Genomic DNA, 55,627 nt, shown 5'->3' with positions numbered 1-55,627 from the left:
GTATCGAAGATCGCTTGCATGCGGGCCTCGAAATCCGGATGCCAACCCAGGCGCCGGTCATCGGCAAGCATGTGGAACGACCCTCGACACACCCAGGGCACGTTGACTCCGGACTTGATGGGCAATGGTGCATCCTCTGCCCACTTGAGGATGGCCCGCCCCCCTTGGCCATCTCGTCTTCGCCGGCCCCCTCGCCCAGTTCGTCGCAAACCTGTTCGCGCAGCAGCGCCCACTCGGTGAGCAGGCGCTGGTCGTACTGCCGCAGATCGGCGTCGAACAACAAGTCGTCGCGCATCCACGCAGAACGCTGGCGAAACGCCTGAAGGTAGCTGGTGATCGCATTGCGAATGCGGCGCGGCCCAGCGCCGACGATTTCGACCTGGCGATAGAACGGTCGACTGGCGAACTCCGGCAAGTGTTCGAGTGCCACCATCAAGGCGTCGATCTCCTCGTCGATGGGCAGCGCATCGCGCTTCAGCGACTCCTGAACCTCCGATATCTGCGCATCGATCTCCGCACGAGGAATACCAACACCGCCATACACCAGTTCGTGAATCACCCGCTTGAACCACCAGCCCTCGATCATCTGAACCGACAGCGCCTGGTGGTGGAGCGACACGTGATACAGCTCGGCCTGCAACTGCGATTGGATGGCGTCGGCATTGGGCTGGCCTGCCACCACGTAGATGCTGCTCAACAGCTGCTGGCGCTCGGCCTCACCCAGCGCGAGGAAGGCCTCGAATGCGTCCTTCAGGTCGGCATTCGTCGAGGTCGTGGCCGCCTGCTTGAGCCGAGTGGAGGCGGCTTCAACATCGCGGCCCTCGCCCGCCGGGCCTAACGCCGAACAGGCGGTGCCGGCCGAAGCCATCGACGTCGAGATCAGGAACTTCGCGGCCGTGATAGGCACCTCGCCGCTGGCGCGTCCCACCATCCAGACTCTCAGCGTCTTCCAGAGGTCCGAGCTGAGGTCGCTCAGACCCGATGTGCCGTGGATCGAGTGCTTGGTCTGCAGCACCGCGATGGGATCGCCGTTTGCCTCGAAACTCACGTCGTCCAGCGTTTCGATGCTGACCAAGAAGTCCATCACCCGGCTCTGCCGTATGGCCAACAGCAATGCCACGCGCACCTGGTACAGGTAACCCAGCATCGAAGCACCGGCATTGAACGTCGCGACAGTTGATCCGCTCATCCTTGGTCCCCCATTCCTTCGTTCCTCGATTCAGTGCAGCGAAGTCAGGCCCTTCCCGCAACGACGCGCACGCCGATCATGTCAGCCAAGGTCAGCAGGTCCATGTAGGCAGGCCCGTCATCGAGCAAGGCGCGCGAAACCTCACGCCGCGTCAATGTGCCTGCATCAACGCGATCACCAAACAGCATCACCGCCATCGCACTGTCGTCCTGCCGCGAGGTCCAGCACAGGCCTTGGATGTGCGCATGTTGCGCATGGATCGCCGCAGACCACTTGCGGGTCTGGCCGTAGGTGTCCTTCTCGGTGTCGATCAACTGCTTGCGTTCGACGCCCAGCTTGCGCAGCGGCACGTTGCGCAGGTCGGCCAGCGTCAATGCCGCCGTGGCGGCCAGCACCGAGTGCAGTTGACCTTCGAGCTTGTGCTTGGCGAAGGTCTTCAGTCCCGGCGCGAACGGCACATCGTGGAAGACAGTTTCCATGGCCGCGCAGTTGAAGCTGGTGCCGCCGTAGAGCGTCGGGATCGGCTTTCCGGCGGCGTTGACGACGGGGCTGAACCTGGCGTTGCCTTTGACGCCCGGGTTGAACGCCTCTGCCGCGTACACGTCGAGGTGAATGCGGTGCAAGGCAACACCGGCCTTCCAAGTCGCTGTGGTGATGTGCAAGACCGCAGGCGGGTCTGGCACGGTGCCGGCCAACGCGGCCTTCGACTTGGAAGCGCCGGCGCGCCGCGGACGGCCTGCGCCGGCCGGGTCAGCCATGGGCGACTTCGGCCATTTCGTCGGTGGCAGCCGCCAGCACACGGTCGGGCGACTTGAGCAGCACGTCCTGGGGCCGCTTGCCGCCGAGGAAGCTGTTTGCCGAGGCGAACCAGTACGCCAGACCCCAGCCGTCCTTGGCATCCCCGAAGACCGCCAGGACAGGCGCCAGCGGCTTCAGGGGTCTGTAGCCCGCCTCGGCGTCCAGACCGTAGGCCGGAAAGTAGTCCAGGCCCTGGTGGCGGATCGCAAAGATCTGCCCTTCCTTCTTCCACTTGTTCGGCTGCGCGCTGAGGTTCGAGGTGCTGAAGCCCGCCAGCTCGGCCACCTGCGCCGCCGTGAGCCAGTCGCCTGACGCCAGGACTTCGCTGCGCGCGTGCGCCGTCATGCGCGCTTCCACCATCATGTGCGCCGGCATAGGTACGGTCGGCACCAGCGCGTCGACGATCTTGTCCAGCGCCTCGCGCTGGCGCCGCTTGATCAGGCCCGCCACCATCGGTGCCAGGCTGCCCAGCGCATCGGCAATCGCGCGCACGGTGCGCTCGCTCTCATGGGCGAACGTCAGCGCAATGGCACGCTCGGCGACTGAGTGCCGCAACTGCTCGCCGATCTCGCCGGGTGTGCCGGCCAACGTGCCCACGCCCGACGGCACTGCCCGCCCATCGTTGACTTCGCGCATCACAGCTCCCAAATCGATGACGGATATTATCATGATTGCACGCTCACCTTCATCATCGAGTCGGGGCTGACATGGGGCACGCTGCCTGTGGGCCATGCTGCCGCCACGCACTTCGCCGGAGTGCCGCAGGGCGTGTTGCGCCATCGCGAAGCACCCGGCCTGTGGGGCGCTTTCGGGTGGCGCATGGCGGCGACCTCTGGTGCGATCTTGAGCTTGCTCCCCTCGGGTGCCAGACTGCAAGGGCTATCCGTGGGCATCGCGCCTGCAAAGCCTTCACCAGAGGCTCCGGCCTCCTGAAGTCCAGTTCGCTGGCGTCGCAGTCGTTACCTGCCTTGTAGAGCCCGGACATCGATCCGGTTCAGCCACGCCCGTGGCTGTGGATTGCGTTCAGCCCCCAGGCTGAACAGCGTGGCCTTGTGCCACAGAGCCGCTCCGCCGGTCACGGCCGGAGCATCCCGAACGGGGAACCCCAAGTTCCCCGCCGGGGATGGGTGTTCCCTTTCATTCGATGAAGGAGAACACCATGTTCGCTGTCCCAGTGAAGAGAGTGCTGCGCCTGTCGGGGTGCTGCTGGGCGGTTCCGGGCGCGCCCGTGAGCTGACCCTTCGAGCGCCGCAAGTCGCCGCGCTGATGAAGCCCATTTCGTTTGCGTTCACGCAAGCGTTCGAGGCTGTCGAGAACCGCGCTGTGGAAGGGGCGTCATGCTGACCACCCTGTACCGCAAGCGCATAGCCGCCCTGGCGATTCAACTCGCCAAGGATGACCCGCAAGTGGTCAAGGAAGTGATCGCCCGGCTGCGCAAGTCAGGCGAGATCGAGCCCGACGATCTGGTCTATCTGGACGAGATCGCCGACCGCTGGATCAGGATTGCCGAGGAGAACCGGCAGAAGGCGCGCCGCTGACCACCGTGGTCAAACGCGCAGGGGGCTTCACGCCCTTCACCTTCGCCATCTCCGAGACGATCTTGTCCAGCAGATCAGGGCGTTCATCGGCGAGCGTACCGGCCCACGCGGCCAACGCTTGTTCGACGTCGTCCTGCGTTCGCACCCCTTCGAAGTCGAGTCCGAGTGATCGGAACTCATCGACTTCGTCGGGGGTGAACCGTAGTGACTTGCCTGCACGAAGCATCGTGTGGGCCTCCATGTGCGGGCTGCTCAGGTTATCAGCACCGCATGCCCTTGCAACCGATTTGCAACCCTCGGGGAGCCCACCGCTTCCCGCCGGGGATGGGTGTTCCCTCTTTCACAGGAGCCAACACCATGTTCCCTGAGAAACCTGAAAAGTCCCGCCCTCGTGCCAAGCGCTTCGGCGTCGAGTTCGAGGAAGAGCGCGCCTGGGTCAGCTTCTACCGCCGGGTGCGTCACGACGCGACCCTGGCCACCGAAGTGCTGGCCCAGCTCGAAGCCGATGCCGAGATGAAGCGCAGGCACCTGGCCCTGGTGCTGTGCTGCAAGGAAGCCCTGCGCGCCCACAAGGCCCGCCAGGCCCGCGACAAGCGGATCGGCCAGTTCGTCCGCTGGCTCTGCCACGGGCTGTTTGCTGTGCCCGTGCGCATGCTGCGCCGCGGCGGTGACATCGCCGTCGAGTGCCTGCCCGAGACCGGCAAGGAACCGGCGGTGCGCCAGGTGCGACGCCTGACGCGCGAGACTGAATTCGCGCAGGCGCAATCGGCCTTCGCACCGCAGGCGGGCCCACCCGGCGCGGCGCCGGCCGCCGCGCAAACCGAGGCTTCACCGCCTCGCTCGCCACAAGCCCAGGCCACCCGCTCGGCGGCCTGACCCAGAGCGCGAGGCACCACCCGCCTGGCCCGGCAACGCGGCGCCCGCCGTGATGCCTCGAGCGTCGAACGCTCACGCCCACCTCCGCGGTGGTGCGTGACGCGCTCGGCCATCCCGCCCCTTCCACGTCGACCTGCCGCCGGCCGGTCGTACCCCTCATGAAAGGAACAGTCCCATGGCCCCTGCCAATGAAACACCGCGTGCCTTCGAGGCACCCGCTCAGATCGCCAGTGCGCACGAGCTGCGCCAGTTGGCGCAAGACACCTTCGGATTGGGCATCCAACCCGGAGCCGATCCCGCAATGTCGTCCCCTGGGCCGGAATCAACCCCCGCCGCGATGAAGGCCAGCTACAAGGTCTTCCTCTACGACCGCGAATACGGCGACCTCACCGATGCCGTCACGACCGACTCGTTCGACGCCGGCGTACAGCTGGTGCGCGACCGCTTGCCGGTGCAGGCCGACTACGTGGTGGAAGCCACGTGGACGCGCGGCATCGGCGAGATGGAAGTGCGAAGCCCCCGGGGCACCGTGGTGGCCCGCGTCCAGCCTGTCGATGACACCGACGTCACCGTGCGGCCACCCGTGACCAGGGCCTGCTCGGCGTTGCAGGTTGGCGACGGCGCACCGCTCGAGCAGTTGTTCAGCCCGCTGCCGGAAGCCGCCTGAAGCGCCGCCGGCACTGCAGTTCAACCAACCCCGAGGGGCACGCTGTCCCGACGGGTGCGGTCGTGCCCCTCGACCTCCATGAAGGAAGAGAACATGACCCCAGAGAAGACAAACAACTCCGCGGACGCCACCGAGCCGGCGCGTTACGTGATCGACGAAGCGTCGGTCCTCGGCCGCAACCGGCGCATCCTGCTGGCGACGTTGGTACAGGCCGGCGCCGTCACGGCCACCGCCACCTACGTCGGCTGCGGCGACTCGGGCGGCGTCGAAGACGTGTCGGTCGAGATGCCGGCCGAAGCGCCGTTCAACATGGCGGCGCTCGTCACCATGTTCGCCGAACGCGGCGTCTTCGAGAACGGTGAGTGGCAGACCACCATCGTCGAGCAACAGCTCAGCATCGAACAGGCCCTGCGCGACTTCGCCGACGAGGTCATCGATGTGGTCCATGGCGGCTGGGAAAACGGCGACGGCGGCTCCGGCAGCGTCATCTTCGACTGCCAGGCCGGCACGGTGCGCATCGAGCACACGGCCTACTTCACCGACTCCGACTACGAGGAGACGACGTTTTGACGCGCCCAACTGTGCACGCCTCGCTCGCATGCTGGCCCGGGCTGCGCCACGACCAGGCCGCCCGGCATCTCGCGGGTGCGGTCGTCGAGCCGCTGTTCGGAAGGCTGTGCACCGACCACGTCCAACTCGTTCCGCAGAACTTCGGCGTCCTGACCGAGGCGATGGTCGATGGACTGATGGTCGCGTTTCCGCAGGTGCGCTTCAGGCTGCACGCCAACGTGCGGGTCTTGCCCGAGCACCAACTGGCCGACCTGTCGGGCTACCAGGCGCACCGTGAGTGGTTCCGGCAGGCGGCCCTCATCAGCCGGCGGCTTGCCGCGCCGGCCTACACCGCGCATGCCGGCGCGCGACGCGACGCCAGCATGGCCGAGATGCTCGAACACACACACGCCGCTGCACGGACCTGTTCGGCTGCGCCGTCGGCGTCGAAGGACAGTACCCCTCCGCGGGTGACCCGTGGCTGGTCTCGACCTGGCCCGAGTACCGGCAGTTGTTCGAGTCGGGCGTGCCCTACGCCATCGACTTGTCGCACCTGCACATCCTGGCCTGCCACAGCGGCCTTCGCGACGACGCCCTCACGCGCGAAATGCTGGCCTGCGACCGCTGCATCGAAGTCCACGTCAGCGCCAACGACGGCCGGGGCGACTGGCACCAGGTCTGCCAACGGCCGCCCTGGTGGTGGCCCTTGCTGCAACACATCAACCCAAAGGCGGTGGTCTTCTCGGAAGGCAACCATCGCAGAAAGAGAACCCCATGAACACCACAGAGAACACCGACGTGCCCGACTACTGGGTCGATGCCTTGGGGGCGATCACCGTCACCGAAGCCGGCTTGGCCGTCGACCGCACCTACCGCGAGGCCGAACGAGCCTTCGACACGCTCCAGCACTGCTGGGCCGGCGCCTGCCTGGCGGGCCTGTTTGTGCGCCACCCTTGGCTGCAGTCGCTGCGCGCGACCTTGAGTGCATCGGCGGAGTACGACGATCAGGGCGGCACCTACCGTTCGATCAGCAACGCCGTGACGCAGGTTGTGCCGTTGGCCGGTGCCACATTGCCCGAAGCGGTCATCGACGAGGGCGCCTTCGACGAGCTCGGCGCCATCGCCGTGATCGAGGCCGATCTCGATGAGTGCGACCTCGATCTGTACAGCTCGATCCACACCGCGCCGGATGACTACGCCGACCTGGTGCTGGACCTGAGCCGCACGGCGATCGAGCCGCTGATGAACGGCGCGGCGATCAGCGGCGCCGAGGCCTACCGGGCCTGGTTCCCCGAGCAGCCTGCAAGTCCTGCCGTCGCCTGAACCGCCGTCAATTCGAGCCCAGCGCCCTCACCTCAGCGGGGCCTGGGCTCTCTTGCCGCCATTTATCGCGGGTTACGCCGCATCACGGCACCGCTCGTACTCGCTGTCGATCAGCCAGTGCAGGAACTGCGTCTCGCGCGACACCCCCCAGTAGTGCGCCTTGCACCGGGCGATGTAGGCGTCCAGCTCCGCCAGCGTGCGGATGCCCACCGGCGCGATGCCGGTGATCTTGGTGAAGCGCTCGACCTCGCGGCGGGTGAGTCGAACCTGTTGACCGAGGCGGATCATGGTGCGTGCGAACCGTTGTCGCGCGCCATCTTGGCCGAACCGCAAACATTTGTCGTCGGTTGGACCGGCGCCTTGCAAAAGATTTCTGACGCGCGATTCCAATGTCATCCGAGTCGCTCTTCAGCGCGACCTGCGCCTGAAGCGCTTGATCGGCGCCGCCACCGGCAACGCAAGCCCAACACCATCGCTTTGACATGGCGCCGCAAGCCCAGGGCTTGCCGCCACCGGGCGGGCGTCGCAGACTGACCATTCCCCAGTGCACTTCCCAGCGAAGTGCCTTCCGGCGCAGCCGGCGTCGCAGTCGTCACCTGCCTTGTCATCAGCATGGGTCATCCGGCCCATGCATCCCGAGCGGGAACCTCGTTCCCCTCTCGGGTTCGGCGTTCCCGCTTTCACATTCATGAAGGAGAACGCCGTGGACATGTCCACCCTTTCCAGGTCCGAGCTGGTCGGCGAGTTGCTCGCACACGACCGTCGGTACCTTTCCGATGAACACCTGCACGTCGCCGACGGCGAGCCGTTCCACGGACCGGTCATCGCGCAGCGGACGCTGCTCGACCAGAAGCTCAGCGCCGCACGCGAACTGATCCTGCGCGACCTGCAGACCCGCATGCGTGGCGCCCCGGTGATGAATTCGCCGCAGACCCTGCGTGAATGGCTGCGGCTGTACTGCGCCAGCCTGGAGCATGAAGTCTTTCTGGCGCTGTACCTCGATGCGCATCATGCCTTGATCGGCACGGAGCAGTTGTTCCGTGGCACCCTCACGCAGACCTCGGTGTACCCGCGCGAGCTCGTCAAGGCGGCGCTGGCCCGCAACGCAGCGGCGGTCGCCGTGGCGCACAACCACCCCAGCGGCAACGCCGAGCCCAGTCGCGCCGACGAGTTCCTGACGCAGACCCTCAAGTCCGCGCTGAGCCTGGTGGACGTCCGCTTCCTCGACCACTTCGTCGTCGCCGGCGACCACGTCGTTTCGTTCGCCGAACGCGGGCTGGTCTGAGGCATGTGGTCCGGTCAACACGAAGGAACACCATGTCCGCCACCCATGCACCGCGCTGCCCCCCGTGCCCCGGGCACGGCGTGCCGCTGGGCACGCTGGGACGCTTACGCTGGTACCGCTGCCGCGACTGCGGCATGGACTTCAACCGTCCAGCACCCAGCCGCCACGCCCCGAGTCCCCCACCGCAACGAGAAGGAGTTCATCTTGGATAACTCCACGGCCAAGAACCTGCTGCAGCACGCCGAGCCGATGGCCGCGCTGTCGATCACCCACCTGACCGCCAGCTCGCGCCAGAAGCTGGCCGCCGATGACCTGTCGGTCAACGCCTACCCCAACGAGTACGGCGGCTTCGTCTACGTTGGCGCGCCGCGCTACAGCGTGCCCACCGAGCCCGACCTCGCCACGATCTTCGACGTGGCCGAACAAGCCGGCATCGTGTGGCTGAAGTTCGACAGCGACGCCGCCGGCATCGACGGCCTGCCGATTTACGAGGGCGAAGACCCGATCTCGTGAGGCCACCAGGCTGAAACACCACGCCACCCGACCGGTGGCTCCCAGTCCCGCAGGGCATCGCGCCGCAAGGCCGGCGCCCTGCCTTCTTTGGAGCAATCACATGCACACACCCTTCGAGGCCACCCCATGGAATCGGTGACCCTCGATCGCGAGCAACGGCTCTACGTCATCGCCGATGGCGGTGGCTTCAGTTGCCTCGGTTTCGACAACGCGCGCGGACATGCCGACCAGATCGCGCGGAGACTCCGGCAGCCCGACCTGGCCTTCACGGACGAAGACGCCGACACGCTGGCCGGCTACCGCAAGTACCAGGCTGCCACGCGCGCCTGGGGCCAGTCCGCGCTGACCCATGACACCTACTTCGATCCCGGAACCCACCCTGAGGTCATCAAGGTCCTGGAGGCCTGCCGCAAGACACGCCGCCAAGCGCGCCTGGTCTATGGCGACACCCGCAATGGCCAATCCTGGTTCGACGAGTTCGATGTCGTCGGCCGCATCGGCCGCTCCACCGGATGGCTCAAGGTGCCCTTGTTGATCGAGGCGGGCGAAGCCGGCGGCGGAGCCATCCTGACGGCCTGCCTGTTGTGCATCATCGACTGGCAATCTGGCGTCGCGCTGTACACGCACCCCAGCTACCAGGTGCCGGACCTGCGCCTGGTACCGACCGGCGACGATAGTCACCCGTGGGGCGTCGAGCACCAACGGGACGAACTGGCCCGCTTCCGCGACGTCGGCAAGGCCAGCGCCTACCTGGCGTTCATGCGCGGCGAGACCATCGAGCCGCGAGTCTTCCGCTGAGGCATCCGCGCCTCTTCTGGCGGGCCGGGCTGTCCATCGGGCAGCTCGGCCCCGCTGACTTCGGACAGCTCAGGCTTCCGCGCCGGCCGGCGAAGCGGATGCACTCGTGTGCAGCGCATCCAGGTCGATCACCGCATCCGCCATCGCGGTCAACTCCAACGTCTGCGAGACGAAGAACTCGCGGTCGTAGCCGCCGAGCCGCAGCACCTCGCGCTTCATCGCCATGAACGCGCGTTTGCGTTCAGGGTCCAGCGCGCCGTCTGCCTCGTCGCAGAACAGCGTCGTGTAGCGGCGCCCAGAATGCTGTGCCAGGTACAGCGCCACCGCCCGTGTCAGGGACTCGTTGATCCACACCCGTTCCCCGCCACTCATCAGACCCACGCTCTTGCTTTCGCCCGACTCGCCGTCGTGCACGACGATGTCGAAGCCCTCGCGCTGCTCGCCCTTGCCCGTCTCCACCAACGTGTGAATGGACACCGTGAAGCGCGGCCCGTAGCAGGCCAGCAGCAGGTCGTTGGCCAGGCCGGACAGCGTGGGGCCCGCGTCGTCGATGGCCAGCGCGATCAGGCCGTCGTTGCTCATGCAGCGCGCAAACAGGTTCCAGCCGCCAAGTTCGGCTTCGACATGCGCCACGCGCGCATCGACCTGCACGCGCCGCTGTGCCAGCGACTGGATCTGCTGCGTCAGCGCGTCCATTGCCTGCGCCTCACGTGCCGCAGCCAGATGAGCCCGGTCCGCAGCAGCCACGGCCTGGCGCGCGTCCGCCACGGCCTGCGCGGCGGCCGACAGGCGGCGTTCATCAAAGGGTGCGGGCAACGCAGCCAGCAGCGCGTCGATCCGGCCCAGCCCTTCCTGCAGCCGCTGGGCGTGGCGCTTACGTTCCTCGGACAGTTCCAGCCCGGCCACGGCGATGCGCTGGCGTTCGGCGCGTTCGTCGGGCGTTTCGGGGCTGTCGGCACCAGCCACGGTCACGTCCAACGCGGCCAGTTCCTGATTCACGCGGGCCAGCGTGGACTCGGCCTGTGCCATCTCGGCCGCCTTGGCGGCAAGCAGCGCGAGCCGGGATGCGCGCTCGCGTGCGGCCTCTTCGCGCCGTTCGGCAAGCCTCAACGCTTGTGGAGCGCCCTGCAATGCGTCCCGCTGTTGACGGATCGCCACCAGTTCGTCCTGGACCTGTGCCTTGTCCCGCGCCAGCGCGGCAATCTGGGCGCTTGCGCTGGGGATCAGCGACTGTGCCTCGCGCGCGTCGCCGAGCAACTTGCACTGCCCTTGCAGATCGGTCCCGGCGCAGGGCACTTCGCGCGTCAAGCCGAATCGATGGGCCAGTTCTTCGGCGCGCAGCGCGGCCTTGCCGGCTTCGCGGTCAATTCCCTGCAGCTTCTGCTCGGCGAGCTTCTCGGCCGCCTGGCATTGCGCCAGCCGCTGCACCTGCTGACGGCAGACCGCGACCTGCCCGCTGCGCAGGGCCTGCAAGCGTGAGGACAATGGCTGCCGGGTGACGGCACGCCCCACCACACCCGACAGCGCGAGCGTCGCGAGACATTGGCGCCGCGACTGCTGCAAGGCCTGCCACCGCGCATTCGCCTGCGCGCGCCGCTGCGCGATGCGCTGCTCCAGGCCTTGAAGCCGCCCCCGTTCGCCTTGCTCGCGGCCCTGCAGCGCCTGGGTGGCTTCGGTGCCGCGGGCCAGCAGCAACTGACGCTCCGCGTGCAACTGCGCGCGGCGGGCCTCGGTGGCCTTCGACTGGTCGCGCTCGGCCACCAGGGTGATGTGCCGGGACTGGCCCACCTCCAACGCCAACTGCGCCGCCCGAAGCGCTGCCACGGCAGGCTCGACCCGCCCTGCCGCACCGTCCAGCCGAAGCCGCTCAGCCGCGAGCCGGTTGTGTTCCGCATCCAGGCCAGATGACTCGTGCCGGATCGCGACCAGCCCCGCCTTCAACAGCCGGGCCGTCTCGCCCGCCTTCTGCCCGATGACGCGGATCTCCTCCTGGCCCAGCAGGTCGGCCAGCAAGCTCTTGATCTCGGCATTGCGGTAGGTGCTGAGCTGGCGCTTCCCTTGGGCCGAGAACACCGACGTGAAGAAGGTGTCCGCCGGCCCGCAGAGAGCTTCCACGCAGCGCGCGTAGGTGTCGACCTTGCCGTCAGACACCGTGCCATCGGCCAGCACCACCGGCACCCAGGCGCCATGCTCGGCCAGCACGAACAGGAAGGCTTCGGTCTTGCGCCGGCCGTTGAGGCGCACCACCACCTGCGAACGGTAACTGCGGCCTTCATGGGCCCAGGTCAGGTCCTTCTCGCTCTCGGGCAGGCACACATGGTCGTAGTACGAGAAGCCACCCGGCCCGGCCACCGCCGCACGTGAAGGCATGGTCAGGTAGGGGTGTTAGGTTGCATTCGCGAGTGTCAACGCCCTTGGACTGAGCGGCCAACCGGCCTACAGTGATCTCACGCCCGGGTAGCCCGGGCCTCTCTCAGAGGCGAGTAGCCCCGCCGCGTCCCGCGCCTTTTTTTTTGAGCAACGCCACGGGAGGTTGCGGAGATGGTCGCGCGCCGACTACGCAGTTCGTTCAGTGCCTCGACGTTGACAAGGCTTCGCCAAATGCCGGCCTGCGACGCGCTCGCGCTGCTGGCCACCCACGTCAAGGCTGACCCGACGTTTCTGCCGGTCAAGGACGACCAGAGCCAGCGCTGGCACCTGTGCACTCGCCGCGGCGATTTCGAGATCGTGACCACGGGTCCCAAGTGGTACGACACGCGTGCGAGGCATGGCGGAGGCGGCGCCATCGACTTGGCGATTCACCTCCTGGATGTGACCTTCGTGGAAGCCGTCAAGCTTCTGAATCGCAAGGGCGCGCCCCATGGTGCAGATCATCCGCAAGGCCTCGCTGCCGACCCCCGATGAGGTGACCGAGCGAACGCGCACCGCTGCCGAGCGGGCGACCGATGTCGCCGTGCGCGAACCTCGCCCCGCCGGATTTCCGCTTCTGTTCACTAGGCACTGGCAGTTGATCGAACCGGCAGTCGCCTTCCTGCATGAACACTCGGTCCAACGCGCCCATACCGACGACACTCTGAGGACCTACGCCGAGATCCTCTACGACTGGTTCGAGACGCTAGAGCAGAACGACATCCCGTGGGAGAGCGCCAACGCCGTCGACCTCGTGGCCTATCGGAACCGCATGATGGCGCAGCCGAGCCCCCACACCGGCCGCCCGTACCGGACGACGACCATCAATCATCGCGTTCGTGGCGTACTCCGGTTCTACGAGTGGGCAGTTCGGACGCAATGGTTAAACGCCTCGCCGCTGGCGGACAAGACGCGCGACTTCCGGCTCGCACGGCATCACCGGCCTACGCGGGCCAGTCACGCTCCGACCCATGAACGCAGCCTCTTCGTCCTTCGGCAGTACGAGGAGCTGCCGCGGCCGTTGATCTCCGAGCAGGCGCGCGAACTCCTCGCGGAGCTCGCACCGCCCTACGACCTGATGGCCCGCTGGCAGCTGTATACGGGCCTACGCATCAGCGAACTGCTGCGCCTCGGCGTCAGCGACATAGGCCACCGCCCTGCGTCAGCCACGCTGCATCACGCGATCGAGGTCGTTCGCAAGGGCCGCAAGGCCGGCCACGTGATCGCGCCGGCCAGCCTGCTCGACGAGACCGACGGCTACGTCAGCGGCCATCGCTTCGCCTGGCTGGCACGCGCCCGACGCAAGGGGCGGATCGCCGAGCACAATGCCCTGTTCGTCAACGCCCGCGGTGCACCCGCGGGCAAGAACGCCTATCAACGAGCCGTGAGCCAGGCGGGTGTGGCCTGCGGATTCAAGGCCACCACGCACCTGCTGCGAGCCACCTTCGCTTGCATGCTGCTCGCGAGACTCGAACACCTGGCCGGCCGAGGTGCCAAGATCAACCCGTTGATCGTGGTGAAGGTGCTGCTCGGCCACGAGCACATCGAGACGACCGACCGCTACCTTCGCGCCGTCGCTGTCGATCCGTGCGTCCTCAAGGACGTGCTTGAGACGCTGCTGTCAGAGGAAGGGCCGTCATGAAGTCGCCGCGCCAGAGCATCCGTCGGGCGCTGTCGCAAGAGCCCGTGGCAGCGTCGGTGCGCGACGCGCAGCCCGCTCGCTTTGACGCTCCTCGCCTGGTTCGCCGGACGGTCATCGACTTCTCGTCGCTGTCCCTGCCGGAGGACGTGCGGCTTGCGCTGGCGCAGGCGTTCTGGTGCCATTGCGGAGCTCGGTCGCCGCGCGGCATCAAGTCATGCTGGGAATCGGTGCTCATCTTCAACCGCTTCGCGGCCGAGTCTGGAGCCGTCAGGTCGCTCGCGGACCTGGACCGATGCATGCTCGTGCGCTACATCGAATGGCTCAACGCGCAACGACGCGCGGACGGCACGCCCTGGGCCGTCTCCACGCGTGCCAACACCTACGGTGCCTTGCGCCAGCTGCTGCGCTGGCTCGAACGCTGCCGTCCCGATTTGGTCGACCGCATTGACCATCCCTTCGCGCCCTTCCCCGGGCGGGGTCGCGACACGCCCCCACGCGCGACGCTGACAGCACGCGAGCTTCGCGCCATCCTGCGTGCCTGCGAAGCGGACATCGCTGCCATGCGGGAGATGCGGGCATCGGCCGCTGCGCAGCGCGCCGTCGACGGCGGCAAGGCCGGCTCCTTGGGTTGGCTTCTGGCCGAGGTCGATCGTCGCTTCGGCGGCATCATGCCCAGCAGGCTCGACTTGGAACAGCACGGCAACCATCAATTGCAGATCGCCGTGCGTCGCTGGGGCGGCGCCAAGCAGATCGAGCCGTACCTGTACCCGCGTGCCGTCTCGCTGCTGCCATACTACTTGGCCATCCTGACCCACGCGGCCGGCAACCCCGAGCCCATCGCCGAACTCGGGCGCGACTGCCTGCAGGACGTTCCCCTACTGGAGAACCGCCAGGCGCTGGTGTGGTTCAAGGCCCGCGCCGGGCGCCAGCAGCGGCGGACCTTCGGACGCGACGCGGCGTTCGAGCCGCCGGCACTGGTGAGGGACATCCTCGCCTGGAACGAGCGGCTGCGGCCGCTGGCGCCGCCGGCGCAGCGCGACCGCCTCTTCATCTTCAAGGGGCTGCGCACCGTGAACGCGATGTCGACCATCACCGTCCATCACCTGCTCGCCCAATTCTGCGACCGCCACCGCCTGGCGGCGTTCGCGTTGGCGAGCATCCGGCCGAGCGTCCTGTGCAGCTTCTACCGCGCCAGCGGCGATCTGCTTCGAACGCGGGCGGTGGCCAACCACGCCAACATCGCGACGACCGTTCGCTACGTCGAGGCGCCGGTCGTGCGAAGGCACAACCACGTGCGCATCGCCGCATTGCAGGCTGCCTTTCTCGAGCACCTCACTCCTTCGCCGACCGCACCGCCTCCGCAGGCAGCCGCGGCGGCGGCGAGCGTGCTACCGCCGGGCGAGCTGGTGTCGATGTTCGGCTTCGACTGCAAGGATCCGCTGGCCGGCGCCGCGCCGGGCACCCGCGGTGGCGAGCTCTGTACCAACTTCATGGGTTGCTTCACCTGCCCGAACGCCGTGATCACGCCGGAACCGCTGACCATGGCCCGGCTGCTCCAGGCACATGACCACCTTCGCGCCGCGGCGGCGACGCTGCATCCGGCGCGCTGGCAGGCCTTCTACGCGCCTCAGCTGCGCATCCTCGAGGAAGACATCCTGCCGCGCTTCGCCGCACGCGAGATCGCTTCGGCCGAGTCGCTGCTGCCGCAGCTCCCGCCGCTGCCCGAGCTGCGATGAGGGCGCTGCCATGTCTGCTTTGCAGCACCAAGCCAGCGAACGTCCCGTCGACCCTGCGGCCGAACACGCCGACGATCGAACATGGTTCCTTCTTGAATCGAAGTGGGAAGACGACGTCTGGGTACTGGCGCCGGCGAACGCGTTGGAAGAACGGCATCCTGTGCGCCTGCGCTGGGACTTCGAGCTGCAGGACGGCCAGCGGTTCACCGACGAGCGCTACGCCGTGCTGCGAGAGACCAGCCGACAACTGATCGCACTCATCCGAGCACACTCGATGTTCACCGGACTACCGCTGCGACCGAGCACGGTGGCGCAGTACTTCTTCACCTTGCGCTGCCTGCTGCAGTGGATGGACGGCGAGGGCTTCAGCCGCTTCGCCCAACTTGACCCGCCGGCATTACTGCAGTTTCAGCAGTGGCTGCGCACCCGCCCCCTGGCCGGTCACCCTTCACCGCGCGCGCCGGGAACCGTGCTGCGCCACCTGTACCTGTTTGCGTACTTTCATCGCTTTGGCGGCGAACTCGACGACAGCCTGTCCTTCGACCCCTTCGCTGGACAAGATCAGCGCCGGGCCGCCGGCTATCACGAGGGGATGCGACACCCCTGGCCCTACACGCCGGACACCGTCGCGGTGAAGCTCGTACAGTCGGCCATCGACATCGTCACGCGCGACGCACCCGTCGTCCTGCGCGCCTGGCAGACGTATCGGCAGGCGGCGGCCGGCGGTCGCGGTGCGGGCCATGCGCACACCGGACGCGCGACACGTGCGCTTCAAAGTGCCAGTGCCGGCTTCGCCGATGCGCAATCCCCGGTGCGATCTGTCCGCGAACTCGTTCTGCGCACCGACTTGCTCTACGCCTCGTGCTTTGCCGTCATCTCCTACCTGGTTGGCCCGCGCGTCAGTGAGATCCTGCATCTGAAGGCCGGCTGCGTGCAGCGTCGCTGCGCCGACGGCGCAGGCGAGCCCGTCACCGTGATTGTCGGAGCGATCTTCAAGCGCCAATCGGGCTACCACGGGCGCGCGCATGAATGGGTCGCGCCTCCTGCCGCGGTTCAGGCGGTGGCCGTGCTCGAAGCGTTGTCTGCCGGGCACCGCGCCGTCGCCGGACGCGACGAGCTGTGGCTGCGTCGCTGGCACGGCAACGGCGCGACCGAGTGGCACGAGGTGCGCCCCGAACTGCTCGAGATCCCTTCGATCGCACGGATCAACATCCAACTGCAGCGCTTTGCCGCCTGGCTGGGCCTCGCACACGAGGATCGGCCATGGAGGCTCTCTACGCACCAGGGCCGCAAGACCTTCGCCAGGTTCGCGGCGCTGCGCGACAGGACCTGCCTGTTCGCGTTGGCGCAGCAGCTCGGTCATCGCGAGCGGGCCGAGACCGACCATGGCTACGCCGGCTCCGACTATCGGCTCAACCAGGAGATCGACGCCGAGATCCTGCAGCAGTCGATCAACGCCTGGGAACACATGCTGGCGGCACCCGGCCTGGGCGGCCGCGCCGGCGAGGAGATCGTGGCCAATCGCCCGCGCTTTCGGGGCAAGCGCATGAAGGAAGACCTCGCAAGCTACGCGCGCCTGCTGGTGGACGCGGGACTCGTGCTCGGCATCTGCGACTGGGGCTTCTGCGTCTATCGTGAGGAGCACAGCGCCTGCCTCGGCAACGCGGCCGGCCCGAACCCCGCTCGCCGCGAGCCGTCGACCTGCGCGCGCTGCAAGAACTTCGCGGTGTCGCAGCGGCATCGACCTATTGGGTCGAGCAAGTCCACCGCTGCGAGCGGTTGCTGGACGAGCCCGCCCTGCCGCGGCAGACCCTGCGTCTCGTCCGCACACGACTCGATGAGGCAAGGTCGCTGATCCGCACGATCGACAGCGATGCGAAGGAGCGATCATGACCAAGCAGGCGCGCGGCGCCACCAAGACCGCATCGGCCCAGCGCCTGCGCGAGGCGCTGACGACGATGGTTCGACAGCGAGGCGACAGCGCATCGCCGCCGGCACTGACCGCCACCGCCCTGTGCGATCTGGCCGGCATCTCGCGCAACGCGCTGTACCGCTACCACCCCGATGTCGTGCAGGCGTTGCACGCGGCCCAGCAGAAGCACCTTCGGCACCCCGACAACGCCGGGCGCGCTGCACGCCTGCGCCGCGACAATGCCGCCTTGCGCGAGCAGCTCACCAAGCTCGCGGCACTGGTCGACCACTACTTCGCAGCCTGGCAGGAGACGCGGCTCCAGCTCGAACGGCGGGACCGGGAGTTGGCCGAAGTGCGCCGCGCCCACAAGCCCCAAGTGGTTTCGCTGCAGCGCTGAACCTCCGCCGCAGTCGCGCTCCCCGGGAGGAGCTGCGGCCGGGGGTTGACTTTGACACAGGGGCAAGCTCTACGCTGCCAGCACTCGGGGTGGTGGTGCCCCGCTTGGAGGTCCGCAATGAACAGCGACCTTGGATCCGGCCGTCGCCTCGCGCGAGGGCTTTTGCGGCTCTACAGTCTGGCCGTCGCGAGTGAGCACCGCGGCGTTGCGGATCACCTGCTGTGCGCCCTGGAGCAGCTCGCGAAGAGCAAGCCTGCGTGCGAGCACATCCTCGATCAGGCATACCTGTGGGGAATCGGTCTCCATGCCCCGGCCGATCCGCACAGGCCACGAGCCGAGCCGCAATGATCGTCGCCGGCGCTGCCGGCTTGGGGCCGCGGCCGCTACGGCGCGGACACGGACCTTGCGCTTTCATCCTTGCGCCTTCAGCGCGTCGAGGTCGATCACGGCATCGGCCATCGCCGTCAGCTCCGGCGTCTGCGAGACGAAGAACTCGCGCTCGTAGCCGCCCAGGCGCAGCACTTCGCGCTTCATCGCCATGAACATGCGCTTGCGCTGGGAGTCCAGCGCGCCGTCCGCCTCGTCGGTGAACAGCGTCGTGTAGCGGCGGCCGGTGTTTCGCGCCAGGTACAACGCGATCGCGCGGGTCAGGCATGACTCCACGAACGTGCGCTCGCCCCCGCTCATCAGGCTGACGCTCTTGCTTTCGCCGGTGTCGCCGTCGTGCACGACGATGTCGAAGCCCTCCTTCTGATCGCCCTTGGCGGTCTCCAGCAAGGTGTGGATCGACACCGTGAAGCGCGGTCCGTAGCAGGCCAGCAGCAGGTCGTTCGCCAACGCCGAGAGCGCGGGCCCCGCATCGTCGATCGCCAGTGCGATCAGGCCGTCGTTGCTCATGCAGCGCGCGAAGAGGTTCCAGTTACCCAGCTCGTCCTCGACGCGGGCGCTGCGCGCGCGAACGCGCTCGCAGCGCTCGGCCAGAGCGGCCACTTGTTTGGACACCTCTTCGATCGTCTGCGCTTCGCGTACCGCCGTCAGCATCGATTGCTCGGCGGCGCTCAAGGCTTCCCGAGCCGCACCCAGCGCTTGAGAGGCCTGCGTCACCTGTCGCTCGTCGAAGGCGGACGGCAGCGACGCGAGCGCGTGATCCAGGCGCGCCAGCGCTGCCGTGGCCAGCCTCGCCTGTTGTTCCAGTTGCTCCTCGACCGCCTGGCGTGCCGCGGCGATCTGCTGGCGCTCGGCGCGCTCGTCGGCGGTTTCGCCAGCCGCATCGGCGGCCACCCCGGGCCCCAGCGCCTGCAACTCCTGTTCGATCTCGACCAATGTCATCTGTGCCTGTGCGCACGCCGGCGCCTTCGAGCACATCACGCCAGGCGACTCACCCGCTCGCGCGCGACGGCTTCGCGACGTTCGGCCCGTGCCAGATTCTGCGGTGCGCCGGCAAGCGCTTCGCAGCGCTGACGCGCGGCGAGGAGTTCCTGCCGCGCCTCGGCCTTCTCGCCGGCCAGCCGGGCCAGCTGGGCCTGGGCGTTCGGGATCAGCGCCAGCGCCTCGCGCGCGTCACCCAGCAGCTTGCAACGGCCCTGCAGATCCGTGCCGACGCAGGGCACCTCGCCGGTCAAGCCGAACCGGCGCGCGAGTTCCTCGGCTTTCAGCGCGGCCCGTCCCGCCTCTTGCTCGATGCCTGCCACGCGCTGTTCGGCAAGCCGCACCGCCCCTCGGCAGCGCGTCAGCTCGTGGGTCTGCTCGCGACAGGCTTCGGTCAGCGCGCTGCGCAGCGCCTGCACGCGCTGCGCCAGCGGCAGGCGCCTCTCCGCACGCTGTACCTCGCCGGCCTCGGCAAGCACTGCCTGGCAACGCTGGCGGGACAGGGTCAGGGCCTGACGCCGCGAGCGTTCCTGCTGCAGCCGTCCGGCGATCCGCTGGTCAAGCCGCTCCAGCCGTTGCCGCTCGGCTTGATCCCGGGACTGCAGAGCACGGCGAGCCTGCGCGGTTGTGTCGAGGGTGGACTGGCGTTCGGCCGCGAGCTGTGCGCGGCGAGCCTCGGTCGCCCGCGCCTGCTCTCGCTCGACCGCCACGCGCGCATGCCACGCCTGCGCTGCCTCCAATGCGGCGTGTGCCGCCGTCTTGGCACGCTCGGCCGCCGACACGCGCTCGCCCGCTCCGTCAAGCTGCCGGCGTGTCGCCTCCAGGCGCACCCCCTCAGCGTCGAGCCCGATCAGCTCCTGGCGGATGGTCGCCAGCCCCGCCTTCAACAGGCGCACCGTTTCCGCGGCCTTCTGACCCAGGGCCTGGATCTCTTCCTGCCCGAGCAGGTCGGCCAGCAGCGACTTGATCTCGGCGTTGCGATAGGTGCTGAGCTGGCGCTTGCCCTGCGCCGCGAACACGGAGGTGAAGAACGTCTCGGCGCTCCCGCAGATGGCCTCGACGCAGCGGGTATAGGTCTCGACCCGGCCGTCGGACACCATGCCGTCGTCGAGCCGCACCGGCTGCCAGCCACCGGCGTCGTCGAGCGTGTGCAGATAGGCCTCGGTGCGGCGGCGACCACAGAGGCGGATGACGATCTGCGATCGGTAGCAGCGGCCCTCATGCGCCCAGGTCAGGTCCTTCACGCTTTCGGGCAGGTACACATGATCGTAGTAGGAGAAGCCGCCCGCCCCCGCCAGCCCGGCTCGGCTCGGCAGTCCGATGTAGGGCACGAGGCAATCCATGATCGTCGACTTGCCGCTACCGTTCGCCCCGACGATGGCGATCAGTTGCGCGTCCTGGGTCAGACGCTCGAGGTCCAGCGTGATCTCCTCGCGGCCCAGGCCGTCACGAATGCCGCGGAATCCCTTGAGCGTGAGTGCGAGAGGTTGCATGGAGAGCCCCGAGGAAGCAGATGCCTCAGGCTCTCACGGGCAGTCTCCACATCAAGGCCACCGCGGCGACGAACAGCCTTCCGTTCAGCCACCCACACAACGATCACCCCTTGCGGCCGAACATCCGCATCGCGCCGGCCGCGGACGCAACGAACAGGCCGGTCAGTGCCACGGCCGCAAGTCCCCAGTGTTCGCCGAGGACCGCGCCGGCAGAGGTGCCGGAGAACACCGCGATCCAGATCGGCAAGTGGCAAGGGCAGCTCACAACGGCCAGCGCTGCGAGCAGGTAGGCGCCGAGGCGCTGACGCGCCGTCTGGTGACTCGAAGTCAACTGACTCGCCATGGGGTCGTTTCGGCCTGCAGCCACGCAGCGGACCGCGCTTCGTCACCCGACTTTTCGAACGCCGCGAGGGTTTGCTCGTAGGCGGCATCCATCAACGCATCGGCGTGTCCGAAGTCGAGCAGCCCGACCTCGATGTCCAGGCGGGGTTCGACCACCCGCACGGCCACGCCCTGTCGCCGGTGGTGCTGCAGGTCGCAGCCGTACTTCGTCTCCAGTGCGATCCAGAAGCTGCGCAGCAGGATCCCCAGCGGTGAGCGCAGCGGCCGTCGTGCAGCCGGGCAACAGGTGCACAGGATCATCAGCATCTCCCGCGCGCCGCGCGCCACGCTCCAGCGCCGACGCGAACGGTACGTTGCTGGCCACCGCACCATCAACCAACTGCCGCCCGTCGATGGTCACTGGCGGGAACACACCCGGCAGGCTCATGCTCGCGACGACGGGCTCGAGCAAGTCTCCGGCGCCGTGCCAGTACACCGGTGTGCCGGTCAGCAGATCCGTGGTTGTCACCACCAGCGGAGTCTTCAGGTCTTCGAAGACCAGCACCGGCAAGGTCTTGCGCAGCAGTCGCCGCAGAGGGTCGAGGCTCAGCGGCCCGCCGCCACGCCAGAGCGCCTGCCAATATGCCATCCGACGACATCGGCGCGGCCCACGCGCTGCCACCACCGAGCCAGTTCATCCGGCGGCATGCCGGCGGCGATGCATGCCCCGTTCAGGCACCCACCGAACTGCCGACGACGATCTCGAACGAGAGGCCCAGTTCCGTTATCGCCCGATAGAAGCCAACCTCCATCGCGCCGCGGGCCCCGCCACCGCAGAGAACCAGCGCCCTGCGAGGTGGCTGGAGCCCGGGCGGTTTCATCCTGGGTCGCGTCGCGCGGACGCGTCACAGGGCGGCCTTCGCAGCCACCTGGCCACAGGTGCTCGAGAGCACTCCCGCCAGGCTCATCAAAGCGGCCTGCCGCTCGTCGATGACAGCTGCCAGCGTGCGACGAGCCAGTGCCACGGCGCCACGGTCGCCGCAATCGAGTGCCCGGATCAGGCTGCCGATCTCGGCGATGCGCAGGCCTGCGCCAGTGGCGGCGACGATCAGCCGCAGTCGCGCCACGCAATCATCGTTAAATCGGTGGTGTCCCGTGGCGGTTCTGGCGCAGGGTTTGACCAGCCCGCACGCCACGTAGGTGCGCAACTGGTGCACCGTGGCGCCCGCCCGGGCGGCCGCCTGCGCGACGGAGTAGTCGGCACTCATGCAGGCGCTTCAGCCGGCACAGCACGAGAGCTGCTTGACGTCCCTGGTGAAGGTCTGCGCGCACAGCTTGAGCCCTTCCACCATCGTCAGGTACGGGAACAGCTGATCGGCCAGGTCGTGCACCGTCATGCGCGCCCGCAGCGCGAGCGCGGCGCTCTGGATCAACTCGCCGGCCTCGGGCGCGACGGCCTGCACGCCCAGCAACCGCCCGCTGCCGGCCTCGGCCACCAGCTTGATGAAGCCCCGGGTGTCGAAGTTCGCGAGCGCGCGCGGCACGTTCTCCAGGCTCAGCGTGCGGCTGTCGGTCTCGATGCCCTTCGCATGCGCTTCGGTTTCTGTCATTCCCACGGTGGCCACCTGCGGATCCGTGAAGACCACCGCCGGCATCGCACTCAGGTCGAGCGCAGCGTCGCCGCCCATCATGTTGAGCGCGGCGCGCGTGCCGGCCGCAGCGGCCACATAGACGAACTGCGGCTGGTCGGTGCAGTCGCCGGCGGCGTAGATGTTCGCAGCACTGGTGCGCATCGCCGCGTCGATGACGATGGCGCCCTGCGCGTCGACGGCCACGCCCGCCGCATCGAGCGCGAGGCCATGCGTGTTGGGCGTGCGGCCGGTGGCGACGAGCACCCGGTCGGATCGCAGTTCGCCGCGATCGGTTGCGAGCACGAATTCGCCATCGGCGTGGCGAACCTGGCTGGCCTGGGTGTGCTCGAGCACCTCGATGCCCTCGGCACGAAATGCCGCCGTGACGGCGTCGCCGATCGCGGCGTCCTCGCGAAAGAACAGCGTATGGCGCGCCAGCACCGTCACCTTGCTGCCCAGCCGCGCAAAGGCCTGCGCGAGCTCCAGCGCCACCACCGACGAGCCGACAAACGCAAGACGGGGCGGGATGGCGTCGCTGGCCAGTGCTTCGGTGGACGTCCAGAACGGCGTGTCCTTCAGGCCGGCGATCGGCGGGATCGAAGGGTGCGCGCCGGTGGCGATCAGGCAGCGGTCGAACGCCAGTTCGCGTTCGCCGCCATCGCTAAGTTTCACGACGAGACGGCGGCCGTCCTTGAAGCGCGCCTCGCCGCGCAACACGGTGATCGCCGGCGTGCTTTCCAGAATGCCCTCGTACTTCGCGCGCCGCAGTTCGTCGACGCGGGCCTGCTGCTGCGCGAGCAGCCGGCTGCGGTCGATCGCGGGCGTACTCGCGGCGATGCCGGCGTCGAAGGGACTCTCGCGCCGCATGTGGGCCACGTGTGCCGCGCGGATCATAATCTTCGATGGCACGCAGCCAACGTTGACGCAGGTGCCGCCGATCGTGCCGCGCTCGATGAGGGTCACGCGAGCACCGCGCTCAGCCGCCTTCAGCGCCGCCGCCATCGCGGCACCGCCGCTGCCGATGACGGCGATGTGTATCGCTTCGCCGCCGCCGAGCGCCTTTTGGCCCCCGCCGAGCCAACTGCGCGCCTTGTCGAGCAGGCCGTTGCGCGGCTGCTGGGACGCAGAGTCGGGAACCCGGGCTCGATAGCCGGCCGCGGCCACGGCCGACATGAGGGCCGCCACGGGTGTTTCTGGGGCAAGCGTGAGCTTCGCCGTTCCCTTGGGATAAGAAACCTGCGCGGAGCGCACGCCGGGGACCTTCTCCAGGGCTTGACGGACATGCGTCGCACACGAGTCGCAGGTCATGCCGCTGATCACGAGTTCGGTCATAAGGTCGCTTTCAACAGAAGCTGGTGCAAAGGCTTCAGGCGTGTTTGGCCGGAATTTCGCAGCCGGCTGGACCGCAACGCCGATTCGCCGGCGAGACGAAGTCCCAGATCGAAACGCCGACCATCGCCGCGAGGCCGACGTAGAGAAGCTTCTCGGCCACCGTGAAGCTGGCGATCAGCACGATGACAGGTCCGATCATGCCGAGCACGGTGCGGTGCCACTGGCGATGGCTGAACCAGCCCAGCGCGTTCGCCAGCAGCGCCAGCCCCGCGAACAGCGGCAGCAGCACGGTGACGAACAAGGCCTCGAACTGGCTCAGGAAGCCGAGCCCGAGCGCGGCGCCGAGGCTGGCCAGGGCCGGGAAGCAGGCGCCACAGCCCATTGCCGAGACGATGCTGCCCAGCGAGCCAGCCTTGTCGGAAATGCGCGTCACGACGTTCATGGCGCGTTCCCTCTTTCGCTGCAACGGTTCAGCGCTTGACGGTGGATGGGTAGCCCGCGTTCTCGGTCGCCTGGGTCAACTTCTGCACGGTGGCCTTGGCATCGTCGAAGGTCACGACGGCCTGGCGCTTCTCGTAGCTCACGTCGACCTTGTTCACGCCCTCGACCTTCGAGATCGCCTTCTTCACGGTGATCGGACAGGCCGCGCAGGTCATGCCGGGCACGTCGAGCGTGACGGTTTGAGGTGCCGCCTGCGCAGCGGCGACGCCGATCGCGAGCATGGTGGTCAGGAACAGCTGCTTCATGGAGAACTCCTGGTCAGTAGAACAGCGGAAGGACATAGGGGAAGGCGAGCGCGATCAGCACCAGCGCGCCGACGATCCAGAAGATGGCCTTGTAGGTGGACCGGACTTGCGGGATGGCGCAGACCTCGCCGGGCTTGCAGGCCTGTGCCGGCCGATAGATGCGTCGCCAAGCGAAGAACATCGCAACGAGCGCGGCGCCGATGAAGATCGGGCGATAGGGCTCCAGCACCGTCAGATTGCCGATCCAGGCGCCGCTGAAGCCCAAGGCCACTAGCACCAGCGGGCCTAGGCAGCAGGTGGATGCCAGGATCGCGGCAAGTCCTCCGGCGAAGAGGGCACCGCGCCCTTCTTGTGTTTCGGTCATTCGCTTTTCCTCGGCCAGTCTGGAGACGATGGCGTAAGCTTATTTCCGTACTCATGTACGGAGTCAAGCGGAATGGAACGAGAACAGAACGGCCTGACCATCGGGGCCGTCGCCAAGGCGGCCGGGGTCAACGTGGAGACGGTTCGCTTCTACCAGCGCCGGGCCCTGCTGCCCGAGCCCGACCGGCCCTATGGCAGCATCCGGCGCTATGAGGCCGAGGACGTCGCCCGCGTGAAGTTCGTGAAGGCCGCACAGCGCTTGGGCTTCAGCCTCGACGAAGTGGCAGGCCTGCTGCAGTTGGACGACGGCACGCATTGCGATGAAGCGCGCCAACTTGCCGAGGTCAAGCTGGCGGACGTGCGCAAGAAACTGAAGGATCTGCGGCGCATCGAGTCAGCACTGGCCTCCCTCGTGCGCGACTGCTGCACAAGCCGTGGCACCGTGTCGTGTCCGTTGATTGCCACCTTGCAGAAGCAATGAATAGCTCGGTAACTTCGGTAACTTGATCTCTTGTTGACACCGCGAACTCAACATAAGGGGTGCATGTTATCCATCACCGTGGTCTTGCCGCGGCCGTTGGCACCGGCGATGGCGATCAGCTGAGCCCCGTCGGCGAGACGCTCGAAGTCCAGCGTCAGCGTGTCGCGGCCCAGGCCGTCGCGGATGCCGCGGAAGCCTTTGAGGGTGAGGGTCAGTGGTTGCATGGCGTGTACCTTGGAAAGCTGGTCGAGAAAGTCTCTCGCAGGTACGTGCCAGGTCAAGGCGATCGATCAGCTGGTCGTCGAACGCCTAGACAGAGCTCGCTCGAGCAGCTTCCGGAAATCGTCCAGGTCGCGAGGGCGCCGGTCCTCCTCTCGGAACTCCATGCGGCCATCTGTTGTGTCGGGCAGGTTCGCCCGAACCTGAGCGGCCGCCAATGGGCTCAACCCATCGATGACCGCGACGGGATGAGCTCCGTCGTAGTCGGCACAGAAGACGTAAAACCCAGTTTCGCGGTGCGTCTGCAGCAAGCCCTTGTAAGTCGGAACTGCTGCGGACCACACGCTGTTGCCGTCGTAGCCAAGGCGATGAACCCACAGCGAGGTGCTCTTGTCCATTGGGTCACCTGTTCGCGTGAAGCGCCATTGCCCGTCCTGAACGATCAATATCTCCTGTGAACGCTCATCGAGCATCCGGACCTTGACATCCACCGGCAACCCGATACCAAAGAGCGCCGCGATATCCTCGGACCGGCGTGTCGTGAGGCCGCCCACTCGTTCAACTGCGGCGCTCGCGGGACTCTGCGCCCGGATCACCGGATAGGCAGCGATCTGCCGAGCGTCGATGCGCGCGGCCGTTGAACCCTGCAAGTGCTCGCTGAGCGTATACGTCGGCATGTAATCGAGCGCGGTGAAGCTGTACTTGCTTTCGAGAGCGACGCCGGCCCAGTCTGCGATCCATGCACGCGGCGCACTTGCCAGCAAGTCAGCGACGTCATCAATCGCGTCGGCGTGGAAAGCGCATGCCACGTCGTCCTTGCACAGGTACCAGGGTTACAAGAGGCGGGCGCTCAGGTCACCGAGTGGAGCAGCGAGGTGGTTCCAACTCTGGGCACCGAAGGCCGCAGCGGCCACAGCCTGGGTCTCAGCGGTGCTGGGATCTGTCTTGCCGCAGGCAATGCACAACAAACGCGCCGACAAGAGCCACTCCCGAGGGATCGGGTGGTGAGCCATTCGCTCGCGGAACTGCTGCATCTCGTGCGGGTCCTGGTGTTCACCCTCAACTACGGTTGACATGCCCGGCCACTTGCGAATCCGCTTGAACAGCTCAGCGCGGGGATCGCCTGACTTTCGGAGTCCGCAGATAGTGCTCTGTGCCCGTTGGCGAAGTGCTGGGCGCACATGTTCTACCAGGAGCGGCGCAGCCGTGGCCAGAAGATCCTCGCCGACATAGAGTCGCAAGGTGCGCTGGTCTTCGACGTACACAACACGGCTGGGCATGCATCGGTTGCTCTCACACGCGCCGAGCAAGACAGCCAATACTTCGGACTATGAGGGGGCGCAGACCAGACCGTCTCCCTCCCCATCCAAGCGGTGGCCCGCGGGGGCATACCGAATCAAGAACCAGTCGGGGGACTTGGGCGATCGCAGAACTGCATCTGCGACTACGAAGTCGGCCTCTGTGAACAGGGCCTCTGCTTTCTCATGCCATTGAGGACCCAGGGAAGTTCGGACGTCGCCAAGAAGATGCTCGAGTCGCAGGCACATATCGTCCCAGCGGCTACCAGGGAAGCGTTGGAGATCGGAAGAGTTCATGCAATACCTCGGAAGAAATGGGCATTGCGGTGTGCACCTTGCCGCGCCCAGTTCACGAGGTACCAAGCGGCGAAACTTAGAGGCCCTGGTTTACCTTCCGCAGAGCGCGGGTGCACGGCAGGCTGGCGCAGCGACGAGAATGGTAGCTCACGGGAGGAGTGCCGGGCAACCCCGGACGCAATGACGCGATGTACGGCTCCGCATCTGGATCTGGTTTACAGCAGACGGTCAGGCTGGCCATCGACTGCCACACCAGCGAGCTGGTTGCGGCCGAGGCACTCCTGACGTTGCCAGAAGTCGAGTTCACGGCGCTGCGAAGGGAGGCCATGCAGGCTCGGGTGGACAGACGCAAGGGTCGCGCCGCCGAGCGCTTCCGCTGCGCCATTTGTAAGTGCCCGCTGTACCTGTCCCGTCGCATCACAGGCACTCAGAACCGGTGGTTCGTTCACGACGGTAAGGCTGACGAATGTCCGTGGTTCGAAGGTCGCCGCCTGGCGCCAGAGCAGATCAAGGCTCTGGTCTACCGCGGGCAGCAAGAGGGCCAACAACATCGGGAGATGAAGGACTACATCGCCCGCTGGCTTCGGCAAGACCCGCAGGTTCAAGATGTCCGTCTCGAGAAGACGACCTTCAGCGAAGTGGTCAAGGGCGAATGGCGCAGGCCGGATGTCAGGTGCACCTATCGAGAGGTGCCGCTGGTCTTCGAGATCCAGCTGTCCTATACCTTCCTGTCGGATGTCATTGCACGCGATGCCTTCTATCGCCGGGAGAAGACGTTCGTGATCTGGGTGTTCGCGAGATTCGACAGCAGCCGCGCGGCCGTGACAGATGAGGCGTTCTTCAACAGAAGAAACCTGTTCGTGCTCGATGCTCAGGCACGAGAAGACACGATAGCTCGCTCAGCACTTACCTTCAGTGGCTTCCGCCAGCTTCCGAGTCTGAGGGATAACCATTCGTGGCGAGATACCTGGGAGGCGCTGCCTGTCGGTCTGCACGAGGTCATATTCCCTGCCGATACGTACAGACCGTACTTCTTCGACTACGAAGCGCGACGCAAGGAGATCGAGAACGCTCGAATCGAAGCGAGCCGAGCGGATGAGGAGCGCCGTTGGCAGGCTGGCGTTGACGCTTACCGGGTCGCAGCGAGGCGCTTCTTCGCGAGTGATCACGGAGACGAAGAGCGAAAGGCGCTGTTGGAAATCGTCGATGACCTGGAAGAGAACACAGCGTGGCATCCAGGCTTCGAGGGACTGCGCGAGTCGCGGTTCTTTGGGTATCACGGAGTGCTTGCGGTACTGATGTCGATCCAGGCTGGTGAGCCTGTTGGCTACAACCCCAAGCTGTCAGCCTTTCAGGTCATCGAGGCTGGCTTGCGCACAGGCAGCCATGTGGGCAAACATGCGTACGCCGTGCTTCACCTCTGGGCATACAAAACGTACCGACCGACAGTCAGCGAGAAGCATCGACGCTGGCTCGTCGACTACGCACGAGAAGTCAAGCGGTCGCTGGAAAGCGGGGAGACCGCCTACCGACGAGACACGTCTTTCGACGAGGCGATCGGGCTGCTGTTTCCGGAGCTTGAGGAGCAGTTGTCTGGACCGTTCGGGACGGACCTGATGAGCGACGGCGATGGCGATGGCGAGAGCGATGGCCATTGACTGACAAGCAAGAGAGAGGCGACCCGCCAGCTACTCAGATGGCAACACCGGAGGTTGCCCACTGAGCGCGGCAGGGAGAACGGAATAGACCACCACTCACGCAACCGCCGTGTCGACGGCTCTTGGAAGCGCACCTTCCAGTCGATTCGGCATCGCTCCGCGCAAGATTCGCTCGGCGATCACCTCTCCTGTCTCCGAATCCAGTCGCGCGAGGCACGCCAGCAACGGCCCTGGCTTCGCGTCGGTCACCTGTGCCCACTGCCGCACCTTGTCGGCCAGACTGGACGCGCGCGAGATGCCGGCGGCACGGGTGCGCACCACGGGCACGATGCGGCCCTCCAGCTTGACCTCGGCGGCGCGCCCGAGTTCGCGCTCGATCAGCGCACGGTCCACTTCGTGCCGGTCCTCGTCCGCCACCGTCCACCGCACACGAACATGCGCGCCGGCGATGTCTTGCTGCGCAATGGCTGTGCGCAGTGCGTCAATATCCGGCTTGCCTTCGAACACGATATCGACCGTCCGCCGCGCGGGCGTAGGCACCTGGTCAAAGCGCGCCCCGTCTGCATCGACCTCCCACATCAGGAAGCCCTTCTCACCTTCCTCGCCGTAGTGAAAGCGCCCGATGGACCCGGCGTAGGCCACGCACTGGTGCCCTGCCGTTCCAACGCGCTGCCACGCCTGATGCCGGTGGATGTGCCCGAGCATGAAAGCCTGTGCCTCGGACGCGAACAGCGCCCCGGTGGTGAATTCGTGGTCGAAGCCGGCCATCGGCACGCCGTGCTCGCTGAGGCAGCCGAACACGGTGCCATGCGACACACCGATGGTCGGCACGCCCTGCCTGCGAGCGGCGCGGTGCCCTGGCGCGAAGCCGGCCAGCAGCGCCGCAAGTTGCTCGCCGGTGGCTTCGGCCGCCGCACTCGCCCCCATGGTGGCGGCGACCATGGCCTTGTTGACGGTGGGCACGCACGAGAACAAGGCTTGCACGCCCGCTGGCACTTCGTCGAAGCGCCAGCCGTCCGACACCACCCACCGGCCATCACCCATCAGGCCGACCTGCGCGATGCGGTCCGCCACATGCACCGGATAGCGCCCGCCCAGCAGCCGGAACAGGCCCAAGGTGCCGGGTGGCTCGTGCGAGAACGTGCCCTGCAGCATCAGCACCGGGCAATGGTCGGCCAGCCGCCGCACCTGCCGGGCCAGACGCTCCGCCGACGGCGAGTGCAGGTCGAGGGCGTGGTCGGTGGCGTCGCCCGACAGCACCGCCACCTGGGCGCCCAGCGCGATGGCTCGGTCCACCGCCGCGCCGAAGCAGCGGTCGGCCTCGGCCAGATTCTTCGGCCCGTAGTGCAGATCAGAACAGTGTGCGATGCGGATCATGCCGTTCTCCCCGCGGCCACGGCCTGCAATTCGCTTTCGATCTTGTCGAGATAGCCCGCGGGGTCGTTGCGGTAGCGCTCCAGTTCATCCCAGGCCCGCGCCCGCCCCTGCGGGTTGATCTTCCAGCCGGGCCCATCGAAGGTTGGCATAGGCGGTGTAACGCTGCCGGTCGATGCCGCACGCCAGTGCCCGAGACAACAGGTCTTCCAGTGAGGGGCGCCCGTCGCGCGCCTGCGGCCGTGGTCCAGCGTGCGCGGAGGTTGGTGCCGCGCTGTCCTGCGGTTCGCCCGGCGCGGCAACCCTGTCGCCCTCGGCCGCCAGCACGGTCGGCCCGCTGAGAATCTGCGTCGCCAGCTGGGCTTGCACGAGCGCGGCCTCGTCGTCATCGCGGTCCCGCAACAACGCGGTCACGTCCACCGGCGCTTCGAGTTCGATGATCCACTGCGGCACCCGGGCCGGCCGGCCCTGTTCGTCGATGTGCGCCACCTCGACCAGCTTCTTGCTCAGGTAGAACGGGGTGCGCTGGCTGTCCAGGAAGCCCGAGATGCGCCCGCCACGCAGGAAGCCGATGGTCTCGAACTTCTGGATCGCCGCGTTCATCGCGTAGAAGCTGCGCGTGTGCAACTCGAACGCGCTGATCGACCGGATGCCGGGAATGAAGAACAGGAAGCGCCCGCTGAGATTGCATTGCCGCTGCTGGTACTCGGGGCAGGCTTCGGGGTCGCAGATGCCGCCGTTGGCGTCGCGTGCCACCGTCTTGCGCCCGCCGAAGACGCGGATGACCCGCTTGCCGCTGTCGTCGAAGGGCACCGGTGCGTGGGTCTTGCAATGGCGCACCCGCCCATCCGGGGAATACTCCGACCAGTAGCGCTTTTCGCTCGCGCCCCAGGCCGCCAGTTCGTGCGGCATCACCACCTGCCAGTGGTCCGACGGAAACACCACCGGAAAGCGATAGAGCCGATGGCCGTCGCCACGGTCTTCGCCGAAGGCACGAAGGATCTGCTGCGCGATCTCCGGGTTCGAGAAGTCCTGCCCGCGCACGGTGAACCACGGCACGTTCTTCGGCACCAGCGGCGTCTTGATCCGCGGCAGGGCTGTGACCAGGGCTTGCTCGATCTGGTCGAACGATTGGCCCGCCGCAACGCCCTGCTCGTAGATGGCACGTGCCTGCGGGTTCTCGGCGGCGGTACGGCTGAGCGTCTTGGTGCCGGCGCGGATCTTCCCGCCGGTCGGAATGCGGGCCGGGCCTTGCCCAAGCACGGTGGCTGGCACCGCGTCGCTGCCGCGGTGGCTGACGATGGATTGCGTCATCTCTGCGCTCCTCATGGTTGGCGAATCTGTCGCTTCCATGCTCTCGCGCAGGCCGGGCCCGTCAACCCCGTCTCATGGCTCCATACCCCTTTCCAGCGAACCGCGCCGCGCAGAGCCGTCAGGCCGCTGCAACGTCATCCACAGCAAGGCGCCTGCATTTGGACTGGCGGGCACTTCTCCGATCCGTAGGAGCAAAAGACGCAGCAGTCACCAGCCTTCGGCCGAAGCAGTGCTTTGCAGTTCTCGCACTCATAGAAGAACTGACAAGCGTCCGTCGGCATGGTTTCGCGCTTGACGTGGCCGCATTCGGGGCACGTCAAGTCGGAGTCAAGCAGCACCTCGCTCATCGATCACTTCCGCGGCGTGGACGGAAACCCGCGTCGGTGGTCGCCTTGACCAGCACCGCCGTCGTGGCCTTGTCCGCATCGAACGTCACCGTCACGGTCTTCTTGTCGAAGTCCACCTTGGCGCCGGACACGCCAGGCACCTGCACCAGTGACTTCTTGACGGTGATCGGACACACCGCGCAGGTCATGTTCTGCACGTCGAGGACGGCGGTCTGCGGTGTCGCGGCCAGGGTGGCCAGGGGCATCAACATCGCGAGGACGGAGAAACTTTTGCGCATGACGGTCCTTTCAGTAGAACAAGGGGGCAGCGAGCGGCACCGCCAGGAGGGCGACGATCGCGACAGTGACAAGCCAGAAGATCAGACGCTGCCGGCTGACCGTTCGCGGATCGGCACAGGGCGTGCCTTGCACGCAAACCTGCGGAACCAAGTAGAGCCGCCGGAACGCCAGGCCGATGAAGAGCAGCGTGACGGCCATGAAGAAGGGGCGCACCGGCTCCAGCGCCGTCAGGCTGGACACCCAGGCCCCGCCGATGCCCAGCGTCAACAACACCAGCGGCCCGACGCAGCAGACCGACGCGCCGATGGCAGCCAACACGCCGGCGACGAGCGAACCCTTGACGTTCAACGAAGCCATCAACACCCTTCGAACCTTGTTGCATTGCAGGCAGTCTAGAGTCCGTACCGTGGTACGGAGTCAAGGGGTGCGGCATGGTGTCCGAGATGACGATAGGGCGGCTGGCCGACCAAGCCGGTGTGAACGTGGAGACGATTCGCTACTACCAGCGGCGCGGGCTGCTGGCGGAACCCCCCAGGCCGGCCAACGGCCAGCGTCACTACCCGCCCCAGCTGGTGAAGCGCGTGCGGTTCATCAAGCGTGCGCAGGTGCTGGGTTTCACTCTGGACGAGATCGTCGGTCTGCTTGACCTTGACGAAGCCGGCGCCTGCAGCGAAACACGCGAACTGGCGGCTCGGAAGCTGCACCTGATCGAGAGCAAGCTCGCCGATCTGACAGCCATGCGCAAGGCACTGTCCAAGCTGATGCGCGCGTGCGACTCGGTGGACAGCAGCGGCGCCTGCCCGATCATTCACGCCCTGGCAACCGATTGAGGTCCTGTAGGGACCGGCAGCGCCGGCATGGGCTGGTCGGTCGCCCACACCCATCCCGCTCCCCCAGCCCGCGAAATCGCCTGCTCCTTGTCCACGCGCGCCTTCGGCGCCATGAAGGCGCTGACGACGTGCAGGGGCACGGGCTTCGGCCCCATGTCCAGCAAGAGCGCGTTCGGAAACGCGCCGCTCGTCGCGGCGTCGTAGCGCAGTGGCTTTGCAAAGCGCCGCCCCCGCTCCACCAGGGCATGCACCAGCGGCAGCTCGTGGATGGCGTCGATGGGGATCCAGTGTTCGGTGGTCATCATCAGGCTGGCGGCGTCGATCTCGTAGGTGTACTCGCGCCGCGCCCGCACCAGGGCTGCGAGCATCAGGCGCACCCGGTGGCCGGTGTCCGCGTCCCTGGCTTCGAACATCGGCGCGAACACCTTTTCGATCCGGGCCCAGGTCTTGCCGGCAATCAGCAGCGGCGCATCGGGCATGTGCTTGACCCAGACCCTGCAGCCGCCCACCGCCGCGTCGCTGCCCTTGAACTCGCCCAGCACCAATGCCAGCGGGCTGTGGCCGTCGTGGGGCCGCAGCACGACCAGCTTCTCGCGGCGGCGCTGTGCGGCATCGGCCTTGGTCGCCTCGCTGAAGGGTTCGGGCACGTACAGCCGCTCTGTCAAGGCAACGCCCTTCACCGACACATCCTCCGCGGCCTCCAGCAGGTACTTGTGCAGCACGCCCTGGTTGCGCTTGCCCGCCATCGCCGGGCTCCAGCGGTTGAAGCCGGCGCGCTCGAACAGGAAGTGCATCAGCGCCCGCAGGCTCATACGGCGGCGGGCCACGCCGACTTCGGCCTCGGCGTCGCTTTCGCCGCGGGTGGCGCCACGCCCGGTGGTGCGTGTCCACGGAAAATCCACGCGCAGGTCAACGCAGCCCACGGCGGTCTCGAGCACCGCTTCGCCGATCAGTTCGCCCAGCCCCGACTCCCGCGCCTCAGGTTCGTACGACGGGCAGCTTGGGTGATGGTGGCTGCCCGTGTCCGGCATGCGCTTGACCAGGAACTGCCGGTGGCGCGCCACGTACATCTCCACGCCGCCAGGCACGCACAGACAACGTGGCCGTTCCGGCGTGTCATGGACGCGGGCCAGCGCCTGCTGCAGCTGCGCGTCGTCCGCGTTCCACACGCGCCCCAGGATGGAGAAACGTTGGATGTCCACCGTCGTCGCGCCCCCGGCGTGTCACACCAGTTCGCGCACCAGGTCCGACATCGCCGGCCGATGCTTCGGGAACAGTTCGCGCACCGCGCTGCGGCCGTTGATGCCCAGCAGCAGGCCCACCTGCTCTTCGTCCGCGCCGCGTTCGTACAACCGGGCCGCGACGGTGTGCCGCGCCGACAGCGGCGTCACGTCGCGCAGGTCGGCATGGCGAAAAAGCTTGCGATAAGCCTCCAGGATCGGACGGCACAGGTAGCGGCGCTGCCCTTCTTCGCCATACGGCTTGATGGCGAAGCCGAGTCCGGCCGGCGACAGGAACAGGCAGCTCCGCGGATCCAGGCCTCGGTAGTCGCCGCTCTCCGCGATGCCCAGGCCCTGCTCGATGCGCTCGCGCAAGTAGGCCGCAAGTGCATCGTCCAGCCGGGTGCTGGTGAAGTACAGCGGGCGCGACTTGCCGGTGATCGCGGCCTCGGCGCGCAGTTCGGATACGCGGCGCACGCTGCCGTCCGGCCCGAGGTAGTCGCGCACCTCGAGCCGGGCGATTTCCAAGGGACGCGCGCCGGTCGCGAACAGCATGTAGAACAGCGACTGGTCGTGCCAGGGCCGCGCACTGCGCGCCTTGATCCGCAGCGCAGCCTGCGTGATCTCTTCGCTCGAGACAACCCGGTGCTGGCGCGGGCCGAACGGCGCCAGCGGCTCGAAGCCGGCCAGCGCCACCAGGATCGATTCGCGGTGCTGGCGCAAGCGCTGCACGAAGGCCACGCCCTCGGTGTTGAGACCCTCGATGCCGACCGTCTTGCTCAGGCGGACGGCGACGGCCTTGATGCGGCGTTCCACCGCCGTGCGCGTGACGCCGAAGCGTGCGGCCACCGCGTCGTAGGTGGCGCCATCGACCACGGCCTTCAACATCTCGATGGCTTGCGCTGCGCTCTCGTTGCCGCGCTCGGGCTCTTGATCGGCTGGCATGAGCTGCCCTCCACACACTGCGGTTCTCCGCGGCTGCGATGCAGACATGTTCGGCCGCCAGTGTTGGTGTCGCCAGGAACAATCGCCGGCAAAGGCACGGGGTTTCGGGATCGGCGCGGCGGCCTTCACTCACGAACAAGTGGCCCGGCCGCTGCGCAGGCAGACAGGCTCGCGGTTGCCATCGTCAACGGAGCCGACACGCGAGCGCTTTTGCATGGCGAGTCGATGCGCAACCCGCTCGCGCGGACAGCCCCGCGCACACTGCCAGGGCATCTTGGCTCCGGCCAAAGCGCGCCCATCCGGGCGCCCCTGAATCCGTTCAGGCGTCGCGGTCGTTACCCGCCTTCCTCGCTGCGCGGCAACGCGCATCACCAAAACATCGGGGCCCTGCCCTGAACTGAGCCAGTCGCCGGGCGTCGCTTGACGCCTGGCCCCGGGTCGAGCGCGACCCCATCCTGCCAACCCACCCACGGGGAGCACGCCTCCCCGCCGGGGATGGGCGTGTCTCTCCCATTCATCTGGAGAACACGCCCATGGCCCGCTTCACCGCGCCTTCCCTGTGGCTGCCCGGGTTCGACCCCGAGCCCTTGGACGCCACCGAGCCACTTGCTTCATGCCTTGAGACCCAAGCGCAGGCCGCCGACCCGTCGGCGGAGCCCCGCGACGAGCTGACGGAGACAGCAAACAACACCTCGCACCACACCTCCTGGCGCGTCGCGGGGGTCGTCACCGAATCCGCACCACGCACCCTGTGGCCGGCATTGAGACAAGCCGACCTCGACAAGCTGGGTGGCGCCGTGGCCAAGTTCGATGCGAACGTGGATGCCATTGCCACGCTGCGGCATGTCGAATGCCATGACAGAGCACCCTTCACGGCCGAGCGCAGCCGGCTCGTGCGCTACACCGGCTGGGGCGGCCTGCCGGCCAGCTTCAACCGCGAAGGCGACGACAAGGCCTGGGCCCGGCGCGCCGAGCAGCTGCGCGGCCTGCTGAGCGACGACGAATACGAGTCGGCCCGGGCCTCGGTGAACAACAGCCACTACACCCCGATCCACGTGATCGAGGCGATGTGGCAAGCCATCGAACGTTTCGGCCTCACCGGCGGGCGCATCCTTGAGCCCGCCGCCGGCATCGGCCACTTCATCGGTGCCATGCCCCGCGCAATGGCCGTGAGCAGCCAGGTGACGGCCATCGAGATCGACCGGCTGTCGGGAAGAGTACTGACCGCGCTCTATGCGCCCGGCGGCGTCGATGTACGCATCGCGCCGTTCGAGAAAGCACCGCTGCCGGACAACTGGTTCGACATCGTGATCGGCAACGTGCCCTTCGGCAAGTACAAGGTCGCCGACCTGAGCAACCGGGCCTACGCCCGCTTCAGCATCCACAACTACTTCTTCGGCCGCGCGCTGGACTTGGTGCGGCCCGGCGGGCTGGTGTGTTTCATCACCACCAGCTACACGATGGATGCCATGGACGACGCTGCTCGCCAGTACATCGGCGCGCAGGCCCACCTGCTGGGCGCCATCCGGTTGCCCCAGGGCACCTTTGCCGACATCGCGTCCACAGGCGTGCAGACCGACATCCTGTTCCTGCGCAAGCGGGAGCCCGGGGAAGCGGTCGGCGGCGAGTGGCTGAAGCTGTCCATCGTGCCGGATGCCCTGCGCCATCCGCACTGCCACGAGCGGTACCTGCAGATCAATGCCTGGTATGCGCAACACCCGGAGTTCTGCATCGGCAGCATCCGGACCGAGAGCAATGGCTACGAGGCCGTAGCGACGGCCGTGTTCGAAGGCGACCTCGCCGCCGCCCTCACGGAGCGAATCAGCCTACTGCCGACAGACGTGTACCGCGCGGCGGTCGCCGACAAGAGCGTGGAGCGCACGACGGTGCCACCCACCGGCGGCGCCAAGCCCGGCAGCTACCGCCTTCACCATGGGCGGGTGCATCGCGCCGAGGGTGCCGAAATGGTTGACGTGCATGACCAGCTCAACGGCACGCAGCGTGCGCGGATCGTCGGCCTGTGTGCCATCCGCGACCAGGCCCGGGCACTGCTCAATGCCCAGCTGAGGGACGACAGCGCCAGCCAGGTCGCCCACCTGAGGGTGCTGCTCAACGGCAGCTACGACCGCTTTGTCGCAAGGCACGGCTGCCTGTCCACACGGGCCAACGCGCTGGCCTTCCGGCGCGACCCGGACTATCCGCTGCTGCTGTCGCTGGAGCACTACGACGAAGAGTCGGACCGGGCCAGCAAGGCGGCCTTGTTCACGCGGCGCACCCTGGCGCGCGTGGTCGAACCGACGGTCGCGGGCGAACCCACCGAGGCGCTGGCCGCGTCGATGCAGTGGCGCGGGCGGGTCGATCCGGCCTACATGGCGCGGCTGCTGTCGGCGCCGGAACAGGCGGTGCTGGACGCGCTGGCCGAAGCCGGTCAGGTGTTCTTGGACCCGGCTGACAGCCGGTGGAAGACGGCCGACGAGTACTTGTCGGGCAACGTCAAGGAGAAGTTGAAGCAGGCGCTGCTGTCGGGTGCGGCATGCCGCCGCAACATCGAGGCGCTGGAACAGGTGCAGCCGGAAGACCTGCTGCCGGCCGCCATCGAGCCACGGCTCGGGGCGGTGTGGATCCCGGCGGTTGAGGTCGAGACCTTCGTCCAGGAGGTTCTGGAGCTGAAGGATTGCGAAGTGGGCTACTCGGCGCAAGCTGGCGCCTGGTCGGTGCGCTACCGCGACTGGGACGCGCGCCAGAACGTCAAGGTGACGCAGGAGTTCGGCACCTCGCGCATGAACGCGATCGAGCTGGTGCAGTGCGCGCTGAACGTGCAGGTGCCGACGGTGCGCGACCGCGACCCGGAGACCGACAAGTACATCGTCAATCCCGACGAGACCCTGGCCGCACGCGAGAAGCTGGGCCTGATCAAAGAACGGTTCGCGCTCTGGGCCTTCGACGATGCGACGCGGAGAGAGAAGCTCTGCCGCATCTACAACGATCTGTTCAACGCCACCCGGCAGCGGCAGTTCGATGGTGCGCACCTGAAGCTGCCGGGGTTCTCCCGCTGCTTCGAGCTGCACCCGCACCAGAAGGACGCCATCTGGCGTGTCGTGCAGTCCGGCAACACGGGGCTGTTCCACGTCGTGGGTGCCGGCAAGACGGCGGTGTGCGTGGCAGCGGGCATGGAGTTGCGCCGGCTGGGCTTCGTCAACAAGCCCTGCCATGTGGTGCCCAACCACATGTTGGCGCAGTACACGGCCGAGTTCGTGCGGCTCTATCCAAACGCGGCGGTGCTGATGGCCGGCAAGGAAGACCTCGAAGGCGACCGCCGACGGGAACTGGTGTCGCGCATCGCGACGGGAGATTGGGACGCGGTCGTCATCACGCATTCGAGCTTCGAGCGCATCAAGGTGTCACCGCAATTCACGGAGAAATTCATCAAGGACATCATCATGGAAATCGAGATGGCGGTGAGGGCCGAGAGGAGCAACGACCGGGGCAACCGGATCGTCAAGCAACTCGAGGCCATGAAGAAGAACTGGGCGGTGCGGCTGGAGAAACTGCTGGCCGACAAGAAGAAGGACGACCTGCTGACCTGGGAGCAACTGGGCATCGACTGCCTGTTCGTCGACGAAGCCCACCTGCACAAGAACCTGTACCGGTTCACGAAGATGACCCGCGTGGCGGGTCTGCCGATGAGCAACTCGGAGCGTGCCTTCGATCTGTACCTGAAGACGCGCTACACGATGCAGGTTCACGCGGATTCGAAAGGACCGGCGCAACGCGGCGTGGTGTTCTCGACGGCGACGCCGGTGGCCAACACCATGGCCGAGATCCACACCATGATGCGTTACCTGCAGCCGCGACGGCTGGAGGAACTCGGGCTGCAGCAGTTCGACGCCTGGGCCGCCACCTTTGGCGAAAACGTCACGGCGCTGGAGATCGCACCGGACGGCAGCGGCTACCGCATGCACACCCGGTTCGCGCGTTTCATCAACGTGCCGGAGTTGATGGCGGTGTTCGGCGAAGTGGCCGACATCCGCACTGCCGAGATGTTGAACCTGCCGGTACCCAAGCTCAGGGGCGGCAAGCCTCGCATCGTGGCCTGCCCGGCCAGCAAGGCGCTGAAGGCCTTTGTGCAGACGCTGGTGCAGCGCGCCGAGGCGATCCGCAGCGGCCACGTGAAGCCGCAGGACGACAACATGCTGGCCATCACCACCGACGGCCGCAAGGCGGCGCTGGACTTCCGGCTGGTGGCACCACAGACGGGCTTCGACGAGAACGGCAAGGTCGCCGCCTGCCTGCGCGAGGTGCTGGCGATCCGCGAGCGCAGTGCCGCATTCCGCGGTGCGCAGTTGGTGTTCTGCGACATGTCGTCGCCCAAGCAAGGCCACGTCTTCAGCGTGTACGACGACTTGCGGGCGCGGCTAGTCGAAGCAGGCGTCCCGGAGAAAGAGATCGCGTTCGTGCACGACGCGGAGACCGACACCCAGAAGGCAACGTTGTTCAAGGCGGTGCGCGAGGGACGGGTTCGCGTGCTGCTCGGGTCCACGGCCAAGATGGGCATCGGTACCAACGTGCAGACTCGCCTGTGCGCCCTGCATCACCTCGATGCACCCTGGCGCCCTTGCGATGTCGAGCAACGCGAGGGAAGAATCCTGCGCCAGGGCAACGAGTGCGAGGACGTGGAGATCTTCCGCTACGTCACCGAAGGCAGCTTCGACAGCTACATGTGGCAGACCTTGGAGACCAAGGCGCGTTTCATCGCCCAGGTGATGAAGGGCGACAAGGGCATCCGGTCGCTGGAGGACGTGGAACTGGCGGCGCTGTCGTACGCCGAAGTGAAGGCGCTGGCCTCGGGCAACCCGCTGGTCATCGAAAAGGCCGGCGTGGACGCGGAAGTGGCCAGGCTCTCAACGCTGTTCTCGGTGTGGCGCAACCAGCGCTATGCCAACGAAAGCGAGGTGAGCCGGCTGCCGATGATGATCGAGGCGCAGCAACGCAAGCTTGCGCTGTACGCCGAGGACATGGCGCGCATCGAGCCACAGACGCTTCAGGGCATGTGCATGGAAGTCGGCGACCGAAGGATCGTCGGGCCCGATGCCGTGGGCGAGGCCCTACGGGGCATCGTCAAGGCAATGAAGGACGAAGTCCGTTCAGGGGGCCGCGAGATCGAACAGCTTGTCGGCCGCTTCGGCGGTTTCGAGCTGGGCGTCAAGACGGCACGCGGCGACGAGGTGCCGAGCCTGTACCTGTCAGGCGCGTGCGTGTATGAGGCGACGCCGTACCAGACCGGCCCGGCACTCGTTGCGGCGCTGGTCGATCTGCTGGCGTCGATTCCAAAGCAGCACGCCGCGGGCCAGGCCCAGTTGGAGATCAGGCGCAAGCGACTGGACGACATCCGCCTCGAACTCGAGCGCCCGTTCGAGCACGAAGCCCGACTACTGGATCTGCTGACCAGGCAGCGCCAGCTGCTCAGCCAGCTCGACCTCGATAAAGACGAGGCCGGCACGGCCAAAGTCGATACTGAAGAACTGCGCGAAGCAGCGTGACTGACTTCACCCCCACGGCCGAAAGGCTGTGGGGCTCTCTCTGGTACGCCCCACTCGGTGCGCCAAAGAAAACGCCCCGGCCCTGAAGCCGAGGCGCGAAGCCTGGCCGCTGTCATCGCGACCACGCTCCTGCTCAGGGAGGAAAAGCAGGCGAGCCCGGGAAACCCGCGCTCGGCAAATATCGTAGCGCGCCAGCCCCGATGTGCCGCAAAAGGTTGGAGGGGTCGCGCCACGCCTGCTGCAGCACTGACGCGAAACATGACCGCCCTGTCATCTTCTGGACAGATTTCTGTTGATTGCCGGTGCGTAGATTAAGTGAGCTCCTCAACCCGGCGCGGGGCTGACCTGCCTTCTTGCCTGCTGCCGCGCCATGCTGAAAGACCGCACCCCATGAACCCGTCCTCGATCGTCCTGGCCATCGCCTCTCTTGCGAGCACTCAAACTTACGCGGCGGCTACGCCGTCGGACACACCGCTCACTGGCGTCTCGATGAGCCTTGCCAAGCGACTCGATGCCCGCTCGTTGCCAGAAGTCTCGGTGACGCCTGCAAAACTGTCCGGGGTGCCGATGGCGATTGCCGCGCGTCTCGATGCGTCCAAGCCGTCCGGACAAGCCTCAACCTCGGGCCGTATGCTGACCGGGGTACCGATGGCACGTGCCACGCGGCTTTGAGCCGGGATTGCTCACAGCCGCACGACTCCGTCGATAGCCCTCGATCAGGATGGCGCGGCCTCGAGGCGACTTGGAGTAGCGTTGATAGCCCTTTCCGGCGGGAATCGCGATCAGCCAAGGCTCGCACCGCATGTCTTGCGGGCCGCAACCAAAATTGTCAGTCTAGAATCCGGGTCATGCGTCGTTGGGTGTTCGCGTTCCTGCTGCTTGTCGTGCCGTTCCAGTTCGTCTGGGGCTCGGCGGCGCCGTACTGCGCGCATGAAGCCAGCGTCCTGGCGAAGAAGCACTTCGGCCATCACGAGCACAAGCACCAGGCCGGCGGCGAGGTCACACCGGCCGCGGACAACCAGGGTGATGCCGTGGGCGCCTACCACGCCGATTGCGAGAGTTGCCACCTCGGGTGCTCCGCGGCCGTGCAAGCCAACGCCCCCGGGATTCATGCGCTGCCCCAGGCCCGCGCTCCGGGTTGTCGAGAACCACGCTACACATCGTACGTACCGTCCGTCCCACAACGTCCTGATCGAGTCGTCTCCGCTCCTGCCGCGCGATCCGGCAGCGGCGTGGTGGTCTGACTCATGGACTGACTGACGACACCCCCACGTCGCCTCCGAATCGCTTCTGTCGTGAGACCAGAAGGATGATTCGATGCGATTTCCCGTTTTGGTGGCAGCCTGCACGGCTTGCCTGTTGGCCGCCGCCCATGGCCTTGCCAGCGCACAGCTGCCGGCCTCACCCTCTGCACTGACACTCGCCGAGGCGCTGCGACAGGCCGAATTGGCCAGTCCCGCCGTCAAGCTGCGCGAGGCCCAACTGGCCGCTGCCGAAGGCGCGCGGCAGCAGGCGTCGACCCTCCTGGCTAACAACCCCGAGCTGAGCCTCGAGCGCCGCAGGACGCAGACCCGCATCACGCCACCGCCCGACGAGCGCAGCAACGGGTGGTCTGTCGGCATCGCCCAGCCCATCGAGATCGGTGGCCAGCAGGCCCGGCGCCGCGAAGCTGCGGCCGCTGCGCTGGATGCGCTGCAGGCCGAGATCGAAGACGCGCGGCGCCAGGCGCGCAGTGACGCCGCCCTGCGCTTCCACGCCGTGCTCGCCATTCAGCGCCGCATCCAGATCGAACAACGGTCGGTGGACCTCTTCGACAGCACGGCCCAGGCCATCGCGAAGCGGCGTACTGCCGGTGAGGACACGCGGCTCGACGCCAACGTGGCACTGGTAGAAGCTGAGCGCGCGCGCAATGCGCTGGCCGTCGCCCGCGAGCAGTGGCTTGACGCCCGCAGCGAACTGGCTGCTGCCCTGCAGCTGCCGCCTTCGGCTGTGCCCGCGGTGGCCGGTGAACTGGCCACCGAACTGGGCACAGGCCTGCCTTACAGCCTGGACCAGCTCGTCACCGCCGCGCAGGCCCTGCCGCGGTTGCGTGCGCTGTCTGCCCGCGAAAACGCGGCACGCGCCCGGCTGGGCGTGGAGCGAGCCAGCCGCTTGCCCGACCTGACGGTGGGCGTCAACGTCGGCCGCGAAGGGCCGGGCAACGCACGCGACCGCGTCACCATGCTGACCTTGTCGATGCCGCTGCCGCTGTTCAAGCGCAACCAGGCCGGCATCGGCCAGGCGCTCAGCGACGTGACGACATCGGAAGTCGAGCGCGCGGTGGTCATCCGCGACCAGGAAGCCCAGGTCAGGCGCCTGTGGAGCCGGCTCGGCAGCCAGCGCGAGCGGGTGCAACGCCTTCAGCGCACCTTGCTGCCGGCGTCGGCCGACAACCAGCAACTGGCCGCCAAGTCGCGCCAGGCCGGCCAGATCGGCCTGCTGGAGCAACTGGTCATCAACCGCCAGACGCTCGACGCCGAGCGTGAACTGGGCGACGCACTGGCGGAGTACCACGCCACCCGAATCGAACTTGAAAACGCGGCCGGCTGGTCGCAAGAAGGAACTTCACGATGAGCACGCCTGATCAGCAATCTCGGCTGCGCCTAGCAGCCATCGCCGGGGCAGTGGCTCTGGCATTGGGCCTGTCGGCCTGTGGCAAAGGCGAGACTGCGGCGACAGGCAAGGCCGCTTCCTCTGCTGCCGCGGGAGAGAAGGGAGAGCCCAAGAAGGAAGAAGCAAAAGAAGGCGGTGGGCTGAAGTTGTCGGCGGAAGAAGCGCAACGGGCGGGCGTCAAGGTGGAGACGCTGGCGTCGCTGGCCTTTGCCGACTCGATCACCGTCACCGCCACCATCCGGCCGAATCAGGACCGCATTGCGCGCGTGGCACCTCGCGTGGAGGGTCGGATCATTTCGGTCGCAGTGAATCTCGGCGACGCCGTAAAAGCCGGTCAGTCGCTCGCCGTCCTCGACAGCCTGGCCATCGGTGAAGCCCAGTCGGCTTTGCAGCAGGCGCTGTCCAGCCAGCGCGTCGCACAGTCCGACTTCAAGCGCGCAGAGACCCTGAGTGCTGAAGAAATCATCCCGCAGCGCGAGTTCCTGCGAGCCAAATCCGAGTTGGAGAAGGCGTCCTCAAGCCTGCGCGCGGCCGAGGACCGGCTGCGGCTGCTCGGGGCCTCGGTGAAGTCGGGCACGGGCGCCTCCACGTTTCCATTGAGCACGCCCTTGACTGGAACGGTCATCCAGAAAACGGCCATCGTCGGTGAGTTGGGCACACCTGCGGCACCCCTGTTCACGGTGGCGGACCTGTCGCGCGTGTGGATCGAAGCCAACCTCACCGAAGACGCCTTGTCCAAGGTGCATGTGGGCGCGCAAGCCAGCGTGAAGGTGGCCGCCTATCCCAGCGAGCAGTTCAAGGGCCGTGTGACCTATGTGGCCAGCCTGCTGGACAAGGACAGCCGCACAGTGCCGGCACGCATCGAGGTGGACAACAAGGACGGCCGGCTCAAGCCCGAGATGTTCGCCAGCGCCACCATCGACACCAACGGCGCCAAGCGCGAAGCGCTGTCGGTGCCCGACGCGGCGATCCTGCTGCTGCAGGGCCAGCCGACGATCTTTGTGGCCAAGGGCGAAGGTTTCGAATCGCGGGCCATCGAGCCGGGAGAAAAGCTGTCCGGGCGAACCGTCATCAAGTCGGGCGTTGCCGCGGGCGAGAAGGTCGTGACTGCTGGGGCCTACGCCCTGAAGGCACGCCTGCTCAAGTCGCAAATCGGCGACGAGCATTGACGCATTGAGACCCAAGGAAACTCACCATGCTCAATGCCATCGTTGACGCTTCATTGCGCTACAAAGTCCTCGTCCTGGTCGCCTTCGCCGTCGTGATCGGCCTCGGTGTCCAGGCGTTTCGCCAAGTCCCCGTCGACGCCTTTCCCGACGTCACACCAATCCAGGTCAGCATCTACACCGAGTCGCCAGGCTTGGCGGCCGAGGATGTCGAGAAACTGCTCACCACGCCCATCGAAGGCGGCATGGCAGGCCTGCCCGGGGTCGAGGAAGTGCGTTCCGTTTCGCTGTTCGGCCTGTCGTATGTAGCGGTCTATTTCAAGGACAACGTCGACATCTACTTCGCACGCCGGCTCGTCGGAGAGAAGCTGCAGGACGTGAAAGGCCGGTTGCCACAGGGATACGGCGAACCCGTTCTCGGGCCCAACAGCTCGGGCCTGGGTCAGGTGTTCTGGTACACGATCGAGTCCGCCGACAAGAAGCTGTCCGCGATGGACCTGCGGACCTTGCATGACTGGACCGTGCGGTTGATCCTGCGCACCGCGCCTGGCGTCGACGACATCGTGTCCTGGGGCGGCCATCAGAAACAGTACCAGGTGCAGATCGACCCGCGCCAGCTCATCAAGTACGGCCTGTCGTTCAAGCAGGTGATGGAGCGCCTCACGGCGAACAACAAGCAGGTGGGCGGCCAGTCGATCAACCTGGGCTCCGAGCAGTACCTCGTGCGCGGCCTGGGGCTGGTGAGCACTACGAAGGACATCGCCGGCATTGTCGTCGCCGAGCGCAACGGTGCGCCGATCTATGTGCGCGACGTGGCTCAGGTCAAGGAGGCGCCGGCACCGCGCTTCGGCGCCGTCACCAAGGACGGCCAGGAGGCCGTGCTGGGCATTGCGCTGGCACGGGTCAACGAGAACGCGCAGGCCGTCGTGGACGCGGTGAAGGCCAAGCTGGTCGTGGCGCAGGCGGCACTGCCCAAGGGCGTGACGCTGGTGCCGAACTACGACCGCGCCGAACTGGTCCAGAAGGCGCTGAGGACGGCGGAGAGTTCGCTGGTCGAGGGTGCCATCCTGGTGGCCGTCATCCTGTTCCTGTTCCTCGGTGAATTCCGCTCGGCCATCGTCGTGATCATCACCTTGCCACTGGCGATGCTGATTGCGTTCATCCTGATGCAGCAGTTCGGCGTCTCGGCCAACCTGATGTCGCTGGCCGGTCTGGCCATCGGCACGGGGATGATGGTGGACGGGGCGGTGGTGCTGGTCGAGAACTCCTTCAGGCTGCTGTCGCATGCGCGGGAGTCCGGCAAGCCGATCAACAAGACGCACCTGATCCTGGAAGCGGCGCGCGAGGTGATCAACCCGATCGCTTTGCGATCATCATCATCATCGTCGTCTTCCTGCCGCTGTTCTCGCTGACCGGCCTGGAAGGCAAGCTGTTCAAGCCGATGGCGCTGACCATCACGTTCGCGATGGCCGGATCGTTGCTGCTGTCGATGACGCTGGTGCCGGTGCTCGCTGCGCTGATCCTCAAGCCCAAGGAGGAGAAGGACACGTTCGTCGTGCGCTGGGCAAAGAAGGCCTACCTGCCGCTGCTCGACTGGGCACTGGAGCGCAAGAAGCTGGTCATCGGCTCTGCCCTGGCCCTGTTGGTCGCATCCCTGGCTCTGTTCCCGTTCCTCGGCAAGGAGTTCATGCCGACGCTGCAGGAGGGCACCATCCAGTTTCGTGTGACCAATATTCCGTCGGCGTCACTCGATGAGTCGATCCGGGTGTCCAAGGTCGTCAGCGACGAACTGCACAAACAGTTCCCGCAGGTGGTCTCCGTGCTCGCCACCATCGGGCGCGCCGAAGGCGGCGAGACCACCGACGTGAACTACATGGAAATCAACCTCGCCACCAAGCCGCAGTCGGAGTGGCCCGAGAAGATGCCCTACGCCAAGCTCGCCGCAGAGATGCAGGAAGCGATGGAGAAGGTCGTGCCGACTGCCGTGTTCGGAGCGACGCAACCGATCCAGTCGCGGGTCGAGGAACTCATCTCCGGGGTCCGCGCGACGCTGGCGCTGAAGCTGTATGGCGAAGACCTGGAGACGCTGGACAGGCTGACGGCCCAGATGAAGGGTGTGCTGGACAAAGTGCCCGGTGTCGCAGACTTGTCGGCGGAGGCGAACAAGGGCAAGCCCCAGCTGATCATCAAGGTCAACCGCGACGCGGCTTCGCGCTACGGTATCAATGCGGACGAGATTCTGGAAATCGTGCAGGCCGGCATCGGGGGCAGCTCGGTCTCGACCTTGATCGAAGGCACCAAGCGCTTCGACATCGCGGTGCGCCTGTCCGACGAGTTCCGCATGGACCCGGCCACCATCGGCGCCATACCGATCCGCAGCGCCGAGGGCGCGCTCGTGCCGTTCTCTCAGGTCGCGACCATCGAGCTCGACGAGGGCTATTCCTTCGTGCGGCGCGAATCGTTGCAGCGGTACTCGGTTCTGCAGATGGATGTGAAGGGCCGTGACGTGGACGGCTTCGTGAAGGACGCCGACGCGGCGCTCAAGCAGGCAGTCCAGCTCCCGCCCGGCTACTACACGCAGTGGGGTGGTGCCTTCGAGAACCAGCAGCGGGCCATGGCACGCCTGGCCGTGATCGTGCCGCTGACCATCGGGTTGATCTTCATGCTGCTGTACACCGCCTTCAACTCGGTGCGGCACGCGACGATCATCATCGCCAACGTGCCGTTCGCGGTCATCGGCGGCATCGTGGGCCTGTTCGTCAGCGGCCAGTACCTGTCGGTGCCGTCGGCCATCGGCTTCATCGCCGTGTTCGGCGTGGCGATGTTGAATGGCATCGTGATGGTCGAGTTTCTCAACGACCAGCGACGACAGGGCATGTCCGTGCGCGATGCCGTGCGGCGCGGCGCGGCACTGCGGCTTCGGCCGGTGCTGATGACGGCGTCGGTGGCCATCCTCGGCTTGATTCCCATGCTGCTGTCCACGGGTGTGGGTGCAGAGACGCAGCGTCCGTTGGCCACCGTGGTGGTCGGCGGACTGTTCACCTCGACGGCGCTCACGCTGCTGCTGCTGCCGTTGATCTACGAGTGGTCGGAATTGCGCGCTGAAAGGCGCAACCGTGCCGACGTTGTTGTCGAAGGAGCCACGACATGAAAGAGATCAAAGCCTATGTGCACAGCAGCCGCGTCGCCGGCGTGATCGCGGCCCTGAAGAACTCCTCCGCCTGGGGCGGAGAACGGACCGGCCGGCGTCACAACCTGGCCGTGTACGTCGTCAAGGGTTCGATCATGCCGCTGGACAGCGGCGAGCAGCACTACGCGATGGACCTCGGCGACGAGGTGGTCAACGAATACAAGCTCGAACTGCTTTGCGAAGACGGTGAAGTGGACGAGATCGTCGCTGCCATCCAGGCCTCCGCACGTACGGGCCAGGCCGTTGCCGGCTGGATCACCGTCACCGAGCTCGTGCAGGCCATCGCCATTCACTGACGCCATTCACTGACGCCAACCCCGTTCCCCAACGCCGTTCCCCAACGCCGAAAGGACTTACCCATGAAGACGTTTCTGAGTCCCCTGCTGGCCGCATCAGTACTGGCGCTGCCGGCCACTGCGCTGTATGCCGCCGAAGACCCTGCGCCCAAGTTCGGCGGCGTTGTTGTCGAGACCAAGGCCGGCGACATGGAACTGGTCGCCAAGCCGGAGCTGATCGTCATCCACGTCAGCGACCACGGCAAGCCGATGAAGCTGACGAGTGCCAGCGGCAAGGTGACGGTGTTCAACGGCAGCGACAAGACCGAAGCGCCACTGGCAATCATCGGCGACAAGCCGGAAGCCAAGGGCAGCTTCAAGGTCGGCGCAGGCACCAAGGTGTTGGCGGAGGTGGCGCTGAACGGCAAGCACGCCGTGTCGGCACGCTCACACTCAAGTGACATGTGAAGGTGCCAGGCCATGGACCACGTTTCGCGTCGAACCTTGCTCGTCGCTACTGGACTTGTCGCCCTGGCCAGTTCAGGCTGCATGACCAAGCCGATGCAGCCGGCCAACCCGGATGGAACGTACTGCTTCGGTATCGGAAAGTGGTATCGACGCACGCTGACCTGCACGCCAACGCCGATTCCTCCGGAATCGGTCGAGGTCCAAGCGAAGCGGTTCGAGCCGGCTCCGGGGCTGCTGACGGTCTATGTCGTTCGCAAGCGGTGGGGCGATGCAGTCAACCAGGTGCGGCTGACCGTCGACGGTGGTGCACCCGTGGTGACGACGCCCGAGTCCTTCGTGCGCCTGCGGATGCGGCCCGGCACGCACACCTTCACCGCCGCCTGGAGCGAGGGCACGACCGAACTGGCGGTCAACGGCGCGGCGGGCGAGGTGCGGGTCGTGGAACTGGTGGGCTCCGTCTGGGCCTGGGGCAGCACCTACCGACTCGAACATGGCGACGTTGCTGAGGGCCGCCATCGTGTCGCGCAGTTGCGACTGGTTGCCGATGTGCAGTAGCTCCGTCGCAAGTGCCGTCGACCAGCGTTCACGCGTTACCGGCACGGGCCTGCGACGTCAGGCCAACTGCTTGATTGCCGGCTCAGCCAACTTGGCCACCGACCCAGTGCCCCCGCCCGGGCATCTTGCGTCGCGCGGCGATGCCGGGGTTCGTCTTCGATCACGAACCACGATGCAAGGAAGGCCGCACCATGCGCTACAAGACGTTGGACACCGCACTGGCCATCACCATGGCGTGGATATGGCTGGCCATTGTGGTCGCAGCCGTCGTCGGATACGGCTTGTTCCTCTGGTGGCGCAAGCGTCACCCCCTGCCCGTGCCGAAGCCAGAACCTCCCTATGCGCAGCGGCTGCAGCAACGATTGAACGCGCACCGAGCTGCGGGCAAACCGCCGAAACGGTCGAAGCCGCCGCGCAAACGGCCACGTGGGCCTTGACTCTGGAGGCCGTCGGCATTGCCCTGGCACGCTCGACGCTTGGGACAGCCGCATGGGCACAGGCCCGACGTCAGGCGCGCCTGCTGGTTGTGAACTTGTTCAGCAGCTCTTGCAGAGTGGCATGGACACGGGCCTGAACGTCAGGAGCGCCTGCCGGGATGGCTGCCCTGCTGCTTTCGAGCGACGACGCGCAATGCAGTGTTTGGCTGCACCAACCTGAACACGTCTGCCCGATGACCCCTCGCTCCATCCGCCCTGTCTCGGCTGCCGCGTTGTGCGGGGCCACGGCCTTGTGGCTGCTCGTCGTTGACAACGCCGGCTTCTGGCGCACGCTGTGGGCCGCTCGGGACCTGTCCTCATCGCGCAGCATTCTGGCTGTGGTGGCGCTCGCGGCCGTGCTGTGGCTGCTGTTCAGTCTGATCTTGCGCATGTTGTGCTGGCGCTGGGTGGGCAAGCCCTTGCTCGCGACGGTGCTGCTCGTCAGCGCCCTGGCAGCACACTTCATCGGCAACTACGGCGTGCTGATCGACAAGGGCATGATCCGCAACGTGCTGGAAACCGACTGGCGCGAGGCAGCGGATTTGTCTTCGGCTGCGCTGTGGTGGGACTTTGCCTGGCGCGGGCTGCTGCCGGCGGCGCTGCTGCTGGCCATGCCGGTGAAGCGGCAACCTTGGCCGACCGTGGCCGCTGGTGTCGCCAGACACGCGCTGGCACTGACGCTGCTGCTGCTGGCGGCGCTGGCCGCCTTCTACGCCGATTACGCCGCCGCAGCGCGCAACCACCGCGAGCTGCGCCACCTGCTGACGCCGACCAACGTGGCCAATGGCTTCGTCGGCCTGTGGAAAGGCCGCGCTCGGCCGGCGGCGGCGCTCATCACCGTGGGCGCCGATGCCGTCCGGCCGGCGGCAGCCGGCAGCCGCAAGCCGCTGCTGGTGGTGCTGGTCGTCGGCGAAACCGCCCGCGCGGCCAACTTCTCGCTGGGCGGCTATGCCCGGGCGACGAACCAGGCGCTGGCCGGCAAGGGCGTCGTCTACTTCGACAAGGTCACGTCATGCGGCACCGACACCGCCACCTCGCTGCCGTGCATGTTCTCAGACCTCGGCGCCCAGCGGTTTTCGGTGGCGGCCGCGGCCGCGCGTGAGAACGCGCTCGATGTGCTGCAGCGTGCGGGCGTCGCCGTGCGCTGGCTGGACAACAACTCGGGCTGCAAGGGCGTGTGCCAGCGCGTCGACACCCAGTTCCCAGGTCAAGGCGCGATGGCCGGCCCTTGCGGCCCTGAGGAGTGCTTCGACGAAGTCTTGCTGCGCGGCCTCCGGACCGCCATGACCGGGCCGGCGACCGGCAAAGACAGCCTGGTGGTGCTGCACATGAAGGGCAGCCATGGGCCGGCGTATTACAAGCGCTACCCCAGCGGCGCACGCCGATTCGCGCCAACCTGCGACACCAACCAGATCCAGAGCTGCGAGCGCCAGGCGCTGATCAACACCTACGACAACGGCATCGCCTACACCAGCGAGGTGATCGCGCAGACGATCGACTGGCTCGCCGGCGAGTCCGACCGCAGGGACAGCCTGCTGCTGTACGTGTCGGACCACGGCGAATCGCTGGGCGAAGGCAAGGTGTACCTGCACGGGCTGCCCATGCTGCTGGCGCCCGCCGAGCAGACCGGTATCCCGATGATGGCGTGGCTGTCGGCGGGTGCTGCACAACGGCTGCAACTCGGTGCCGGCGCTCTGCAAGGGGTTGCTGGGGGCAGCTACAGCCACGACAACCTGTTCCATACGCTGCTGGGCGCCTTCGGCACGCAGACGCAGGCTTACCGGCCCGAGCTCGACCTGTGGGCAGCGGCGCGCGCGGCCCGCAGAACGCGGGAGACTGCGGCCACACGGTGAACACTCTTCGACGACGCCACGGAACAACCGGTGGCCTGGCCGCACCCAAGGTTCATCACAAGGGGATCTCTCATGAAAACCTTTTGACGCTGTTCGCGCTGGTTTCGGCAGTCGCCTTGACGGGCTGCGCCACCGCCCAGGCTCCCGACGCGCAGGCCCCCCGCCTGCGTCTGGATGAAGTCGTCGTGATGTCGCAGCAGGGGCTGGACGACGAAGCCTTGATTGCGGAGATCGAGACGCGGGGCGTCGCCTTCGTGCTGTCGCCGCAAGACTTCGAGCAGCAGCGTGCTGCGGGCGTCAGCGAAGGCCTGCTGCGCTACCTGCAAGGGCGGGCCCGCGGCGAACAAGACCTCAGGGCGAAGATCGTGTCGGGCCGCTACCGGCTCACCGCGTACTCGGGCGCGCTGTACCTGGGCTACAACTACCTCGGGTACTACGACGGCTTGCATTACTACGGTGGCCTGCCCTACTACCGGGGCTACGGCAGCTACGGCGGCTATGCGGGAGGCCATCGCGGCGGCCATGGCCATCACGGCGGGCATGGCGGCCACAGCGGGGGACGCCACTGATGCCTGCTCCGGAATCTGATGCCGCCGCCTGGCACGGTGTGTGCGCCACGCCTGCGATGCGGCGCAGGACGCTCCTGCTCTGCCTTGGGCTGGCGCCATGGGGTTCTGGCAAAGTCCTGGCGCAGGCATCGACCTCGGACCTCATCGCCGGCACGGTCATCCGGATCGACGGCGAACGTGGCACGGTGACGTTGCGGCATGCCCCCATCGCCCATCTCCACCTGCCCGCCACGACGACGACGTTTCGGTACTTCAACCCCGCACTCGTGGTTCGTATCCGGGTCGGCGACGCCATCGTCTTCCGCGCCGACCGATACGACGGCAACCTGCGCCTGACGGCCGCCATCCCGGCGCCGCCCGGCGCTGTGAGGTGACGCGATACCTGCGAACCTTCTGCCCCATAACAAACAACGAGCAGCCCCGATGACCGAAGCAACAACGCTGCGCCTGGACCTGCCGCTGGTCCTGCCCGATGTAGACGATGCGCAGGACCGTTGCGTCAGCCGCCTCATCGACGCCCTGTCAGGCCGGCCCGGCATCTCTCAGGCGCATGTCATCGGCCGCGAGAGCGGCGCGCCCCAGCTCTGCGTGCACTATGAACCGGCCACCCTGCCGCTGGCCCGGGTGCGCGAGCTGGTGCATGCAGCCGGCGCTGAACTGACCGAACGTTTTGCACATCTGGTGATCCGCGGTGGCGCGACGCTGCATGCGCGGGCCGCGCGCAGCGCTGCCGAGGCCTTGCGCAGCGTGCCGGGCGTATTGGAGGCCGACGTGTCGGCATCCGGAACGGTACGGATCGAATACGACAGGTCGGTGGTGTCCGAGAGCGTGCTGCTGTCGAAGGCCGAAGCCGTGGGCGTTCGCGCAGCCAAGCCCGCGGCCGTGGCGGCAGCGGCGCCAGCGACTGCAGCCCATGTCCCACCATCGCCCCCCGCGGATGAGCACGCCGGCCATGACCACGCCGGCCATGACCACGCCAAAGGCAAGCACGATCATGCCGCGCACGATCACGCCAAGGGCGAGCCCGGCAAAGCCGGTGGCGACCACGACCACGCCCACGGCGGGCCGCTGGGCGAACAGTCGGAACTGATCTTCGCCGCGCTGTCGGGTGCCTTGCTTTTGGCGGGCTGGCTCATCGAACGCTTCGGCGCGGCGCCAGGCTGGCTGCCGACCGCGTGTTATGTCGCGGCCTACTTCTTCGGTGGCTACTTCACGCTGAAGGAGGCGATCGAGAACCTTCGGGCCAAGCGCTTCGAGATCGACACGCTGATGCTGGTGGCCGCGGTGGGCGCGGCGGCGCTGGGCAAGTGGGCCGAGGGCGCGCTGCTGCTGTTCCTGTTCAGCCTGGGCCATTCGCTCGAACACTACGCGATGGGCCGGGCGCGCAAGGCGATCGAGGCGCTGTCCGAGCTGGCCCCCGACACGGCCGTCGTGCGCCGCGACGGCAGCACGAAGGAGGTGGCGGTCGCCGAACTGCAGCTCGGCGACGTGGTGATCGTCAAGCCCAACGAACGTTTGCCTGCCGACGGCGTGGTGGTCGTCGGCACGTCGAGCGTCAACCAGGCGCCGGTGACCGGTGAAAGCGTTCCGGTGGACAAGCGCCCCATCGGCGATGCCGCGGCCGCCACGGCCGCGCTCGCGGCCTTCGACAAGGTGGGGCCCGAGAGCCGCGTGTTCGCCGGCACCATCAACGGCGCGGGCGCATCGAAGTGATGGTGGCCCGCCGCGCCGAACAGTCGACGATGGCGCGCGTCGTCAAGATGGTGACCGAAGCCGAAGCGCAGCGCTCACCGACGCAGCAGTTCACCGAAAAGTTCGAACGCATCTTCGTCCCGCTGGTCCTGGCGCTGGTGGTGGTGCTGCTGTTTGCCTGGGTCGTGATCGACGAGCCCTTTGCCGCCAGCTTCTACCGCGCCATGGCGGTGCTGGTGGCGGCCAGCCCCTGCGCGCTGGCCATCTCGGTGCCCAGCGCGGTGCTCAGCGGCGTGGCCCGCGCCGGCCGCGGTGGGGTGCTGGTCAAGGGCGGCGGCCCGCTGGAAAACCTGGGCACGCTGACCTCCATTGCCTTCGACAAGACCGGCACGCTGACCGAAGGCAAGCCCAGGCTGACCGACGTGGTTGCGGTGGCTGGTGTCACCGAAGATCAACTGCTGGCGGTGGCGCTGGCGATCGAGGAAAGCAGCGACCACCCGCTGGCTTCGGCCGTGGTCAGCGGCGCGCGCGAGCGGTTGGCCGGCCGCGTGCAGCCGCCCGCGGTGGCCGACGTCAAGAGCATCACCGGGCGCGGCATCGAAGCGCAGGTGGCCGGCGAGCGTGTGCTCATCGGCAAGCCAGTGCTGTTCTCGGAGTTGCCGGATGTGGCCCTGACGGCCGAAGTGAGCGCAGCCAATGACAGGCTCGTCGCGGCCGGCCGCACGACGATGGTGGTGCGCCAAGGGTCGCGCTTCCTCGGCGTCATCGGCGTGATGGACACGCCGCGTCCGGTGGCGGCGCGGGTCATGGCCGAGCTGCGGGCGCTGGGCATCGAACGGCTGATCATGATCTCGGGTGACAACCAGCAGGTGGCCGACGCGGTGGCAAAGACCGTTGGCCTGACCGAGGCGCGCGGCGACCTGATGCCCGAGCACAAGGTCGAAGCGATCAAGAAGCTGCGCGAGCAGCACGGCAAGGTCGCGATGGTCGGTGACGGCGTCAACGACGCGCCGGCCATGGCCAATGCCACCGTCGGCATCGCGATGGGCGCCGCCGGCTCCGACGTGGCGCTTGAGACAGCCGATGTGGCGCTGATGGCCGACGACCTGGCGCAGCTGCCATTTGCGGTAGGCCTGTCGCGCAGCACCAGCCGCATCATCAAGCAGAACCTGTGGGTCAGCCTGGGCGTGGTGGCCGTGCTGATCCCGGCCACGATCTTCGGCCTGAACATCGGCACAGCGGTGCTGTTCCACGAAGGATCGACCGTCATCGTGGTCATCAATGCGCTGCGGCTGCTGGCCTACAAGACCGGCACGACGAGAGCGCATGGGCCGGCCGATGGCACCGGTGCGGCGGTCGCGGTTGCGACACCCACACCAGAACCCCGTTCATGAAACTGGCACCGTGCTGAATTCAGCCCCGCCGCGACCATGACATCCGGCGTTCAAAGCGTCCCTCCTGCCGCCATGCCAGCGTTGCGTGGATGCAAGCCCCGCTACGAGGGACACCACTGCGTCGTTGCCACTTGCAGGTGCATGGCAACGCAGCCAAGTTCAACCACCCGCGTGCGAGTGCATGCGAGCGCGGCGCGCCTCGGGGGACTCGTTGCGCAGTTCGCTGACGACTTGTTCTCGCGTCTTGCCTGGCCCGGTGCTCTTGATAGGGATGGCCCCTCCTCGCTGCATGATGGCCAGCGTGCCATCTTTGCGCGCGGCATCAAGCTCGGCAATCACGGCAGCCCGGGTCTTCGTGCTGGTCACGTGGTTCGGATGGTAGGTGCCACCCGCCTCACCGCCGCTGGGGTGCCATTCCGAGGAGGCGAACGAAATTCCGGGCAGCGTGATCGCAGCAGCAACGACACACAGCGCGGTGGTTTTACGAAGATTCATGAAATTGGCTCCTTGGTGGGGGTGTGGCCGCCGGCGCCTGCCGGGGCATGCCCAATGGCATGAGCGCAACTTTAGAAACCGGACACCAACACGGTCGAGTCCGGCGGATGACAAATTCGTCACCTTCGCTGAAGCGGCAGCCAGAACCGGTAGC

57 protein-coding genes and 5 pseudogenes (1 of these 62 cut by a window edge) are annotated in these 55,627 nt (G+C 67.0%); 33 read left to right on the top strand and 29 right to left on the bottom strand.

What is annotated here, in order from left to right; genetic code table 11:
- The 3 genes and pseudogenes from Y694_RS26985 to Y694_RS01155 form a co-directional block, all read right to left on the bottom strand.
- A pseudogene (locus Y694_RS26985) lies at window positions 1-433 on the bottom strand (ABC-three component system protein) (it extends 25 nt beyond the left edge of the window).
- 800 nt (window positions 434-1,233) lie between these two features.
- On the bottom strand, window positions 1,234-1,884 hold the full coding sequence (locus tag Y694_RS01160) for an RES family NAD+ phosphorylase (protein ID WP_051495485.1): 651 nt from the start codon (window positions 1,882-1,884) through the stop codon (window positions 1,234-1,236).
- 55 nt (window positions 1,885-1,939) lie between these two features.
- Complete coding sequence (locus tag Y694_RS01155; protein ID WP_051495480.1) at window positions 1,940-2,623, bottom strand: hypothetical protein; 684 nt, start codon at window positions 2,621-2,623, stop codon at window positions 1,940-1,942.
- A gap of 701 nt (window positions 2,624-3,324) precedes the next feature.
- Here Y694_RS01155 and Y694_RS01150 point away from each other — a divergent pair.
- Window positions 3,325-3,525 (top strand): hypothetical protein, encoded by a 201-nt coding sequence (locus Y694_RS01150; RefSeq protein ID WP_036229071.1) that lies wholly within the window; start codon window positions 3,325-3,327, stop codon window positions 3,523-3,525.
- Here Y694_RS01150 and Y694_RS23020 read toward each other — a convergent pair.
- The gene (locus Y694_RS23020; protein ID WP_231497456.1) at window positions 3,485-3,766 is read right to left on the bottom strand and encodes a hypothetical protein; all 282 of its coding nucleotides are present in this window, start codon (window positions 3,764-3,766) and stop codon (window positions 3,485-3,487) included. The two genes, Y694_RS01150 and Y694_RS23020, sit on opposite strands and share 41 nt — an antisense overlap.
- 116 nt (window positions 3,767-3,882) lie before the next feature.
- Here Y694_RS23020 and Y694_RS01145 point away from each other — a divergent pair, with 116 nt between their 5' ends.
- The 3 genes from Y694_RS01145 to Y694_RS01135 all read left to right on the top strand — a co-directional run bounded on the left by Y694_RS01145 (window position 3,883) and on the right by Y694_RS01135 (window position 5,638).
- Window positions 3,883-4,401: a hypothetical protein gene (locus tag Y694_RS01145; protein WP_036229069.1), complete on the top strand. Its 519-nt coding sequence runs from the start codon at window positions 3,883-3,885 to the stop codon at window positions 4,399-4,401.
- 175 nt (window positions 4,402-4,576) lie between these two features.
- On the top strand, window positions 4,577-5,068 hold the full coding sequence (locus Y694_RS01140) for a hypothetical protein (protein ID WP_152543366.1): 492 nt from the start codon (window positions 4,577-4,579) through the stop codon (window positions 5,066-5,068).
- A gap of 93 nt (window positions 5,069-5,161) precedes the next feature.
- The gene (locus tag Y694_RS01135) at window positions 5,162-5,638 is read left to right on the top strand and encodes a DUF6878 family protein (protein WP_152543365.1); all 477 of its coding nucleotides are present in this window, start codon (window positions 5,162-5,164) and stop codon (window positions 5,636-5,638) included.
- Here the strand turns inward: Y694_RS01135 and Y694_RS22270 are convergent.
- Window positions 5,617-6,021, bottom strand: a complete 405-nt coding sequence (locus tag Y694_RS22270; RefSeq protein WP_051495479.1) for a hypothetical protein — start codon at window positions 6,019-6,021, stop codon at window positions 5,617-5,619. The genes Y694_RS01135 and Y694_RS22270 overlap by 22 nt on opposite strands.
- Before the next feature lie 122 nt (window positions 6,022-6,143).
- Here Y694_RS22270 and Y694_RS22265 point away from each other — a divergent pair, with 122 nt between their 5' ends.
- On the top strand, window positions 6,144-6,395 hold the full coding sequence (locus Y694_RS22265) for a hypothetical protein (protein ID WP_152543364.1): 252 nt from the start codon (window positions 6,144-6,146) through the stop codon (window positions 6,393-6,395).
- Window positions 6,392-6,940: a hypothetical protein gene (locus tag Y694_RS01125; protein ID WP_036229063.1), complete on the top strand. Its 549-nt coding sequence runs from the start codon at window positions 6,392-6,394 to the stop codon at window positions 6,938-6,940. Before Y694_RS22265 ends, Y694_RS01125 begins: the two co-directional genes overlap by 4 nt.
- Before the next feature lie 72 nt (window positions 6,941-7,012).
- On the opposite strand, the gene Y694_RS01120 is transcribed toward Y694_RS01125, so the two are convergent.
- A complete protein-coding gene (locus Y694_RS01120; protein WP_036229061.1) occupies window positions 7,013-7,228 on the bottom strand; it encodes a hypothetical protein in 216 nt (71 codons plus the stop codon).
- A gap of 415 nt (window positions 7,229-7,643) precedes the next feature.
- Between Y694_RS01120 and Y694_RS01115 the strand changes: the two genes are divergently transcribed.
- The 3 genes from Y694_RS01115 to Y694_RS01105 all read left to right on the top strand — a co-directional run bounded on the left by Y694_RS01115 (window position 7,644) and on the right by Y694_RS01105 (window position 9,536).
- The gene (locus tag Y694_RS01115) at window positions 7,644-8,225 is read left to right on the top strand and encodes a RadC family protein (protein ID WP_036229131.1); all 582 of its coding nucleotides are present in this window, start codon (window positions 7,644-7,646) and stop codon (window positions 8,223-8,225) included.
- 204 nt (window positions 8,226-8,429) lie between these two features.
- Complete coding sequence (locus tag Y694_RS01110) at window positions 8,430-8,738, top strand: hypothetical protein (protein WP_036229058.1); 309 nt, start codon at window positions 8,430-8,432, stop codon at window positions 8,736-8,738.
- 126 nt (window positions 8,739-8,864) lie between these two features.
- A complete protein-coding gene (locus tag Y694_RS01105; protein ID WP_036229055.1) occupies window positions 8,865-9,536 on the top strand; it encodes a hypothetical protein in 672 nt (223 codons plus the stop codon).
- A gap of 69 nt (window positions 9,537-9,605) precedes the next feature.
- On the opposite strand, the gene Y694_RS01100 is transcribed toward Y694_RS01105, so the two are convergent.
- Window positions 9,606-11,906, bottom strand: a complete 2,301-nt coding sequence (locus Y694_RS01100) for a DNA repair protein (RefSeq protein ID WP_051511782.1) — start codon at window positions 11,904-11,906, stop codon at window positions 9,606-9,608.
- 231 nt (window positions 11,907-12,137) lie between these two features.
- Between Y694_RS01100 and Y694_RS01095 the strand changes: the two genes are divergently transcribed.
- The 6 genes from Y694_RS01095 (at window position 12,138) to Y694_RS01070 (ending at window position 17,980) form a co-directional block, all read left to right on the top strand.
- Window positions 12,138-12,440, top strand: coding sequence for a hypothetical protein (locus Y694_RS01095; protein WP_051495476.1), 303 nt, complete (start codon window positions 12,138-12,140; stop codon window positions 12,438-12,440).
- Entirely contained in the window at window positions 12,397-13,587 is a 1,191-nt protein-coding gene (locus Y694_RS01090) for a tyrosine-type recombinase/integrase (RefSeq protein WP_036229053.1), read from the top strand. The genes Y694_RS01095 and Y694_RS01090 overlap by 44 nt, the downstream gene beginning before the upstream one ends.
- On the top strand, window positions 13,584-15,323 hold the full coding sequence (locus Y694_RS01085) for a hypothetical protein (protein WP_036229051.1): 1,740 nt from the start codon (window positions 13,584-13,586) through the stop codon (window positions 15,321-15,323). The genes Y694_RS01090 and Y694_RS01085 overlap by 4 nt, the downstream gene beginning before the upstream one ends.
- Before the next feature lie 10 nt (window positions 15,324-15,333).
- A complete protein-coding gene (locus Y694_RS01080; protein WP_155935771.1) occupies window positions 15,334-17,178 on the top strand; it encodes a hypothetical protein in 1,845 nt (614 codons plus the stop codon).
- Between the two features lie 34 nt (window positions 17,179-17,212).
- The gene (locus Y694_RS01075) at window positions 17,213-17,632 is read left to right on the top strand and encodes a hypothetical protein (RefSeq protein WP_036229050.1); all 420 of its coding nucleotides are present in this window, start codon (window positions 17,213-17,215) and stop codon (window positions 17,630-17,632) included.
- Between the two features lie 117 nt (window positions 17,633-17,749).
- On the top strand, window positions 17,750-17,980 hold the full coding sequence (locus Y694_RS01070; protein WP_036229047.1) for a hypothetical protein: 231 nt from the start codon (window positions 17,750-17,752) through the stop codon (window positions 17,978-17,980).
- Window positions 17,981-18,043: 63 nt separating this feature from the next.
- Here the strand turns inward: Y694_RS01070 and Y694_RS25270 are convergent, their stop codons facing one another.
- The 12 genes and pseudogenes from Y694_RS25270 to merT all read right to left on the bottom strand — a co-directional run bounded on the left by Y694_RS25270 (window position 18,044) and on the right by merT (window position 24,887).
- Window positions 18,044-18,961 (bottom strand): hypothetical protein, encoded by a 918-nt coding sequence (locus Y694_RS25270; RefSeq protein ID WP_231497455.1) that lies wholly within the window; start codon window positions 18,959-18,961, stop codon window positions 18,044-18,046.
- Between the two features lie 35 nt (window positions 18,962-18,996).
- The gene (locus Y694_RS25265) at window positions 18,997-20,244 is read right to left on the bottom strand and encodes a hypothetical protein (RefSeq protein ID WP_231497461.1); all 1,248 of its coding nucleotides are present in this window, start codon (window positions 20,242-20,244) and stop codon (window positions 18,997-18,999) included.
- Between the two features lie 141 nt (window positions 20,245-20,385).
- Window positions 20,386-20,493, bottom strand: a pseudogene (locus tag Y694_RS25260) (hypothetical protein); the annotation flags it as partial.
- 103 nt (window positions 20,494-20,596) lie between these two features.
- A complete protein-coding gene (gene merE, locus Y694_RS01060; protein WP_231497454.1) occupies window positions 20,597-20,824 on the bottom strand; it encodes a broad-spectrum mercury transporter MerE in 228 nt (75 codons plus the stop codon).
- Window positions 20,821-21,162 carry a hypothetical protein gene (locus Y694_RS25255; protein WP_231497453.1) on the bottom strand — a complete coding sequence of 114 codons (342 nt, stop codon included), beginning with the start codon at window positions 21,160-21,162 and terminating at the stop codon, window positions 20,821-20,823. Before Y694_RS25255 ends, merE begins: the two co-directional genes overlap by 4 nt.
- Window positions 21,163-21,178: 16 nt before the next feature.
- A pseudogene (locus tag Y694_RS26980) lies at window positions 21,179-21,463 on the bottom strand (patatin-like phospholipase family protein); the annotation flags it as partial.
- Window positions 21,464-21,545: 82 nt separating this feature from the next.
- Window positions 21,546-21,695 (bottom strand): patatin-like phospholipase family protein, encoded by a 150-nt coding sequence (locus Y694_RS26975; RefSeq protein WP_081771165.1) that lies wholly within the window; start codon window positions 21,693-21,695, stop codon window positions 21,546-21,548.
- Window positions 21,696-21,719: 24 nt separating this feature from the next.
- The gene (locus Y694_RS23005) at window positions 21,720-22,082 is read right to left on the bottom strand and encodes a MerR family transcriptional regulator (protein ID WP_081771164.1); all 363 of its coding nucleotides are present in this window, start codon (window positions 22,080-22,082) and stop codon (window positions 21,720-21,722) included.
- Between the two features lie 9 nt (window positions 22,083-22,091).
- Window positions 22,092-23,777 (bottom strand): mercury(II) reductase, encoded by a 1,686-nt coding sequence (gene merA, locus Y694_RS01045; RefSeq protein ID WP_036229037.1) that lies wholly within the window; start codon window positions 23,775-23,777, stop codon window positions 22,092-22,094.
- Between the two features lie 34 nt (window positions 23,778-23,811).
- Window positions 23,812-24,219, bottom strand: a complete 408-nt coding sequence (gene merC / locus Y694_RS01040) for an organomercurial transporter MerC (RefSeq protein ID WP_036229035.1) — start codon at window positions 24,217-24,219, stop codon at window positions 23,812-23,814.
- 28 nt (window positions 24,220-24,247) lie between these two features.
- Window positions 24,248-24,523, bottom strand: a complete 276-nt coding sequence (merP, locus tag Y694_RS01035) for a mercury resistance system periplasmic binding protein MerP (RefSeq protein WP_036229032.1) — start codon at window positions 24,521-24,523, stop codon at window positions 24,248-24,250.
- 13 nt (window positions 24,524-24,536) lie between these two features.
- The gene (merT, locus tag Y694_RS01030) at window positions 24,537-24,887 is read right to left on the bottom strand and encodes a mercuric ion transporter MerT (protein ID WP_036229030.1); all 351 of its coding nucleotides are present in this window, start codon (window positions 24,885-24,887) and stop codon (window positions 24,537-24,539) included.
- A gap of 72 nt (window positions 24,888-24,959) precedes the next feature.
- Between merT and merR (Y694_RS01025) the strand changes: the two genes are divergently transcribed.
- Window positions 24,960-25,367, top strand: a complete 408-nt coding sequence (gene merR / locus Y694_RS01025; protein ID WP_036229027.1) for an Hg(II)-responsive transcriptional regulator — start codon at window positions 24,960-24,962, stop codon at window positions 25,365-25,367.
- A gap of 56 nt (window positions 25,368-25,423) precedes the next feature.
- Here the strand turns inward: merR (Y694_RS01025) and Y694_RS23985 are convergent.
- Both Y694_RS23985 and Y694_RS01020 read right to left on the bottom strand, forming a co-directional pair.
- A pseudogene (locus tag Y694_RS23985) lies at window positions 25,424-25,591 on the bottom strand (AAA family ATPase); the annotation flags it as partial.
- Window positions 25,592-25,657: 66 nt separating this feature from the next.
- On the bottom strand, window positions 25,658-26,395 hold the full coding sequence (locus Y694_RS01020; protein ID WP_036229025.1) for a hypothetical protein: 738 nt from the start codon (window positions 26,393-26,395) through the stop codon (window positions 25,658-25,660).
- Between the two features lie 974 nt (window positions 26,396-27,369).
- Between Y694_RS01020 and Y694_RS22260 the strand changes: the two genes are divergently transcribed.
- The gene (locus Y694_RS22260; RefSeq protein ID WP_051495474.1) at window positions 27,370-28,839 is read left to right on the top strand and encodes a DUF6035 family protein; all 1,470 of its coding nucleotides are present in this window, start codon (window positions 27,370-27,372) and stop codon (window positions 28,837-28,839) included.
- Between the two features lie 96 nt (window positions 28,840-28,935).
- Here the strand turns inward: Y694_RS22260 and Y694_RS01005 are convergent, their stop codons facing one another.
- The 5 genes from Y694_RS01005 to Y694_RS00990 form a co-directional block, all read right to left on the bottom strand.
- Window positions 28,936-30,216 carry a DNA repair exonuclease gene (locus Y694_RS01005; protein ID WP_051495473.1) on the bottom strand — a complete coding sequence of 427 codons (1,281 nt, stop codon included), beginning with the start codon at window positions 30,214-30,216 and terminating at the stop codon, window positions 28,936-28,938.
- 84 nt (window positions 30,217-30,300) lie between these two features.
- Entirely contained in the window at window positions 30,301-31,527 is a 1,227-nt protein-coding gene (locus Y694_RS01000; RefSeq protein WP_231497452.1) for a hypothetical protein, read from the bottom strand.
- A 134-nt stretch (window positions 31,528-31,661) separates the two neighbouring features.
- Entirely contained in the window at window positions 31,662-31,874 is a 213-nt protein-coding gene (locus Y694_RS25250) for a GDCCVxC domain-containing (seleno)protein (protein ID WP_081771163.1), read from the bottom strand.
- Complete coding sequence (locus tag Y694_RS00995; RefSeq protein WP_036229020.1) at window positions 31,871-32,152, bottom strand: heavy-metal-associated domain-containing protein; 282 nt, start codon at window positions 32,150-32,152, stop codon at window positions 31,871-31,873. Before Y694_RS00995 ends, Y694_RS25250 begins: the two co-directional genes overlap by 4 nt.
- Before the next feature lie 10 nt (window positions 32,153-32,162).
- Window positions 32,163-32,510: a mercuric transporter MerT family protein gene (locus Y694_RS00990; RefSeq protein ID WP_036229018.1), complete on the bottom strand. Its 348-nt coding sequence runs from the start codon at window positions 32,508-32,510 to the stop codon at window positions 32,163-32,165.
- Between the two features lie 74 nt (window positions 32,511-32,584).
- On the opposite strand from Y694_RS00990, the gene merR (Y694_RS00985) reads away from it, so the two are divergent.
- A complete protein-coding gene (gene merR / locus Y694_RS00985; protein WP_036229016.1) occupies window positions 32,585-32,983 on the top strand; it encodes an Hg(II)-responsive transcriptional regulator in 399 nt (132 codons plus the stop codon).
- Here merR (Y694_RS00985) and Y694_RS00980 read toward each other — a convergent pair.
- Both Y694_RS00980 and Y694_RS00975 read right to left on the bottom strand, forming a co-directional pair.
- On the bottom strand, window positions 32,962-34,185 hold the full coding sequence (locus Y694_RS00980) for a DUF1173 family protein (protein WP_036229014.1): 1,224 nt from the start codon (window positions 34,183-34,185) through the stop codon (window positions 32,962-32,964). The two genes, merR (Y694_RS00985) and Y694_RS00980, sit on opposite strands and share 22 nt — an antisense overlap.
- A gap of 21 nt (window positions 34,186-34,206) precedes the next feature.
- Entirely contained in the window at window positions 34,207-35,148 is a 942-nt protein-coding gene (locus tag Y694_RS00975) for a site-specific integrase (RefSeq protein ID WP_036229012.1), read from the bottom strand.
- Between the two features lie 533 nt (window positions 35,149-35,681).
- Between Y694_RS00975 and Y694_RS00970 the strand changes: the two genes are divergently transcribed.
- The 15 genes and pseudogenes from Y694_RS00970 (at window position 35,682) to Y694_RS00915 (ending at window position 54,978) form a co-directional block, all read left to right on the top strand.
- Entirely contained in the window at window positions 35,682-40,688 is a 5,007-nt protein-coding gene (locus Y694_RS00970) for an Eco57I restriction-modification methylase domain-containing protein (RefSeq protein WP_036229010.1), read from the top strand.
- Window positions 40,689-41,078: 390 nt separating this feature from the next.
- A complete protein-coding gene (locus Y694_RS23980; RefSeq protein WP_152543358.1) occupies window positions 41,079-41,360 on the top strand; it encodes a hypothetical protein in 282 nt (93 codons plus the stop codon).
- A 176-nt stretch (window positions 41,361-41,536) separates the two neighbouring features.
- Complete coding sequence (gene czcI, locus Y694_RS22255; RefSeq protein WP_051495471.1) at window positions 41,537-41,932, top strand: cation efflux protein, CzcI family; 396 nt, start codon at window positions 41,537-41,539, stop codon at window positions 41,930-41,932.
- 73 nt (window positions 41,933-42,005) lie between these two features.
- Window positions 42,006-43,301 carry a TolC family protein gene (locus Y694_RS00960; protein ID WP_081771162.1) on the top strand — a complete coding sequence of 432 codons (1,296 nt, stop codon included), beginning with the start codon at window positions 42,006-42,008 and terminating at the stop codon, window positions 43,299-43,301.
- On the top strand, window positions 43,298-44,509 hold the full coding sequence (locus tag Y694_RS00955; RefSeq protein WP_051495467.1) for an efflux RND transporter periplasmic adaptor subunit: 1,212 nt from the start codon (window positions 43,298-43,300) through the stop codon (window positions 44,507-44,509). The genes Y694_RS00960 and Y694_RS00955 overlap by 4 nt, the downstream gene beginning before the upstream one ends.
- 26 nt (window positions 44,510-44,535) lie before the next feature.
- The gene (locus Y694_RS26390) at window positions 44,536-45,918 is read left to right on the top strand and encodes an efflux RND transporter permease subunit (protein ID WP_255343756.1); all 1,383 of its coding nucleotides are present in this window, start codon (window positions 44,536-44,538) and stop codon (window positions 45,916-45,918) included.
- Window positions 45,876-47,657, top strand: a complete 1,782-nt coding sequence (locus Y694_RS26385) for an efflux RND transporter permease subunit (RefSeq protein WP_310732185.1) — start codon at window positions 45,876-45,878, stop codon at window positions 47,655-47,657. The genes Y694_RS26390 and Y694_RS26385 overlap by 43 nt, the downstream gene beginning before the upstream one ends.
- Window positions 47,654-47,992, top strand: a complete 339-nt coding sequence (locus Y694_RS00945; protein ID WP_036229008.1) for a P-II family nitrogen regulator — start codon at window positions 47,654-47,656, stop codon at window positions 47,990-47,992. The genes Y694_RS26385 and Y694_RS00945 overlap by 4 nt, the downstream gene beginning before the upstream one ends.
- 63 nt (window positions 47,993-48,055) lie before the next feature.
- Entirely contained in the window at window positions 48,056-48,439 is a 384-nt protein-coding gene (locus tag Y694_RS00940) for a hypothetical protein (RefSeq protein WP_036229002.1), read from the top strand.
- Window positions 48,440-48,451: 12 nt separating this feature from the next.
- Window positions 48,452-48,994: a hypothetical protein gene (locus tag Y694_RS00935; RefSeq protein ID WP_155935770.1), complete on the top strand. Its 543-nt coding sequence runs from the start codon at window positions 48,452-48,454 to the stop codon at window positions 48,992-48,994.
- A gap of 191 nt (window positions 48,995-49,185) precedes the next feature.
- The gene (locus tag Y694_RS23975; RefSeq protein ID WP_152543356.1) at window positions 49,186-49,431 is read left to right on the top strand and encodes a hypothetical protein; all 246 of its coding nucleotides are present in this window, start codon (window positions 49,186-49,188) and stop codon (window positions 49,429-49,431) included.
- Window positions 49,432-49,664: 233 nt separating this feature from the next.
- Window positions 49,665-51,323, top strand: a complete 1,659-nt coding sequence (locus Y694_RS00930; RefSeq protein ID WP_161727929.1) for a phosphoethanolamine transferase — start codon at window positions 49,665-49,667, stop codon at window positions 51,321-51,323.
- Between the two features lie 83 nt (window positions 51,324-51,406).
- Complete coding sequence (locus Y694_RS00925; protein ID WP_036228999.1) at window positions 51,407-51,892, top strand: hypothetical protein; 486 nt, start codon at window positions 51,407-51,409, stop codon at window positions 51,890-51,892.
- A complete protein-coding gene (locus tag Y694_RS00920) occupies window positions 51,892-52,266 on the top strand; it encodes a copper-binding protein (protein ID WP_231497451.1) in 375 nt (124 codons plus the stop codon). The genes Y694_RS00925 and Y694_RS00920 overlap by 1 nt, the downstream gene beginning before the upstream one ends.
- Window positions 52,267-52,315: 49 nt before the next feature.
- A pseudogene (locus Y694_RS00915) lies at window positions 52,316-54,978 on the top strand (heavy metal translocating P-type ATPase).
- Between the two features lie 159 nt (window positions 54,979-55,137).
- Here Y694_RS00915 and Y694_RS00910 read toward each other — a convergent pair.
- A complete protein-coding gene (locus Y694_RS00910; RefSeq protein ID WP_036228996.1) occupies window positions 55,138-55,473 on the bottom strand; it encodes a DUF4148 domain-containing protein in 336 nt (111 codons plus the stop codon).
- Window positions 55,474-55,627 lie beyond the last annotated feature (154 nt).

This window comes from Methylibium sp. T29-B (genome assembly GCF_000576225.1).
GTDB classification, from domain to species: domain Bacteria; phylum Pseudomonadota; class Gammaproteobacteria; order Burkholderiales; family Burkholderiaceae_C; genus Methylibium; species Methylibium petroleiphilum.
This window is presented reverse-complemented; position numbering and strand designations above follow the sequence as displayed.

Coding starts and splice junctions, on each gene's coding strand:
- Y694_RS01125 (WP_036229063.1), top strand. CDS start 6,392: ATGAACACCACAGAGAACACCGACGTGCCCGACTACTGGGTCGATGCC.
- Y694_RS01095 (WP_051495476.1), top strand. CDS start 12,138: ATGCCGGCCTGCGACGCGCTCGCGCTGCTGGCCACCCACGTCAAGGCT.
- Y694_RS00920 (WP_231497451.1), top strand. CDS start 51,892: ATGCCTGCTCCGGAATCTGATGCCGCCGCCTGGCACGGTGTGTGCGCC.
- Y694_RS23020 (WP_231497456.1), bottom strand. CDS start 3,766: ATGGAGGCCCACACGATGCTTCGTGCAGGCAAGTCACTACGGTTCACC.
- merP (WP_036229032.1), bottom strand. CDS start 24,523: ATGAAGCAGCTGTTCCTGACCACCATGCTCGCGATCGGCGTCGCCGCT.
- Y694_RS00940 (WP_036229002.1), top strand. CDS start 48,056: ATGAAGACGTTTCTGAGTCCCCTGCTGGCCGCATCAGTACTGGCGCTG.
- Y694_RS01070 (WP_036229047.1), top strand. CDS start 17,750: ATGAACAGCGACCTTGGATCCGGCCGTCGCCTCGCGCGAGGGCTTTTG.
- czcI (WP_051495471.1), top strand. CDS start 41,537: ATGCGTCGTTGGGTGTTCGCGTTCCTGCTGCTTGTCGTGCCGTTCCAG.
- merR (WP_036229016.1), top strand. CDS start 32,585: ATGGTGTCCGAGATGACGATAGGGCGGCTGGCCGACCAAGCCGGTGTG.
- merT (WP_036229030.1), bottom strand. CDS start 24,887: ATGACCGAAACACAAGAAGGGCGCGGTGCCCTCTTCGCCGGAGGACTT.
- Y694_RS01005 (WP_051495473.1), bottom strand. CDS start 30,216: ATGATCCGCATCGCACACTGTTCTGATCTGCACTACGGGCCGAAGAAT.
- Y694_RS00975 (WP_036229012.1), bottom strand. CDS start 35,148: ATGCCAGCCGATCAAGAGCCCGAGCGCGGCAACGAGAGCGCAGCGCAA.
- Y694_RS01000 (WP_231497452.1), bottom strand. CDS start 31,527: ATGACGCAATCCATCGTCAGCCACCGCGGCAGCGACGCGGTGCCAGCC.
- Y694_RS01150 (WP_036229071.1), top strand. CDS start 3,325: ATGCTGACCACCCTGTACCGCAAGCGCATAGCCGCCCTGGCGATTCAA.
- Y694_RS26975 (WP_081771165.1), bottom strand. CDS start 21,695: ATGAAACCGCCCGGGCTCCAGCCACCTCGCAGGGCGCTGGTTCTCTGC.
- Y694_RS25270 (WP_231497455.1), bottom strand. CDS start 18,961: ATGACATTGGTCGAGATCGAACAGGAGTTGCAGGCGCTGGGGCCCGGG.
- Y694_RS00955 (WP_051495467.1), top strand. CDS start 43,298: ATGAGCACGCCTGATCAGCAATCTCGGCTGCGCCTAGCAGCCATCGCC.
- Y694_RS00960 (WP_081771162.1), top strand. CDS start 42,006: ATGCGATTTCCCGTTTTGGTGGCAGCCTGCACGGCTTGCCTGTTGGCC.
- Y694_RS01145 (WP_036229069.1), top strand. CDS start 3,883: ATGTTCCCTGAGAAACCTGAAAAGTCCCGCCCTCGTGCCAAGCGCTTC.
- Y694_RS01075 (WP_036229050.1), top strand. CDS start 17,213: ATGACCAAGCAGGCGCGCGGCGCCACCAAGACCGCATCGGCCCAGCGC.
- Y694_RS01080 (WP_155935771.1), top strand. CDS start 15,334: ATGTCTGCTTTGCAGCACCAAGCCAGCGAACGTCCCGTCGACCCTGCG.
- Y694_RS01155 (WP_051495480.1), bottom strand. CDS start 2,623: ATGCGCGAAGTCAACGATGGGCGGGCAGTGCCGTCGGGCGTGGGCACG.
- Y694_RS23980 (WP_152543358.1), top strand. CDS start 41,079: ATGAACCCGTCCTCGATCGTCCTGGCCATCGCCTCTCTTGCGAGCACT.
- merA (WP_036229037.1), bottom strand. CDS start 23,777: ATGACCGAACTCGTGATCAGCGGCATGACCTGCGACTCGTGTGCGACG.
- Y694_RS00990 (WP_036229018.1), bottom strand. CDS start 32,510: ATGGCTTCGTTGAACGTCAAGGGTTCGCTCGTCGCCGGCGTGTTGGCT.
- Y694_RS00935 (WP_155935770.1), top strand. CDS start 48,452: ATGGACCACGTTTCGCGTCGAACCTTGCTCGTCGCTACTGGACTTGTC.
- Y694_RS00910 (WP_036228996.1), bottom strand. CDS start 55,473: ATGAATCTTCGTAAAACCACCGCGCTGTGTGTCGTTGCTGCTGCGATC.
- Y694_RS22260 (WP_051495474.1), top strand. CDS start 27,370: ATGTACGGCTCCGCATCTGGATCTGGTTTACAGCAGACGGTCAGGCTG.
- Y694_RS01120 (WP_036229061.1), bottom strand. CDS start 7,228: ATGATCCGCCTCGGTCAACAGGTTCGACTCACCCGCCGCGAGGTCGAG.
- merC (WP_036229035.1), bottom strand. CDS start 24,219: ATGAACGTCGTGACGCGCATTTCCGACAAGGCTGGCTCGCTGGGCAGC.
- Y694_RS00995 (WP_036229020.1), bottom strand. CDS start 32,152: ATGCGCAAAAGTTTCTCCGTCCTCGCGATGTTGATGCCCCTGGCCACC.
- Y694_RS01090 (WP_036229053.1), top strand. CDS start 12,397: ATGGTGCAGATCATCCGCAAGGCCTCGCTGCCGACCCCCGATGAGGTG.
- Y694_RS00930 (WP_161727929.1), top strand. CDS start 49,665: ATGACCCCTCGCTCCATCCGCCCTGTCTCGGCTGCCGCGTTGTGCGGG.
- Y694_RS25250 (WP_081771163.1), bottom strand. CDS start 31,874: ATGAGCGAGGTGCTGCTTGACTCCGACTTGACGTGCCCCGAATGCGGC.
- Y694_RS01105 (WP_036229055.1), top strand. CDS start 8,865: ATGGAATCGGTGACCCTCGATCGCGAGCAACGGCTCTACGTCATCGCC.
- Y694_RS01085 (WP_036229051.1), top strand. CDS start 13,584: ATGAAGTCGCCGCGCCAGAGCATCCGTCGGGCGCTGTCGCAAGAGCCC.
- Y694_RS23005 (WP_081771164.1), bottom strand. CDS start 22,082: ATGAGTGCCGACTACTCCGTCGCGCAGGCGGCCGCCCGGGCGGGCGCC.
- Y694_RS00945 (WP_036229008.1), top strand. CDS start 47,654: ATGAAAGAGATCAAAGCCTATGTGCACAGCAGCCGCGTCGCCGGCGTG.
- Y694_RS01100 (WP_051511782.1), bottom strand. CDS start 11,906: ATGCCTTCACGTGCGGCGGTGGCCGGGCCGGGTGGCTTCTCGTACTAC.
- Y694_RS01140 (WP_152543366.1), top strand. CDS start 4,577: ATGGCCCCTGCCAATGAAACACCGCGTGCCTTCGAGGCACCCGCTCAG.
- Y694_RS00970 (WP_036229010.1), top strand. CDS start 35,682: ATGGCCCGCTTCACCGCGCCTTCCCTGTGGCTGCCCGGGTTCGACCCC.
- Y694_RS23975 (WP_152543356.1), top strand. CDS start 49,186: ATGCGCTACAAGACGTTGGACACCGCACTGGCCATCACCATGGCGTGG.
- merR (WP_036229027.1), top strand. CDS start 24,960: ATGGAACGAGAACAGAACGGCCTGACCATCGGGGCCGTCGCCAAGGCG.
- Y694_RS01135 (WP_152543365.1), top strand. CDS start 5,162: ATGACCCCAGAGAAGACAAACAACTCCGCGGACGCCACCGAGCCGGCG.
- Y694_RS26390 (WP_255343756.1), top strand. CDS start 44,536: ATGCTCAATGCCATCGTTGACGCTTCATTGCGCTACAAAGTCCTCGTC.